This is a genomic window from Corynebacterium sp. CTNIH16, from assembly GCF_032821655.1.
GTDB classification, from domain to species: domain Bacteria; phylum Actinomycetota; class Actinomycetes; order Mycobacteriales; family Mycobacteriaceae; genus Corynebacterium; species Corynebacterium marquesiae.
Genome location: NZ_JAVBIG010000007.1, coordinates 1 through 56,949, shown reverse-complemented (window position 1 = coordinate 56,949; position 56,949 = coordinate 1). Strand labels below are relative to the sequence as shown.

Genomic DNA, 56,949 nt, shown 5'->3' with positions numbered 1-56,949 from the left:
CTCACGGTGACCAACGGTGGCGCTAGAGCAGGCAGGGTTGCCTTAAACGCTTTGTGAGCCAGTGAGTAAGGAAAGCATATCGTGCGGTGGGCGTCACGGAAACAATACGGTCGTCTTGATAGGGGGTAGCGGTAGCATTTCTCAATGTCCGATCGGACAGAGGCGGACGCAACCCCTGAAGCTCAACAGTGATATATCTCACGTTAACGGCGGAAACCCAACACAAACCCACGTGTTCGGGCCTATCCAGCGGGTTTGTATGTGGGAAGTAAAAAGGATCGGAAAGAGTGTACGCGCTTTCGGATAGTCTGTCATCCACTAGTTCATAAGGCCGCTGGGAGCCTGCGCTGACAAAAAACGCTCGGTAGTATCGGCAATGTAAGGGAAAACGCTCGGGCGCTTCTCAAACACAGACTTCATTGAAGGACCCGCGCACATACCCGTACACACATTTACTCGACTCTTTGAGGAGAAATACAGTGACTATTCGCGTAGGTATCAATGGCTTTGGCCGCATCGGCCGTAACTTTTTCCGTGCAGTCGCTCAAGGTGACAACAACCTCGAAGTTGTTGCAGTAAACGACCTGACCGACAACGGCTCGCTGGCTAACCTGCTGAAGTACGACTCCGTACTGGGCCGCTTCGATGGCGAAATTACTCACGACGATGAGTCCATTACTGTTAACGGCCACCGCATCGTGGTAACCGCAGAGAAGGACCCGAAGCAGCTCAAGTGGGGCGAGTACAACGTAGACCTCGTCATCGAGTCCACCGGCCGCTTTACCAACGGCAACGACGCTAAGGCTCACCTCGAGGCTGGCGCCAAGAAGGTCATCATCTCCGCTCCGGGCAAGGAAGTAGACGCAACCTTCGTCTATGGCGTCAACTCTGATACCTATGATCCGGCAAACCACAACGTCATCTCCGCGGCATCCTGCACCACTAACTGCCTGGCACCGATGGCAAAGGTTCTAAATGACAAGTTCGGCATTGAAAAGGGCCTGATGACCACCGTTCACGCTTACACCGGCGACCAGCGCATCCAGGACGCTCCGCACAAGGATCCGCGCCGCGCCCGTGCCGCTGCAGTAAACATGGTGCCTACCTCCACTGGTGCTGCTAAGGCCGTATCCCTGGTTCTGCCTGAGCTGGACGGGAAGCTGGATGGTTACGCAATGCGCGTTCCGGTTATCACCGGCTCCGCTACCGACCTGACCTTCACCGCGTCCCGCGACGTCACTGCCGAGGAAATCAACGCCGCCCTGAAGGAAGCTGCTGAGGGCGAGCTCAAGGACACCCTCGCATACACCGAGGATCCGCTGGTTTCCACCGACATCGTTACCTCCCCGCACGGCTGCATCTTCGACTCCGGCATGACCAAGGTTTCCAACGGCAACCTGGTCAAGGTTCTGGGCTGGTACGACAACGAGTGGGGCTACACCTCCCAGCTCGTTCGCCTGACCAACCTGGTGGCAGACAAGCTCTAAACTAGAGCTCTAGCAATGAAGAACCGGCCTGATGCAAGCCTTCACGGCGCTGCGTCGCGGCCGGTATTCTTATATCTATAGCCTTTTAACCCGTCCGAATTATTTAAGGAGTAATTAATGGCTTTCCAGACACTTGACGATCTTCTCAAGGAGGGCGTCGAATCCCGCCACGTCCTCGTCCGCTCTGACTTCAATGTTCCACTTGATGAAGAGGGAAACATTACCGATCCCGGACGTATTAACGCTTCTCTTCCGACCATCAAGGCACTGGTAGAAGGTGGCGCAAAGGTCATTCTTTCCGCACACCTGGGTCGTCCAAAGGGTGAGGTAAACTCTAAGTTCTCCTTGGCTCCAGTAGCTGAGGCGCTGTCTGAGGCGCTTGACCAGTACGTTGCCCTAGCCGGCGACGTCACCGGAGAAGACGCTCATGAGCGCGCCAACGGCCTCAACGACGGTGACGTGATGTTGGTTGAAAACGTCCGCTTCGACCCCCGTGAGACCTCCAAGGACGAGGCTGAACGCGGCCAGTTCGCTGACGAGCTCGTTGCTCTGGCAGCCGATAACGGCGCTTTTGTTTCTGATGGCTTTGGCGTTGTCCACCGTGCGCAGGCATCTGTGTATGACGTCGCTAAGCGCCTACCGGCTTACGCAGGCAAGCTCGTAGAAAAGGAGCTGTCGGTTCTTTCCACTGTAGCTAAGGAGCCGGAGCACCCGTACGTGGTTGTCCTTGGCGGTGCCAAGGTTTCGGATAAGCTCGGCGTGATTGAAGCACTGGCCGGCAAGGCAGACAAGGTCATCATTGGTGGCGGCATGTGCTACACCCTGCTGGCCGCCAAGGGCTATAACGTCCAAGAGTCCCTGCTGCAAGAAGACCAGATCGAAAACTGCAAGGACCTGCTCGAGCGCTTTGGCGACAAGCTGGTGCTTCCGGTTGATCTCATTGCTGCAAGCAAGTTCGCGGCGGATGCAGAGACCCAGGTAGTCGCGCTCGATAGCATCCCTGAGGGCTGGATGTCCCTGGATATTGGACCAAAGTCGGTGGAAAAGTTTGCAGAGGTCCTTGCTTCTTCCAAGACCGTCTTCTGGAATGGCCCGATGGGCGTATTCGAAATGGAAGCTTTCTCTAAGGGCACCGCTGGTGTAGCGCAGGCTATTATCGACGCCACCGCAAACAACGGTTCCTTCTCCGTCGTCGGTGGCGGCGACTCCGCTGCCTCCGTGCGCATGCTTGGCTTGGACGAGGACGGCTTCAGCCACATCTCCACCGGTGGCGGCGCCTCCCTCGAGTACCTCGAGGGCAAGGAGCTTCCGGGCGTATCTGTCCTGGAAGCCTAAAACTGCCTGATCAACTTGCCAAAAAGAGAGGAAAAATTCATGGCACGTACCCCACTTATTGCAGGTAACTGGAAGATGAACCTCGACCACGTCGAGGCCATCGGCTCCGTTCAAAAGTTCGCCTTCTCCCTGCCAAAGGACTACTACGAGAAGGTCGACGTGGCCTACATGGTCCCGTTTACTGATATTCGCACCATCCAGACGTTGGTGGAAGGCGACAAGCTGCAGGTCACCTACGGTGCGCAGGACATTTCTAAGCACGAGTCCGGCGCATTCACTGGTGAAGTATCTGGCAAGATGCTGTCCAAGCTCGGCTGCAGCTGGGCAGTCGTGGGTCACTCGGAACGCCGTCAGTACCACGGCGAGACCGATAAGCTCGTTGCAGAGAAGGCAGCCGCAGCATTGGACAATGGCATCAGCCCCATCGTGTGCGTAGGCGAGCCGTTGGCTGTACGCGAGGCCGGTACCCACGTGGACTACGTGGTTAACCAGACCCGCAATTCTTTGGCTGGCCTGAGCGCAGACCAGCTTGCCAAGACTGTTATCGCCTACGAGCCAGTGTGGGCGATTGGCACCGGCAAGGTTGCCTCCGCAGACGATGCCCAGGAAGTCTGCGCCGCCATCCGCGAGCTCGTAAAGGAGCTCGCAGGTGAGGAGGTTGCTGCAGGTATCCGCATTCTCTACGGTGGTTCCGTCAAGGTTGATTCCGTTGCAGAGATCGTCAGCAAGCCTGACGTCGACGGCGGCCTCATCGGCGGAGCCTCCTTAGTCGGCGAGGAGTTTGCCAAGTTGGCTGCTAACGCAGCTAATGCCCTGAGCTAACAGGAGTTATCACCTGTCACAGGTTCGCGCTAAGGCGCGGGTTGGAATGGTTCCAGCCCGCGCCATCGTGTAAAGTGAGCCGATGTGATTGCTTTGCTGTACGCGAAGCCTAAAAGTACGATTCCGCGCTAGCGGGTGGCGAGAGTTACCCACAGGGCGCACGTTAGAAATAAGGATTGTCCTCATGGTCTTGGCACTGGAAATCATCTTGGTCATCGCAGCTATTTTGATGTCCATCTTCGTGCTGCTGCACAAGGGTAAAGGTGGTGGCCTGTCCAGCCTCTTCGGCGGTGGCGTGCAGTCGAACCTTTCCGGCTCGACCGTCGTGGAAAAGAACCTGGACCGTTACACCGTGGTCATGGTAATTATCTGGCTTGCGTGCATCGTAGGCCTCAACCTCATCCAGGCATTCGCTTAAGCCACCAGCTGGAATAGCGAAAGCGCCGGTATCGGCTTCCAACCTCCTGGTTCCCTGTGGGAACTGGCGGTGGGGAAGCGGTACCGGCGCTTTTTTGCGTGGCGCCGAGCCACAAGTTCAGCTCGGCTGCGCACTAGGCTGACGTGACTACAGCTCGGAGGCAGCGTCATCGGCAAGGAAGAGGATGGTTTCTTCCTTCCCGGATACGCCTGCAGCCGGCCATTCTTCGGGCTCAGCGCCTTCAACGACGTGCTTGGCAGCTTCCGCCTTGGCCTCGCCTGCTACAAGAAGCCAGATACGATCAGACTTGTTGACTGCGGGAAGAGTAAGGGTGATGCGCTCGCTCGGCGGCTTGGGAGAGTCGTGAACGGGAACAGCTAGCTCTTCTTGCTCCCGAACCGCCTCAGAATGGGGGAACAAGGAATTGATATGGCCCTCTTCGCCCATACCCAGCAGATGGAGGTCGAATCCGTTCGGGGCAAATTCCTTCAGCTCTGGCTCATACGCACTCGCCGCGGCTTCCATGGACACCGCCCCCAGATCAAAACCGTGAATATTCTGGTCCGGAATATCTACGTGATTGAGCAGGGCACTGCGCGCTTGACCCTCATTAGAATCTGCGTCAGAGACGGGCACATTACGCTCGTCGCCGAAAAAGACGTGAACGCGCGACCAATCGATGCGCTGGGCTGGAAAATTCTCGCCTTGCTGCTGTGCCGCGTAATCCAAACGAGCTAGCTCGTGGAGAACACCAATTCCAGCGCCACCGCCGGTTAGGACAACTCGCGCGACCCCATCGTGGTGGAGCCCGCCACCGGCGGCCTGGATACGGGCTACGGTATCCAAGAATTTCAGCGCGGCCTGGGAGATAAGTTCATCCACATCGCTTACGCGGTGAAGAGTTACCATGAGGTATCGCTATCCTTTGCAAAGAATCGGAGTTAAGCCGTTTTAGTGCTTACTGTAGTCTACTTGGGCGAGCGCACGGAGCGCTTGCGCATAAGTCTTATCGGCATCCAGATGGCGCAATTCTTCAGAGAGAACCTCAGCTTGGGAGCGCTTGCTAAGGCTCACCAAGGAATCCGGGGAACCTGGAACGCACACACGCACCGTGCGCTCGTCGACGACATCAACGTCGACGTGGCTCGTTTCCCGATTAAACCGCAAGTGGGTCACTGGGAAGTGCGGCTCCTGAGAGTCGGTCACAGCGCGGTGGACGGGGACTGCCAAACGATCGAGGAGCCATCCAGCCGCGAAGTCTGGAGCTGGGTGGCCCGCAGGGCCCGCCACCTCGACGGACTGCACGGGTTCGTGAGGATGGCGGTCCAATGCGGAGGCCACGACGCCGCGCCACAAAGTGATGGCGGCCCAGGACATATCGGAATCGCCCGGCGTGTAACCGGCGGATAAGGTGCGCAGATCTTCGCCAGTGACGCGTCCGTCATAGGCAACGTTGGTGATGCGGCGTTGAGCCAGTTTACCCACCGAGCTGGAAGCTGGGTCAGGCGGGCACAAGGTAGGCCACCAGGCGACCAAAGGGGTGTCGGGAAGCAGCAGTGGAGTAACGACTGCCTCGTCCTGGTTTGCCAAAGCGCCGTGCAACTTCATGATGACCATCTCAGAAGCACCCGCTTCACCGCCCACGCGAAGCTGCGCATCTAAGTGGGTATCTTCCTGCGGGTCGCCCGTCACAACGACCAGAACGCGCGACGGGTGCTCGTGGGAGGCATCGCGCACGGAGGCCAAGATGTTTTCCAGATCATCGTCCTCGCGGGCAGCCACGATGAGGGTGAGTACTCGGCCGGTAGTAAGGGTGTAATGCTCTTGGGCCTCTACTAGCTTTTTGGAGATTTCACGAGTAGTGGTGTTGGGCAATGGAATAATCATTGTCTGCGTCCCTCCTATGGGCGGCGCCAGGAATGCCCCCGGCGGCGCAACATTCTATCGGCGGATTCTGGACCCCACGTGCCAGCGCGGTATTCCTCCGGTTGGCCTGCTTCGGACCAGTAATCGATAATGGGATCCAAAATCGACCAGGAAAGTTCCACCTCTTCGTTGGTGGGGAAGAGCGAGGACTCATCGAGGAGGGCATCCAAAATCAGGCGCTCGTATGCTTCCGGAGATTCCTCGGTAAAGGCCTCAGCGTAAGCAAAGTCCATATTGACGTCGCGGACCTCCATGGTGGAGCCGGGCACCTTGGAACCAAAGCGCATGGTGACACCTTCATCCGGCTGCACGCGGATGACTACGGCGTTTCGTCCCAGCGCATCGGTCTGGCCGTCAACGAATGGTTGATTTGGCGCTGCCTTGAATACCAGCGCAATCTCCGTCACACGGCGGCCCAAGCGCTTGCCCGTGCGCAGGTAGAAGGGCACTCCTCCCCAGCGGCGGGAGTTTACTTCCAAGGTGCAGGCTGCATAGGTCTCCGTCGTGGACTCCGGGTCGAAGCCTTCTTCTTCGCGCAAGCCCTTGACGAACTCGGAGCCTTGCCAGCCGGCGGAGTACTGGCCGCGAGCAGTCGTTTTATTGAGTGGATGCACGGCGTGGGTAGCGCGCAGCACCTTGACCTTTTCTGCCTGCAGGGCCTCAGGCTCGAAGGAGGACGGTTCTTCCATCGCAACTAGAGCCAAAAGCTGCAGCAGGTGGTTTTGGATGACGTCTCGAGCCGCACCGATGCCGTCATAATAGCCAGCGCGGCCGCCTAGGCCAATATCTTCGGCCATGGTGATTTGGACGTGATCGATGTAGTGGGCGTTCCACATGGGCTCAAAAATTTGATTCGCAAAGCGCAAAGCCATGATGTTTTGCACCGTTTCTTTGCCCAAATAATGGTCAATGCGGAAGACCGCGGACTCGGGGAAGACGGCGTTGACAATCTCATTGAGCTTGCGGGCAGACTCTTGATCGTGGCCGAAGGGCTTCTCAATGATTACTCGGCGCCACGAGTCTTCGACGGAGTTGGCCATGCCCACCCGCTCCAGCTGGTGGCAGATATTGGAGAAGAATTCCGGGGGAACCGAAAGGTAGTATGCCCAGTTGCTGCCGGTGCCGCGCTCGCGATCTAGCTCGCCCAAACGCGCCGAGAGGCGATCGAATCCAGCATCGTCGAAAGAGCCTTGCACAAATTCGATTCCCTGGGATAAATGCTGCCAGACATCTTCATTGAACTCGGTACGTGAGCCAGCGATGACGGCTGAGCGAACGTAGTCACAGAATGCGACCTTGTCCCAGTCACGGCGACCATAACCCACAAGGGTAAAGCCAGCGGGTAGTAGGCCACGGCTCGCTAGGTCGTAGATTGCGGGCAGTAGCTTTTTATATGCTAGGTCACCGGTAACGCCGAAGATGACCATGCCCGCGGGTCCTGCGATTCGCGGCAATCGCTTGTCGCTGGCATTGCGCAAGGGGTTGACCCAAGCGGCTGAGTCGGTCACGAAGAATCCTTCCTGAGTTTATGGGCTTTAAGCTCGCTAATATTCTAGCGGCAGAATGCCCCGCCGAATTCTCGGCGGGGCACAAGTCACACGGCTAGTTTACGCGAGTCGCTCCTTAATGGAAGCAAGCAGTTCCTCCCACGCAGCGACAAACTTATCAACGCCCTCGCGCTCCAGCACTGCAAAGACATCATCGAAATTAATGCCGACCTCTTCTAGCTGGGCAAAGACGCCTTCTGCAGCCTCGCGGCTATCAGACAGGGCGTCGCCGTGGAGGTTGCCCTCGGAGAGAACCGCATCGATGGTCTTTTCCGGCATGGTGTTGACAGTGTGCGGGCCAGCCAGCTCCGATACGTACAAGGTGGCTGGGTACTCCGGATTCTTTACACCGGTAGAAGCCCACAGTGGACGCTGGAGGTGGGCGCCTTCGGGCAAGTCGGCGTCGTTAAGCAAGGCATCCTGGAAGAGAGCATAGGCGCGCTGTGCATTGGCGACGCCCGCCTTACCACGCAGCGCCAGAGCACTCTCGCTGCCAATAGCTTCCAAGCGCTTATCCACTTCGGTATCCAACCGGGAAACAAAGAAGGAAGCCACGGAGTGAATGGTGGAGACGTCCTTGCCTGCCTCGGCGGCACGCTTGAGACCGGTACGGAAAGCCTCAATGACATCGCGGTAGCGATCCACGGAGAAAATAAGAGTGACGTTGACGTTGATTCCCTCCGCCAAGGCATCTTCGATGGCCGGAAGGGAACCGGTGGTGGCCGGAATCTTGATCATCACGTTGGGACGATCAACCTTGGACCACAACTCACGCGCTTGTTTAAGGGTGGCAGTAGCATCATCAGAAATGCGTGGGTCGACCTCGATGGACACGCGGCCATCTGCACCGTTAGTAGAGGAGTAGATATCCGCAAAGAGGTCGCAGGCATTCTTGACGTCCTCGATGGCCAATGCGTACACCGCTTCATCGGCGGTGGCCTTGGTCTCCTTCAACGTGGAAAGCTCGGCATCGTAGGCTGTGCCGTTGGTCATCGCCGCGGCGAAAATTGCCGGGTTGGTGGTAACTCCCACGATGGACTTAGCGGAAATTATCTCCTTGAGATTGCCCGAAACTAGGCGCTCGCGAGAAAGGTCATCGAGCCAGGTTGAGGTTCCCAGCTGGCGAAGTTCGGAAATGTGGTTCATGATTACTCCTTATCCAGTGTTGGAGGTTTACTTCTTCGCGGCAGCCAGCGATTCCTGGGCCGCTTCAATAACCGCTGTAGTGGTGAAGCCAAATTTCTCAAAGAGTTCGCCCGCAGGAGCAGAGGCGCCGTAGTGCTCGATGGAAATGGTCCGGCCGAAAGAACCGGTGTACTTGTGCCACGGCATAGCGATGCCGGCTTCGATGGAGACGCGGGCATGCACTTCGCTAGGCAGCACGGACTCGCGGTATGCGTCATCCTGCTCATCAAACCACTCAAGGCACGGTGCGGAGACAACGCGGGTGGCTGTTCCGGCGGCCTCCAGTTCCTTCGCGGCGGCGACGGCAAGCTGCACCTCAGAGCCGGTAGCGAGGAGGATCACGTCCGGCGTTTCCTTGGACTCTTCCACGAGAACATAAGCGCCGCGGCGCACACCATCATGAGCCTTTTCCTTGGTGCCTTCCAGTACCGGAAGTCCCTGGCGACTGAGTGCCAGGCCCTTTGGTGCGGCCTTGTACTCGAGAGCTGCGGCCCAAGCCTGTGCGGTTTCGTTGGCATCGGCCGGGCGAATAACGGACAGGTTCGGGATAGCGCGAAGGGCAGAAAGGGTTTCTACCGGCTGGTGGGTTGGGCCATCCTCGCCTAGGCCGATGGAGTCGTGGGTCCAGACATAGTAGGTATCGGTAGACATTAACGAGCCCAGGCGGACAGCCGGGTACTGGTATTCAGAGAAAATAAGGAAGGTGCCGCCGTAAACGCGGGTATTGCCGTGCAGAGCAATACCGTTCATGATCGCAGACATCGCGTGCTCGCGAATGCCAAAGTGGAGGTTGCGGCCATACGGCTGAGCCGACCACATATCGGTGGTAATGGCTGCGGGGCCGAAGGAGTCCGCGCCCTTAATCACGGTGTTATTGGAGCCAGCAAGGTCAGCAGAGCCACCCCACATCTCAGGAAGGGAAGCGGCCAATGCTTGGATGGTGGCCTCAGAAGCCTTGCGGGTGGCCAAAGACTCGCCTGGTTCCCACACTGGCAATTCAGCGTCGAAATCTTGAGGTAGTTCGCGCGCCTGCATGCGGTCAAAGAGTGCCTTATTCTCCGGATTAGCTGCAGCCCATTCGTCGAACTTCTTCTGCCACGCGGCGTGCTTCTCGGCGCCGCGCTCGCGCAGCTTGCGGGTGTGCGCGATGACTTCGTCGTCGATGTGGAAGCTGCGTTCCGGATCGAAGCCTAAGACCTCCTTAGTGGCAGCTACCTCGTCATCGCCCAGTGCAGCGCCATGAACGCCGCCGGTATTCATCTTATTCGGGGCCGGGTAGCCAATGACGGTCTTCACGCGGATGAAGGACGGGCGCTCGGTCTCTGCTTGGGCTGCCTTGACGGCCTCCTCAATGGCTACGACGTCTTCGCCGGATTCGACCGTTTGGACGTGCCAGCCGTAGGCTTCGTAGCGGGCGACCACGTCTTCGTTGAAAGCAATATTCGTATCGTCCTCAATAGAGATGCGGTTATCGTCCCAGAAGACAATCAAGTTGCCCAGCTTTTGCGTACCCGCCAGGGAAGAAGCCTCAGCGGTAACGCCCTCCTGCAGGTCACCATCGGAAGCAATGGTGTAGACGTAGTGGTCGAAGGGAGACTCGCCGGCCGGTGCCTCTGGATCGAAAAGGCCGCGCTCTTTCCGTGCCGCCATGGCCATGCCAACGGAGGAAGCAAGGCCTTGGCCAAGGGGGCCAGTGGTGATTTCCACGCCATCGGTGTGGTGCACCTCAGGGTGGCCAGGCGTGCGCGATCCCCACGTGCGCAGCTGCTGGAGATCGTCCATCTCCAAGCCAAAGCCGCCCAGGTAGAGCTGAATGTACTGGGTGAGCGAAGAGTGACCAACCGACAGTACGAAGCGGTCGCGGCCGGCCCAGTGCACATCGTCGGGATCATGGTTAATGACGCGCTGATACAAGGTGTAGGCGAGGGGAGCGAGGGACATTGCGGTGCCTGGGTGGCCCGAACCGCATTTTTGTACAGCATCTGCGGCTAGTACTCGCACGGTGTCGACGGCGCGGGTGTCAAACTCCGACCAATCCTCCGGGTAACGGCGCTCGACCATAGTTTGGAGTTCTGGGGACAACTTATCTTTCGACACTGGAAAGCCTCGCTTACGTCTAGGCAAAAAGTACTTAACTTTATTCAGTCTAGTAATTTTTTAACCGGCGGTGCGCAATTATAGAAAGCTAGGCATAAACGGTATGCTGGCATGGCTAAGTGGAGTGCGCGTAGGCGCTAGAGCGCGCACTGAATCTAGCGGCCATAGGCTTGTTGTCTTTCACCCCGGCGCCGAAGATTGTGAGTGAGAGTACTGGAACTTTTTCACGGGCATGTGCGACCGCTAGGGGTGACCGTGCGCAGTAAGTGCGCGGGGCACAGTTCACCAACGTTCAGATAGTGGAGGAATCCCTTGGAGACCATCAAGGCCTATTTTGCGCTAACGAAACCGAGGATCATTGAACTCCTCCTCGTGGCCGCAATCCCGGCGATGCTCCAAGCGCAACGCGGCGTGGAGGCCGTTTCAGACAATATCTGGCTAATCGTGTCGACGATTTTCGGCGGTTGGATGGGCGCTGCTGCCGCCCACACGTTTAATAACGTCGTGGACTACGAGCTGGATCAAAAAATGCAGCGCACGAGGGCACGACCGCTGGTAAGGGCCAAGATTTCTAAGCGAAACGCAGCAATTTTCGCCTGGGTAATGCTCATCCTTTCCGTGCTGTGGTTGGGCGTCCTAGCTCATTCCTGGCTGGCAGCCTTCTTTGTGATTTTGACGAACTTTTTCTATGTCTTCGTCTACACCAAGTTTTTGAAGATGCGCAATGCTCAAAATATCGTCTGGGGCGGCTTGGCTGGCTGCATGCCGGCGATGGTCGGCTGGGCGGTTATCCGGGATAACGCTCCTGCTGGAGAGCCTGACCGCTGGTGGCAGGCAATCGTGCTCTTCCTCATCATCTTCTTCTGGACTCCGCCACACACGTGGGCGCTGGCCATGAAGTACAAGGAAGACTACCGCAAGGCCGGCGTGCCGATGCTGCCCGTAGTGGCTGATGAGAAGGAAGTCACTCGACAGATCGTGTGGTATACCGTGGGCACGGTTATCGTGACCCTACTTATCGTCCCCGCTGCATCGTGGATTTACTTGGTCGCAGCTCTTGCCTCCGGCGCGGTATTCCTGTGGCTGGCTATACGCCTGCACAAGGGAGTCAAGAACGGTGCCAAGGTTAAGCCGATGCGCCTGTTCATTTACTCCAATAACTATCTGTCGGTGCTCTTTATCGGGTTGTCCATCGATGCAGTATTGGGTTGGGAGCCACTAGGCAGGATGCTCGGCTGGTCGGCCACGTTATTCTAACTGCGCCCAGATACCCAAGGATAAGAAGGCGAAAGCGCGGGAAGGCAAGTGCGTTCTCGCGCTTTGTGCGTTTGTGGGTGGGTTTAGGCTTTATCGCCAGCTTGGACGCGCAGCACGATGGAACCGGTAGTCTTGCGCTCCTGGAGGTCGCGGTGCGCCGCAGCGGCATCTTCCAGTGGATAAGATGCCGTGACGTTGAAGCTCAGATCGCCGTCGATAACAGCTTGGACGACCGCCTGGGCACGCATTTGGAACTCGCCTTCTTGGGCTGTCCATGCGCCGATGGAAGGCCGAGTGAGGAAAATAGACCCATGCCTGTTTAGCAGCTGCGGGTCGATAGGCTCAACTGGGCCAGAGGCGGCGCCGAATAGCGCGACGGTGCCACGGGGGCGTACTACTTCGAGTGACTCCTGGAAGGTCGCCTTGCCGACGCCGTCGTAAACCACGTCAACACCCCTATCACCGTTGTAGCGACGGACCTGCTCGGCGAGTCCGTCGCCATAGCGAAATACCTTATCCGCACCGGCTGCGTAGGAGAGTTCCTCCTTTTCGTCCGTGGAGACCACCGTATAAACGGTAGCACCGAGCGACGATGCCATTTGGGTGAGGATCTGGCCTACACCGCCGGCGCCGGCAGTAATCAGGCAGGAAGCGCCTTCACCCAGTTGATAAACGCCATGCGCCAAATAGTGTGCGGTAATGCCCTGCAGCAACATAGAGGCAGCGACTTCTGGCTGGAAATCATCCGGCACCGCCACTAGTCCCTCGCGTGGGACGCAGACCTGTTCGGCGTAGGAGCCAAAAGCCTGGTTCCAGGCCACCATCGTGCCCTCGGCAACTTCCCCCTTGGGGTCGTGGACAACGCGTCCGGTACCTTCGAATCCGGGAATGAACGGGGTGGCCGCGTTATAGATACCCTCACGATAATAGGTATCGATGTAGTTGACGCCAGCCATGATGACGTCCACCAAAACCTCGTCGTCATTAGGGGTGGGGGCGGGAACTTCGGTATAGCGAAGTACTTCTGGTCCGCCGGTTTCTGTGACCTGAATTGCGTGCATATAGCCAGGCTAGCGCAAAAAGCCGGCCGAGTGCAGTACCTCGGCCGGCCGTAAGCATTATGGGCTAAGCAGTCGCTCGCTCTTGTTCAAGAGAGGTTTGGCGCGCCGCGTACTTCTCATCACCGCTGGGAGAGCCGGTGATGAGATCCGCGGTGCCGTCGGTGCGGCGTACACCGTGTGCCCATAGCAGGGCGGTATACGCGGTGACGAAGGAGGAGAGGCCAATATGGAAGGGGACAGTCCAGCGCGGAATGCTCATGTAGAACTGGTAAACGCCTACTGCCCACTGAATGAGGATGCATACAACGAGGACCCAGCCAGCCTTCTTAGCGTCTTGAGGTGCGCGGTTCTTGTAAAGCAGGAAGACGGTAATAACCGTAAGCGTCAGGTAGACGTACATGCACATGGCGTGGGTGACGGCCATGGCTTCGGTATCTACCTGCAGGCGGCCTTCCATTCCCACCCCGGAATCGCCAGAGTGGACGCCCGAACCGGTAACCATCGTGCCGGTAATGAGCACAATGCTTAAGGCAACGGTAGCGACCGCTGCAAGGAGGCGAATCGCTTGAGGGAAGCGAGCGCGTGGCGTTCCGTCATCGGGTTCCACAATGCGGGAATAAAGCATTGCCGCCAGCCATACCAAAAGCATCGAAGGTAGGAAGTGCAACGCCACGGACCACCAGCGGAGGTCTAGGTGGACAGAGATACCGCCGATGATCGCCTGCAGTACGATGCCAGCGACGTTGAGCCATGCGTAGACCTTGAGCTCTGCGCGGCGACGTGCCATGCGCATGGCAATGACGGCGGCGACAGCCGCTGCGGTTACGACGAAAGTAAGCAGGCGGTTACCAAACTCGATGGCCTGGTGGAGAGCAGGCGCAGCGCCTTCCATAGGGACAAGGGAGCCTGGTTGGCATTCCGGCCAGGTGGGACAGCCCAATCCCGAGCCGGTCACGCGGACAATGGAACCAGACACGGTGATGCCACCCTGGCACAAGAGGAGGATGAGCGCGATGAGGCGCTGCTGTTGCAGTGTAGGGGCGGCTTCCTTAAAGAAGCGCTTGATCTTCGTCCAGTAATTCACGCATAGCATCCTACTAGTCGGGAGATTTCGGGCATAAAAATTCCTCTCGTTTCGAAAGGAACCGGACAAAAGTCACATTTAGCCATCGAAGCGGAACCAACGGACCGCAGCGAACGACGCCACCGCAAGCCACGCCAACAAGGATAGGAGCTCGAGGCCGGGGAAGACGGAATTAGAGGCGTCGGTAAGCGCGCCTGCTAGGGCGACGGTCGGCACCGCGTTGAGGATGCCATTATCGCCCAGTCCCTGGGAGTAGAGGGTCCATCCGACTACGCCGAGGAGCAGGAACCAGATGAGATTGGCCAGTGCGAGTACTACCTCAGAGCTGAGGGTACCGCCGAGCAGCAGCCCCATGGCGGTAAAAGCCGCAACGCCAAAAAATAGCGAAAGCATCATGAGCAGCACCCCGCCCAGGCTGATACGGAGACCCAGGATATAGGCAGCTATGCCCAAAACGAGGATTTGGAATACCACCATGGTGAGCACGCCGAGGATCTTGCCGCCAATAATGGCCCATGCGGGCACACCGGACGCGCCGGTGCGTTTAAGGGCCCCGTAGCGCCGGTCAAAGGCAAGTGAAATGGCCTGACCGGTAAAGCCTGCGGAGGTGGCCGCTACTGCAAGCACCATGGGAAAAACCTCGTGCAAGCCATGTCCGGTGAGCGACTCTAGGTGGGCCGCGCCAATGAGCAGGGCCAGCGGTATGATGACGCTCAGCAATTGCTGTTCGCCGTGGCGCAGCATGAGTTTTGCTTCCATCTTTCCTTGCGCGAGCAACATGGCGCCGGCGCTGGCCCGTTTGGGGGCGGGGGTAAAGGTTCCAGGGTTAAAGGTAGTGCTCATGTGGTGGCTTCTTTCCGCAACGCAGTTGATTGAATTCGATTCTGGCGGAGGGCGCAGCTAGCTGCGCAAATGGCGCCCGGTAAGGTCAAGGAAGACCTCCTCTAAGTTGCGGTGGGCTGCGTCTAAGCGCCGCAGCAGGACTCCTTGGCGGGCAAGTTCGGCGCTCAGCGCGGCAATCGTCTCGGGCGTGCCGGCCTGGGGCAAGCGGTAATGCAGCGGCCGGGATTTGATCGCTCGAATTCCGGCCTCAGCCAAAGCCTCCATATCAACATCGATATCGGTGCTGAAACTAAGCCCTGCCGAGTCCGACTGGGCGGTAAGTTCCGCGGGGGAGCCGTGGGCTACCAGCTCGCCATGATCCATGATTGCCACTCGGTCCGCTAGTGACTCCGCTTCATCCATGAGGTGGGTGGTAAGAACAATGGTGACGCCATCGCGCCTCAGGGCTCGAACAAGGTCCCAGACCGCCAAACGGGATTGTGCATCCATGCCAGCGGTGGGCTCATCGAGAAAAACTAGCTCGGGCCGACCGATGATTGCTAGGGCGAGGGAAAGTCGTTGCTGCTGCCCGCCGGAGAGTCTGCGATAGGGGGTCCGGGCTACTCTTTCCAGCCCGAGCGTTTCCAGTAGCCAGTGCGGGGAGAGGGGATGGGTGCTGTAGCTAGCGGAAAGTTCTAGCATTTCCAGAACACGGATGCCGGAGTAGGAACCACCACCCTGCAACATGATGCCGACCTTTTCGCGCACCTTGTCCGGTGCGGAACTCGGGTCTAGCCCGAGGACGTCGATTGTGCCGCTGGTGGGGTGGATAAACCCCTCTGACATCTCAATCGTCGTGGACTTTCCGGCGCCATTGGGGCCAAGGAGGCAAAAGACCTCACCTGTGGCAACGCTAAGGCTTAGACCGTTAACGGCGGTGGTGGAGCCATATTTTTTCACCACGTTGTCTACGGTGAGGGCTGGGCGATCGGCTGAAATGGAATTCACGTGGGATTAGTTTAGGACACGGATTCCGCTGCGCCGCACTGCAACCCACCACAGGGTGGCGATGACGGCGAAAGTGCAGGCTGCCGACACGTAGATGATGATGATAGTGCTGGGCGGCAACCCGAGGCCGCGCGGCAGTACAAAGAAGCTCATAGCTGCCGAATAAGCCACGACGCAGAAACGGAATATAAGCCGGTTGGCCCATGCGGCCAAAGGCAGTACCGCCCACAGGATGTACCACGGATGGACGACGGGAAAGAAGATAACCAGCACTAAGGAGGCGGTGCCGAGTCCTCCCACAGGGTGAATGCGGCCGCGCAACGTTGCAAAGAGCATGCGGGCCATGAAAGCTACTGCCACCAGCACGCCAAAGGTACGGGTTACGGTGAGAATAGCTTCGGTGTGGTCACCTAGACCCAGCAGCATTCCGATGAAGCCGGTGCCCACGCCTACGGCGGTGGAGGTAGAAAGCCACGAGCGGATGGAGGCCGCGCCGCCTTGTCCCGTGATCCACCCCAGGCCAATGCCGGTCAAGGCGCTAATGAGGGCAATGGTTGCAATTAAAATAACTAGCTGCAGGGCAACGGCGTAGGCTAAGGCCTTCCAGCGTGGTGCACCGTCCTTCTCTATCAGGTGGCGGGCATAGGCCATCCCTACAAAGCCTAGTCCGATAAAGCCGGTAACCTTGACCATTCCGGCGCAGGACAGACAAAATCCAGAAGCAATTAGTGCTAGGTAGGCACTGCGCGTGGACTTTTCCAGCTTGTCGACGCCCCGCAGGCCCAGCTCCATACCCACTAGGAGCAGGCCCAACATGATGGACTCATTATGGATTCCGCCCACCAGGTGCAAGATAGTGAGTGGGTTGAGAATGCCGAGCCATAGGGCAGATTCCGGAGATACCCGGCAGCGCCGCGCGAGACAGCTAATTGCCCACCCAGCAACCATTATGCCGGCGATGGATAAGAGCCGGTGGGCGATTACTCCCAAGAGGATGGAATTTGAGGTAACTGCGCTCACCACTCCAGCGAGCCCGAGCGCTACGGGGCCATAAGGGGAGGGGGAGTTAGCCCAGATAAACGGTACGGATCGGGCGAGCTCATCACCCGCGCCTAGCAATTGCACTGGTCCTGCAGAATACGGATCCATGCCCTGCATCACGATGGAACCGTTGGCCAAGTAGGAGTAGATGTCCTGGGTAAAGAGCGGGGCGGTAAATATCAGCGGGATGACCCAGCCGGCCCACGTACGCCACAGCTGGTGTGTGGTTACGAGCCGGCGGGCGCGCGTTGGGGTGAGGGCACCTTCCTGGGGTTGGCGCAGCGGAGTGCCTACAAAAGGGGCCAGGAAAACCCAGGCGGCCACCAACAGGCCCACTCCCACCATGACTATGGCAGAAGAAGTCTGCAGCATGCGGGACATGAGGGAGCCAAAAAGCACGTTGTCATAAGGGTTTCCCACTACTGGGAGAGCGCCGGCTCCCAACGCGCCGAAGGCGATAAGCAGAGAACCCACTGTGCCCACCCAGCGCAGGATAAAAAACGTCCGCCATTGTGCGGTGGTGGTGCGCTTTAGGCCATCCGCATTGGCAGGGACAAAATCAAAACGCGAATCAGGTTCCGCGGCTCCGGTGTCCTCGGCGTGTAGTCGCGCAGACCGAGAACCAGCGGTACCCAGCTGCGGCAGCTCGGCCTTGACGCCGGAAAGAAAGCCGCGGAATTTGCCTGTCATGGGATAAGACCTTACGCGAATCCTCCGCCCCAACCCCAGCAGGCCCGCCCTTTTAGCGCGCGCAGCACCGCCGGTTGTGGCGATGAGGGTAGCTAGCCACCCCCGTGCCACGCCGAAGAATGGCCAATGGTGGCATTCCGGAATGAATTAAGGAACACTAGTGTTGTCTAATAAAGGAGGCACAGTTCGACTGCGGTGCGACTCGCGGAATTACGGGAGTCGGTTGCAGGGCGGCTGTAAGTGAGCGAAGCACGAAGGGAGGTCCCGGCATGAGCACACCTCAGCGCGTAGAAACTACGCACAAGGCGGCCAAGGAATCCCGCACTACGGACGGCGATACCCGCCGGCAAGTGATGCTGTTGCTGCTGAAGGACGGGCCCGTTACCGCTTCCCACTTGGGTGAACGCCTTGGCCTTTCTGCTGCCGGAATCCGCCGGCACTTAGACAATTTGGTGGAAGAGGAACTGACTGAGGTTGTGCGCCGCCGCCCAGTTACCCGCAATTCAGCGGGTAGCGGCTCTGGTCGCGGGCGACCAGCCAAACACTTCCGCCTCACTGATCGTGGCCGAGCGCAATTCGGCCACGCCTACGATGATTTGGCCTCTGACGCCTTGACGGCGCTACGCGCCGTCGGCGGGTCTGAGGCTGTTAAGCGCTTTGCCAAAGTCCGCTTCGAGCGACTCGTTGCAGACGTGCGTCCCTTGATAGAAGAGGGCGAATCTGTAGAGGACGTGGCCCGTAGGCTGGCTGAGGTCTTGGACGGGCACGGGTATGCCGCCACGGTGGACCGCGCTGGTCAGGGAGTGCAAATCTGTCAGCATCATTGTCCGGTCTCCCATGTGGCGGCCGAGCATCCGGAGCTGTGTGAGGCGGAACAAGAAGTCTTTTCTGCTCTATTAGGCAAACATGTACAGCCTTTGGCCTCCATTGCTGGCGGTCACGGGATCTGTACCACGAACATCCCCTTGACACCCGTTAATACAAATACTGAAAGGAGCGAGTCATGACCCAGGCACAATCGGCACCCGAGAACAAGATGACCGATGATGAAATTATTGATTCCATTGGTGCATATGAGTACGGCTGGCACGACTCGGACGCGGCTGGTGCTTCTGCTCGCCGCGGCTTGAACGAAGATGTAGTACGCGATATTTCCGCCAAGAAGGGCGAGCCGGAATGGATGCTTAACCAGCGCCTGAAGGCACTCAACATCTTTGATAAGAAGCCCGTTCCCACCTGGGGTGCGGATCTGTCTGGCATCGACTTCGACCAGATTAAGTACTACGTGAAGTCCACTGAGGAGCAGGCCCAGACCTGGGAAGACCTCCCGGACGACATCAAGGCCACCTACGATAAGTTGGGCATTCCAGAGGCTGAGAAGCAGCGCCTCGTTGCCGGTGTGGCAGCCCAGTACGAGTCCGAGGTTGTCTACCACCAGATCCGTGAGGACCTGGAAAGCCAGGGCGTCATCTTCGTCGATACTGATACCGCACTGCGTGACTACCCTGAGCTTTTCAAGGAGTACTTCGGCACCGTTATCCCGGCCGGTGACAATAAGTTTTCCGCGCTGAACTCCGCTGTGTGGTCCGGTGGCTCCTTTATCTACGTGCCCAAGGGCGTGCACGTAGATATTCCACTGCAGGCTTACTTCCGCATCAACACGGAAAATATGGGCCAGTTCGAGCGCACCCTCATCATCGTCGACGAGGACGCTTATGTTCACTACGTCGAGGGCTGTACCGCTCCAATCTACAAGTCTGATTCCCTGCACTCCGCAGTAGTGGAGATCATCGTGAAGAAGGGCGGCCGCTGCCGCTACACCACCATTCAGAACTGGTCCAGCAACGTCTACAACTTGGTGACCAAGCGCACCAAGGTAGAAGAAGGCGGCACCATGGAATGGGTCGACGGCAACATTGGCTCCAAGGTCACTATGAAGTACCCGGCCGTATGGATGACCGGTCCTTACGCCAAGGGTGAGGTTCTCTCCGTTGCCTTTGCTGGTGAGAACCAGTTCCAGGACACGGGCGCCAAGATGACTCACATGGCTCCGCACACCTCTTCCAATATCGTGTCTAAGTCGGTTGCCCGTGCCGGCGGCCGCGCCGCTTACCGCGGCTTGGTGCAGGTTAATCAGAACGCGCACCATTCCACCTCTAACGTCGAGTGCGACGCGTTGCTAGTGGACAATATCTCGCGTTCGGATACATACCCGTATAACGACATCCGCAATGATCACGTCACGCTGGGCCATGAGGCAACCGTTTCCCAGGTTTCTGAGGAGCAGCTGTTCTACCTGATGTCCCGCGGTATCGCGGAAGAAGAAGCAATGGCGATGATCGTGCGTGGCTTCGTTGAGCCGATTGCTAAGGAGCTGCCGATGGAGTACGCCCTCGAGCTCAACCGCCTCATCGAACTGCAAATGGAAGGATCGGTCGGCTAAAGAAAATGGTCGCTTCGAACGAATTCAATCCGGATAAGATCACCAAGGGTGACGTCTTTACCTCCACCAACGTGGAGGACTTCCCAGTGCCGCACGGCCGCGATGAAGTGTGGCGCTTTGTCTCCCTGCGCAAGCTCCGTGGACTGCACAATGGCGAGTTCGCTGAGGCAGTGGCACAGGACGTCACCGTGAGCGAACATCCCGGCGTAAGCTCCGAGACCGTCGCTCGCGATGACGAGCGCTTGGGCCGCGTTGGTACCCCGTCTGACCGCGTTGCGGCACAGGCGTGGACTTCTATGCCTGAAGGCCAGGTTGTCACCATTGACGCCGAGGCTCAGGTGGAAGAGCCCGTGGTCATTACCTACACCGGCAAGGGCGAGGGCGTAACTTCCTTTGGCGCCACCTCCATCGAGGTAGGCCACCATGCGGAAGCCACCGTTATCTTGAAGTACGTCGGTTCTGGCACCCACGCGGATAACGTCGAGTTTATCGTGGGCGATGGCGCTCACCTGACCGTCGTCGTTGACGTTGATTGGGAAGACGATGCCGTACACCTGTCTAACCACGTGGCACAGCTCGGCCGCGATTCTGTGCTGCGCCACAACTCCGCCATCTTTGGCGGCGAGGTGGTACGCATCGTGCCTCGCGTGAACTTCACCGAGCAAGGCGGCGACGCAGAGCTGCTGGGCGTCTACTTCGCTGACGAAGGCCAGTACTTTGAAAACCGGATGCTGGTGGATCACTCCGTCCCTAATTGCCGCTCCCACGTCCTTTACAAGGGCGCACTGCAGGGCACCAAGGACAATGAGGCCCGCACCTGCTGGGTGGGCGATGTCCTTATCCGCTCCAATGCACAGGGCACCGATACCTACGAGACCAACAACAACTTGATTCTGACCGAGGGTGCTCGCGCGGACGCAATCCCTAACTTGGAGATTGAGACCGGTGAAATTACTGGTGCAGGCCACGCGGCCACCGTTGGTCGCTTCGATGACATCGAGTTGTTCTACCTGATGTCTCGCGGCATTCCAGAGGCTGAAGCCCGCCGCCTCATCATCCGTGGCTTCTTCAATGAGGTCATCCACCGTATTCCGGTGCAGTCCCTGTCCGAGGAATTGGAAAACCGTATTTCCGAAGAACTGGAAAAGATCTCCGCCTAAATCTTTCATAGAAGGAAAACCACACACATTATGTCTACTCTGGAAATTAAGAACCTCCACGCCCAGGTGCTGCCGACGGAAGAAGGCGGCGAGCCGAAGGAAATCCTCAAGGGCGTTAACCTGACTATCAACTCCGGCGAGATCCATGCGATCATGGGTCCGAACGGTTCCGGCAAGTCCACCTTGTCTTACACCATCGCCGGCCACCCAAAGTATGAGGTCACCGAGGGCGAGGTGCTTCTCGACGGCGAAAATCTGCTAGAGATGCCCGTCGACGAGCGCGCTCGCGCCGGCCTCTTCTTGGCGATGCAGTACCCAACTGAGGTACCAGGCGTAAAGGTCTCTCAGTTCATGCGCTCTGCAGTCACCTCCATTCGCGGTGAAGCACCGAAGCTGCGTGAATGGAACAAGGAGCTTACCCAGGCCCGCGAGAATTTGAAGATTGATAAGTCCTTCATCTCCCGCTCCGTCAACGAAGGCTTCTCCGGCGGTGAGAAGAAGCGCCACGAAGTCATGCAGCTGGATATCCTGAAGCCGAAGTTCGCAGTTATGGACGAGACCGACTCCGGCCTAGACGTCGACGCTCTGCGCATCGTGTCTGAGGGCATCAATAGCTACCAGAAGGAAACCAATGGTGGCATCTTGATGATTACCCACTACAAGCGCATCCTGAACTACGTTAAGCCGGACTTTGTGCACGTCTTTGCAGACGGTCAAGTCATCAAGACCGGTGGCGCTGAATTGGCAGATCAGCTCGAGTCTGACGGCTACGACCAGTTCCTGAAGTAAGGACCGACCACGGGCCGGTCAACCGCGACTATCTAAAGAAGATTCATGACTGGATTTGATGTAAACGCAATTAGGGAACAGTTCCCGATCCTCCAGCGCACTGTGCGCGGCGATAAGCCACTGGTGTACCTGGATTCGGGTGCTACCTCCCAGCGCCCGCTGCCGGTATGGAAGGCGGAAGAGGAGTTTGTGCTGCACACGAACGCCCCTGTTCACCGCGGTTCCTATCAACTGGCAGAAGAGGCCGATGATGCCTACGAATCGGCGCGGCAAGCTATCGCCGCATTCGTGGGTGCGGACCGCGACGAAATCGCCTTTACCAAGAACGCCACCGAGGCCCTGAACGAAGTTGCCTATGTGCTGAGCGACGAGCGTGCGGGAGACCTCTACGTGGGCGAGGGCGACACCGTCGTGATCACCGAATTGGAGCACCACGCCAACTTGGTGCCGTGGCAGGAGCTCTGCGCTCGCACTGGCGCTACGTTGAAGTGGTATTCCATGACCGAAGACGGCCGTATCGATCTTGACTCGCTCGAGCTCGATGATTCCGTCAAGGTAGTTGCGTTTACTCACCAATCCAATGTCACGGGTGCCGTGGCGGACGTCGATGAACTGGTGCGCCGCGCCCGCGCGGTGGACGCCATGGTCGTCCTCGACGCCTGCCAGTCGGTGCCACATATGGCGGTGGATTTCCACGCCTTGGATGTGGATTTCGCGGCCTTTTCCGGCCATAAGATGTGCGGGCCCAGCGGCGTGGGTGTGCTGTACGGCAAGGAGGAGCTGCTCAAGAAGCTGCCGCCCTTCCTGACCGGTGGCTCCATGATTGAGATCGTCAAGATGGAAGAGACCACCTTTGCTGAGCCCCCGACGCGCTTTGAAGCGGGCACGCAGATGACCAGCCAGGTGGTTGGCCTTGGCGCAGCGGTGAAGTTCTTGGAAGAAGTGGGCATGGGCAATGTCCACGCCCACGAAAAGAAGCTCACCGAGCGCACATTGCGCCAGCTCAAGGAAATCCCTGGTCTGCGCATCATTGGTCCAGAGACCACCGAAAATCGCGGTGGCGCCATTTCCTTCACTGTGGAAGGCGTTCACCCGCACGACTTGGGCCAGGTCCTCGATGACCACGGTGTGTCCATTCGCGTTGGCCACCACTGTGCGTGGCCACTGCACCGTGCCTGCGGCGCACAGTCCACCGCCCGCGCTAGCTTCTACCTTTATAACACCGAGGAAGAAGTAGATAAGCTGGTGGACGCAATCAAGGCTGCCCGCGAATTCTTTGGAGTTGCCTCATGAACCTAGATTCCATGTACCAGGACGTCATCCTGGATCACTATAAGAACCCCCAACACGCCGGCCTGAGGGAGCCATATCAGGCCGAGGTTCACCACGTGAACCCGTCCTGCGGCGATGAACTCACTCTGCGCGTGCGCCTTTCGGACGACGGCAAGACCGTAGAGGACGTCTCCTATGACGCGGAAGGCTGCTCCATTTCGCAGGCTTCCACCTCGGTTATGGCTGAAGAGATCGTGGGGCTGCCGCTTGCGGAAGCCAATGAGAAGCTGGCCGAGTTCGAAAAGATGATTACCTCTCGTGGCCAAGAAGAGGGCGATGAAGACCTCATCGGTGACGGCGTCGCCTTCGCCGGTGTGTCCCAGTACCCAGCGCGCGTAAAGTGTGCGCTCCTCGGATGGAAGGCCTTCCAGGCTGCATCCGCCGATGCACTAACTGAAGTGGAGAACTAGATGACCGAACCCGTAGATCCTTATCAGAACGAAAACTCTTCATTCTCCGGCAGCGGCGAGCGCCCGGAGCAGACTGAAGAGCAGATTTCTAAGGCCTTTGATGTCACCGAATTCATGCGTGATGTCATTGACCCCGAGCTCGGCATTAACGTCGTTGACCTGGGCCTCGTCTATGACCTTTGGTTCGAAGAGGACAATGGCAAGGAGATCGTCATGATTAATATGACGCTGACTTCGCCAGCGTGCCCGCTGACCGATGTCATTGCAGAGCAGGTCGAGGACATCGTCAAGGCCAATAAGCTGGCTGACGCCGTCCGCATCAACTGGGTATGGATGCCGCCATGGGGCCCGCAGATGATTACTGAGGAAGGCCGCGAGCAGCTTCAGGCCCTCGGCTTCGCGGTCTAAAGTCGCGTATTAATCACACGCCCCTAGCAGCGCATTTCTCCGATTAGGGAAGTGGCTGTTGGGGGCGTTAGTGCTTCTTAGCGTTGGCCGCGTCAATTGCTAGACTATTTCTTCGTGATTGTAACCAATGATTTCGAAGTCAGGGTAGGAGCACGCACGCTTCTCGACGCCCCCGGGCAGCACCTCCGCGTGCAGCCCGGCGACCGCATCGGCCTCATCGGCCGCAACGGCGCGGGCAAGACGACGACCATGCGCATTTTGGCAGGGGAGACGGAGCCTTATGGCGGCTCTGTGACCCGCTCGGGGCCCATTGGTTATTTGCCCCAGGATTCCCGCGAAGGAAATATCGAGCAAACGGCGCGCGAGCGTGTTCTTTCCGCACGCGGTCTAGATGACCTCAAGCGCCGAATGGCGAAGCAACAAGAGCTCATGGAATCGGCCACGGACGAAAAGTTTCGGGATAAGGCTATCCGTAAGTATTCCCGCTTAGAGGAGCAGTTCGAGTCGCTCGGCGGCTATGAGGCTGATTCCGAGTGTGCGCAGATTTGCGATAATTTGGGACTGCCACAGCGTGTCCTAGATCAGAAGCTTAAGACTCTTTCGGGCGGCCAGCGCCGCCGCGTGGAGCTGGCGCAGATCCTCTTTGCCGCTACCGAAGGCTCCGGCAAGTCCCAGACCACTCTGCTCTTGGATGAGCCGACTAACCATCTGGATGCGGACTCCATTACGTGGTTGCGCCAATTCCTGTCCAAGCACGAGGGCGGGCTTATTATGATTTCCCACGACGTCGAACTGCTTGAGGCCGTGTGCAATAAAGTATGGTTCCTCGATGCGGTCCGCGGCGAGGCCGATGTGTACAACATGGGCTATAAGAAGTACCTCGATGCCCGTGCTACCGATGAAGCGCGGCGTCGCCGAGAGCGTGCCAATGCGGAGAAGAAGGCGTCTGCACTGCAAAAGCAGGCGGCCAAACTCGGTGCCAAGGCAACCAAGGCCGCTGCGGCAAAGCAGATGCTCCACCGTGCTGAACGCATGATGAGCGAGCTCGATGAGGTCCGCGTGGCCGATAAGGTGGCCAATATCAAATTCCCCGAGCCGGCGCCGTGCGGCAAGACGCCAATGAATGCCAAGGGCCTGACCAAGATGTACGGCTCGCTGGAGGTTTTCGTGGGCGTAGACCTCGCTATCGACAAAGGCTCTAGGGTGGTCGTTCTCGGCTACAACGGTGCAGGTAAGACCACCCTGTTGAAATTGCTGGCCGGTGTGGAGCGCACCGATGGTGAAGGTGGCATCGTCAGCGGCCACGGCCTGCGTATCGGCTACTTCGCGCAGGAACATGACACCATCGACCCGGATAAGTCCGTGTGGCAAAACACCATCGATGCCTGTCCTGACGCGGATCAGCAGGAGTTGCGCAGCCTGCTTGGCGCCTTTATGTTTTCCGGCGAGAAGTTGGAGCAACCTGCGGGCACCCTCTCCGGCGGCGAGAAGACGCGCCTTGCACTGGCCTCCTTGGTCTCCAGCCGCGCGAATGTCCTGTTGCTAGACGAGCCGACCAATAACTTGGACCCAATTTCGCGCGAGCAGGTGCTTGATGCACTGAAAACGTATACGGGCGCTGTGGTGCTGGTGACGCACGATCCGGGTGCGGTTAAGGCACTGGATCCGGAACGCGTGATCATCATGCCCGACGGTGATGAGGACCTGTGGTCCGATGACTATATGGAGATCGTGGAGCTAGCTTAGGGATTTATGAAGACACTGCTGGAGAGGATGCCCGCCTGGCGGGAGAAGTTTTGGCTCATCCCCGCCGTGGCGGTGGCCATAGCCGCGATCGGCGCGGAATTGCTCATTGCGGTTGGTAGCAATTTTGATGTGACGGCCACGCCCTTTTATGACGGCAGCGCCGATAGCGCGCAAGGGATTTTAAGCGCGGTAGCAACCTCGTCACTCTCCTTGGCCGGCACCGTCTTTTTCATCACGCTGACCGCGCTATCCGGTGTCGTCACGGTGATGGGCCCGCGCCTACTGCACGAGTTTTTAAAGGATCGCTCCATTCAATCCACGTTGGCGATCTACCTGGCAACTTTTATTTTTGCGCTCCTATCCTTGCGCGCGGTCCGTACCGGCGGCGGTGGGGAAGAAGAATATGTTCCTTCCCTCAATGTAGCCGTCACGGTGCTGCTGGCCATCGCCTGCGTTGTCTTCCTTATCTACTTCATCGTGCACATTGCGCAATCGATCAGCATGTCCCACGTGGTACACGTCGTTGCCCAAGACGTAGAAAGCCACATGCGCCGGCTTATCCGTCGCGGTGAGGAGGAAGAGAAAGTAAAAGCGCCAGGGCCAGAGTTCTACACGAACGCGCAACAGCGCCGCAGTAGTGAGACGGGCTATCTCAAGTTCGTGGACTATGACGCCATTGCTCAGGCTGCGGCGCGGGAGAATTGCGCGGTGCATCTGGGCGTGGCACCGGGAGATCTAGTGCTGGAAGGCGAGGTCATTGCCCACGGCGTGCCGCGTTTGCCGGAAGATATGGAGCGTCACATCGTGCTCACCCAGCACCGCGAAAACGCCTCTGCCCACGACCCGCGGTTTACCGCCCGGCACCTTGCAGAAATTGCTGCCCGCGCTTTGAGCACCGGCGTTAATGATCCATTTACGGTAATTGATATCATTGACCGCTTTACCCAGATCCTCACCGTGATTGGGGATAAGCGGCTTCCACAGGGCATTGTGCATGTCAACGGCGAGTTTCGGCTGGATTATCAGACCTTTAGCTATGCCGAAATCGTCGAGGCGATGTTTACTCAGATTCGGCGCGACGCGGCCGATAATGCGGAGATTTACCTCAGCATGCTGGATAACCTCGCTAAGGTGGTTGCCCTTCTTCGCACAGCGGAACGACGGCGCGTGCTTGACGACGCCGCCCGGGCCATCTACTCCGATGCTCGCCGCCAGGTGGGCGGCGAGGTGGAGCTGCAACAGTTGGAGGATTCCTACCGGCACTTCCAGGCCAACCTAGCTGCGTGGGCGGAATCCGATAAGCCGGGCGAGGAGCACGCCGCGGAGTAGCCCGCGGCGCGGTTGTCGTTGGCGCTAGTTGCGGAATCCATGCACCGGTGCGGGGATGAAGCCGCCGCGGTTAATGAACTGCGCATTGCCCACTTGATTGACCGGGATGACAGGGGCGTAGCCAAGAAGCCCACCGAAGCTGACCTCCTCGCCTACCTGGGCGCCAGGTACCGGAATGACGCGTACTGCGGTGGTTTTATGGTTCATCACGCCAATGGCGGCCTCATCAGCGATCATGCCCGAGATCGTCGCGGCAGAGGTGTCGCCCGGCAGGGCAATCATGTCGAAGCCAACCGAGCAAATAGCGGTCATGGCCTCCAGCTTGTCCATGGAAATGGAGCCAGACTTGACCGCATCGATCATGCCTTTGTCCTCGGAAACGGGGATGAAGGAACCAGACAATCCGCCCACGCGGGAACAAGCCATCATGCCGCCCTTCTTAACGGCGTCGTTAAGCAGAGCCAAGGCTGCTGTGGTGCCGTGGGTGCCCACCTGGTCTAGGCCCATGTGCTCCAAGATGTGCGCCACCGAATCGCCTAATTCGGCGGTGGGGGCAAGCGAAAGGTCGATGATGCCGAAAGGAACGCCCAGGCGCTCCGAGGCCATGGTGCCTACCAGCTGCCCGGCGCGAGTGATCTTGAAAGCAGCCTTCTTCACCTCTTCTGCAACCTGGTCTAAGCTGGCCCCCTCGAGCGAGCCCAAGGCGCGGTCGACCACACCCGGGCCAGAAACGCCCACGGAGACCACACAATCGGGTTCCTCAATGCCGTGGAAGGCGCCGGCCATAAAAGGATTATCTCCCACGGAGTTAGCAAAGACCACGAGCTTGGCGCACGCAATGGCGGAATCATCCTTAGTTAGCTCGGCCGCTTCCTTGATGACCTCGCCCATCTTCTTGGCTGCATCCATGTTGATGCCAGCGCGAGAGCTGGCGATGTTTACGGAGGAACACACGACGTCCGTAGTAGCCAGCGCCTCCGGAATGGAGCTGATGAGTTTCTGTTCCACGGTGGTAGCGCCTTTTTCTACCAAGGCGGAATAGCCGCCCACGAAGTTGACGCCAACCTCTTTTGCTGCCTTGTTCAGCGCCTTTGCCGCATCAACGGGGTTTCCCTCTACGCCGGCCACCACCAACGAGATGGGGGTTACGGAGATGCGTTTATTGACGATGGGGATACCGAGCTCGCCCTCGATGCCTTCGCAAACCTCGACGAGGCGCCCTGCCTGCTGGGTGACGCGGTCATAGATGGCCTGGCAGGTAGCCTCCATGGTGGAGCGGGTGCATCCGAGAAGCGAGATGCCCATGGTCACGGTGCGGATATCGAGACGATAGTTCTCAATCATCTCGATGGTGTCCAAGATATTGGTGGTATTAAATCGCGTACTCATATTAAATTTCGTTCATGGCGGTGAAAAGGTCTTCGGACTGGATGCGGATGGACTGGTGCTTTTCCTCCGCCACGGGGCGCATGCGCTCCTTGATGGTCTGGATCGTGACTTTGTCCGCGTCGAATTCGACGCGCAGGATCATGGTGAAGTATCCGCCCATGAGGGTCTGGGAGACGTCGATGACGTTGATATCGAGTTCTGCAAGGGTAGTGGTCACCGCGGCGATGATGCCGGTGCTATCGGCACCGGTGACGGTCATAATGGCATACATGCATGCAATTCTATCTGCTTGCCGGGCCCGCCGCGATGGTTTGTGCGTGTCAGATAGGTGAGGGCGTCTGCACCCCGGCCGCGCCGTTGTTACGGTGGGGAGGTATGACTGATAAGAAGAAGATTCTGTACATCGGTGGACACGGCAAGGTCGGACAGCTCACCGCCCCTAAGCTTGTTGATGCCGGCCACGACGTCCACTCCCTCATCCGCAACCCAGAGCAGAAGGCCGAGATTGAAAAGCTCGGCGCGACCCCGGTTATGGCGGATATTACTGAACAAACCGTGGGTCAGTGGGCAGAGCTTTTCGCCGCGTATGACGCTGTAGTCTGGGGCGCCGGCAATGGCGGCCGAGGTGGGGCAGACCTCACTTGGGCCGTCGACCGCGATGGCGCCCTCGCTACCCTCGACGCGATGGACAAGTTGCAGCAGGAGGGCAAGAAAGTGCCTGCCTATGTGATGATCTCCTACGTCGGCTCCCAAGAAGCAACCACGGATCCTGCCGATGAGAAGTGGTATGCCTATGTGGAGTCTAAGAAGGAAGTAGACAACCGCCTTGTACAGGCCAGCTACCCGCACCTCATCCTCAAGCCAGCGATGCTCACCGAGGAACCAGCCAAGGGCATTGAGCAGATTGAGGATAAGATGCTGAAGGAGTCTCTGACTTCTTCCCGCGAGCTGGTTGCGGACGTCATCGTCGAGGCCCTTGGCCGCGAAAACCTGCCGGAATCCCCGCTTGCCTTCGTTGACGGCGACAATCCCGTAAGTTCCATCAAGTAAGGCGCTAGACTGGCTGGCATTATGACTGTTAAGCCACCAGCTGTACTCATTGATTGCGATCCCGGCATCGATGATTGCCTCGCCCTCATGTACTTGGCGGGCCTGCATCATGCCGGTGAGATCGAGCTGGTGGGCGTTACCACCACGGCCGGCAACGTAGAGGTCCACCAGACCGCGGCTAATGCCCGCTGGATTCTGGACCTTTGCTCGCTTGCCGACGTCCCCGTAGCCCCCGGCGTACCCCAACCCCTCAAGGTGGATCTCACCACCACTCCTGAGACTCATGGCCCGACAGGGCTGGGCTACGCACATGCCCCCGCTGCCGCCGCCAGGCTGCAACAGCGCGATTGGCAGCAGGTATGGGAAGAGGCATTAGCCACCCACGACGATCTGCAGCTGATCGTTACTGGACCGGTCACCAACCTTGCTGCTTTCGAGGCAACCCATCGCGAGGCTGCCGCGCGCTTCGGTGCCATCACAATCATGGGCGGCGCGGTCAATTACCGCGGAAACACCACGCCAACTGCCGAATGGAACTTTTGGGTGGATCCACACGCCGCAGCCCAACATTTTCATTCAACTGCCCCACGCGTTCTCACCACGCTGTGTTCCCTCGAAGTAACGGAACAGTTTCTCATCACCCCGCAGCGCCTAGACGCAGCCTTGGAATTGTTGGGGGAGCACCCCACGGCACAAATCCTGCCGGACGTGTTGCGATTTTATTTTAAATTCCACCAGGCACAAGGGGAGGGATATCAAGCCCAAATTCACGATCTCTTGACCTGCATGATTGCTCTCGGGCGCATCAATGTCGACGCGATAGAAACCACCGTGGACGTCGAGGCGGAATCGCCACTGCTGCGTGGCACGAGCGTTGCAGATTTGCGCAATCACTGGGACCGCGCCCACAACGCGCGGCTGGTCACAAGCGCAGACATCGAGGCCGCACACCACGAATGCGCGCGGGGATTGACGCTATTGGCTTCGCATTAGTGGCTTTTAACACGCAGAGCCTCTACTATTATCCGCGGCGCACGTGCCGTGCGAGATCGCTTTCCGAGGTGACATAGGAAAGTATCACCATCCGCGGTCGGCGTTTACTTTGCCCATTTTTTCGGTATGTGGATTTGGACTTTTACTGTGTCACAGCTTTCTCTCACCCCCGCCCGCAAGGCTATGGTCATCGCGGGTGCACTCATCGTCGCCGCAACCTGGATTTATCTGGTTCTTCTGCGTCCTACTGATTGGGAATCCGTTGCCGGCTCGACAGAAGCGCTCATTACCCTCGCCGGCTACCTCGTTGGCGCCGCGCTTCTTCTAGCCGGCACCGTTCCGGCACTACCGGCGCGAACCATCGCCATCATCCCGGTAGCACTAGTGCTCAATATTGTTGTCGGCGAAATTTTCGGTTCTATCGGCGTTCCGCTGTATATCGACTCCGTAGGAACAATCCTGGTAGCCGCGCTCGCCGGACCCATCGCCGGATTGGCTACCGGTACATTGTCCTCCGTCGTATGGGGGCTTTTGAACCCTGCCGCTCTGCCCTTCGCCGCCGTGTCCGCCGCCACAGGGTTCCTCTCCGGACTGGTAATCAAGAAGGGCGCTTTCACTAAGGTGTGGTGGGTCATTCTCAGCGGCGCCATCATCGGAATCATTTCCGGCATGCTCGCCGCACCAGTGGCTGCCTTTGTTTATGGCGGTACCGCAGGTCTTGGTACGGGCGCGGTTGTTTCGCTCTTCCGAGAGTTGGGCAATTCCCTCATCGCCTCGGTTACGCTCCAGTCCTTTATTTCGGATCCCCTGGATAAGGCACTGGTCTTCCTCATTGTCTGGGCAGCGGTCAAGGCACTGCCGCAGCGCACCCGAGAATCCCTCCAGCCACGTTAATGCACGGCCTTCATCCCGCCACCGTTGTCACGATCGCGGCCTGCGGCTGGATCCTTACTTTGGCGCTAAATACCCCGGTGGCGTCGGCAAGCGTAGTGCTCATCGCCCTAGCCTGCGGTACAGCCGCTACCCGCAACGCCTCCGTAATTTTGACAACTGTGGCGCTAAGCGCCCCAGCGGCCCTTTCCATGCTGGTCATTCACGCCCCCTACGGTGATGACCCAGTGCTGCCGCTGGTAACAAGCGACGGCCTGGTGCTCGCCGCCACCCTCACCCTGCGGTTCTGCGCCCTCATGGCTTGCTTCATCGCGGCCATGGCAGTGCTGCGCATTGCTGATATCGCCAAGTGGCTGCAAGTTTCGCGCGCTGGCCACAAGGTCGCGTATATCGTCGGAGCCTCCCTACAAACCCTGCCCCAAGGTGCGCATGCTTGGCGTTGCGTCCGTGAAGCCAACCAGCTCGCCGGCATCACCGTGACCTGGCGCAATACCATCTCGCGCCTCATTATTCCCGTTATCGCTCGACTCCTTACCCAAGGAACCCAACGCGGCCAAGCCCTAGCCGCCGTCGGATTCGACCAAGAAGGGCAACGCACCCTCCTGCGTCCTGTTGCCGATTCCATGGTCTCTCGCGTCATACGCCTGGTCATTCCACTAGTTAGCTTTGCGGTGGTGATTACTACATGGATCTAGACCGCATTAAGCCCACCCCTGGGGCCATTTATCAAGTACTCGTCGAACCTGACACAGCCGTCGAAGACGTTGCCGTGCAACTAGCGGAGCACCTATCTACCGAAGCCATTATCGGCACGGATGCCTCAGCACAGATTAGCTTCCTGCGAGAAACTTGCATCGAAGAAGTAGTTTTAGGCCTCGAAAATGCCGGCGTGCCTGCCCCTGAAATGCAGCGGAGCGGGGAGCGAATGCTTCGCGCTGTAGGACTGTCTGACTATTGCGAACATGACCCAACACAGCTATCCGGTGGCCAAACACGCAGGCTTGCGGCTGCCTGTGTCGCCATTCGCGAGCCAGAAGTCATGATTGTGTGCGAACCTGCAGCCGGGCTAGACGCAAACTCGCGCACGCAAGTGGTTCGCCTCTTGCAGGAGTTGCCCGAAACCTGCGTCATTTCTATATCCAGTGCTTCCTGGCCAGAATTGGGTGGGCACATCATTGGAATAGACCCGCTCGTAGCGGCCGTTGACTTACCGCGGGTTTCTGCAAGCCCCCGGACAGGGAGTATCGGTCCGCTAACGGCATGCAGGAGTGCAGCAAAGAAGAAATGGTGGCACTTTTCTCAGCCCCGTGGCACTTCCTTCAGCGTCGGCCCGGTAGAAATCCCTATCGCGAAATCTGCGGTTACGTGGCTGCGAGGCGATAATGGCAGTGGCAAAACCACGCTCCTGCGGGCTGCTGCTGGGCTCGATGGCGCCGGAGCTGTCCCGAATCCACCCGCTCTAGCCTTGCAATCGCCGTTTGATCAGGCGATATTTCCAACGGTGGAAGAACTCGTCCCCAATGACACCTTGCGCAACCTGCTGGGACTCAATCCGGCAGATCATCCTCTCGATCTACCATCGTCTCGCCTGCGGCTTGCGCAGATTGCCCACGTGATCGGGCAGCAGCGATCGGTGGTCCTGCTCGACGAACCAGACACCTTGCTTTCAGCTGCCGACCGCTGGCTCATGCACCAAATGATCCACCACGCACTGCAGTCCGGCAGTGCCCTAGTGGTTACCTGTCACGATCCTAAGTTTGTGGCTGAAATAGAAACCTATGCCGAAGTAACGGAAACGACACTGCCGGCGCAGCAGCTATAAGCGCATACAAAATTGCTCCCGGCTATTTCCAACATCAGTTAAGACGCTGCCGGGAGCAAAAGTAGTTGTATGGGGGCTACTGTGGGCTCGCCTGAACACCGCGGATGGATTGCTCTACTAAGTCTAGAACATTTTCTAGCTCCGCGGTATCGCCCAAGGCAAGCCGATTAATGAATCCGTCCATAAATACCTCAAGATAGATGGCTAAGGTATCGATTCCTACATCATCTCGTAGGCGGCCCTTATCCGCATTAGATGCCAATCGTGCGCGAACGGCTTCATCACGAACCGATTGATTTTCTTTCCACCGAGCGGCGAACGAGGGGTCAGTGCGTAACAGGGAGGTGATTTCCAAGCGAGTGGCTAGCCAATCGTGGCGCTCAGGATGGTCGAGCATCTCCCGCATGACTTCTACCAAGCCATTTTGAGCCACGACTTCGGCCTGACGAGCGGCATCTTCTTGCGCCAAGGCAAGGAATAGTGACTCTTTGTCACCGAAGTGGTGAAAAATTGCGCCACGCGACTTACCCGTCGCTTGTTCGAGTAGCCGAACAGTCGCTCCCTCGTACCCGTGCTCTGCAAAGCAGCGGCGGGCACCTACGAGAATGTCGTGCCGGCGGCGGCTAAGCTCAGATTCGCTCACGATGGGCATAGCAGGGAACTCTCCTTAATGGGGATGTCTAAAGATTGTTTAATCAGTAATTTTAAATAAGAAATAAAATCGACGTGACGAAACGCGGGGCCGCATTGCCCTTCCTGGGGAGGGCGGTGCAACCCCGCGTTGTCGACTGAACTTAGTCCTTTAGCCCCTCCGGTGGGCTGAAGGACTGCGCGAAGACGCTTAGTTCTTGACCATCTGACGCAGAACGTACTGCAAGATGCCGCCGTGGCGGAAGTAGTCAGCCTCACCCGGGGTATCGATGCGGACGTCAGCATCAAACTCCACGGTCTCGCCGGATTCCTTGGTAGCGGTTACGTGGACGGTCTTCGGGATGGAGCCATCGTTGAAGGCGGAGATGCCCTCGATGTCGAAAGTCTCCGTACCATCCAAACCCAAGGACTCGTGGGACTCGCCCTGCGGGAACTGCAGTGGGATAACGCCCATGCCAATCAGGTTGGAACGGTGGATACGCTCGAAGGACTCAGTGATAACAGCCTTCACGCCAAGCAGGTTGGTGCCCTTGGCTGCCCAGTCGCGGGAAGAGCCAGTGCCGTACTCCTTACCAGCAATGACAACGAGCGGAATGCCGGCTTCCTTATAGTTCTGGCAAGCATCGAAGATGAAGGCCTGCGGGCCGCCTTCCTGGGTGAAGTCACGGGTGTAGCCACCGGTGACGTCGACCAGCTGGTTGGCCAGGCGAATATTCGCGAAGGTACCGCGCATCATAACCTCGTGGTTACCGCGACGGGAGCCTAGGGAATTGTAGTCCTGGCGGGCAACGCCGTTTTCATCGAGGTACTGCGCAGCCGGGGTACCCGGCTTAATAGCGGAAGCAGGGGAGATGTGGTCAGTGGTGACGGAGTCGCCCAGCTTTGCCAGAACGCGCGCACCCTTGATGTCTTCAACCGGGTTCGGCTCGGTTGGCATGCCATCGAAATAAGGAGCCTTGCGGATGTAGGTGGAATCCTCATCCCACTTGAAAGTCTCACCTTCCGGCACGTCCAGGTTGCGCCAAGCATCGTCGCCCTTGAAGACGTCGGCGTAGTCAGCTTCGTACATCTCGCGAGAGATAGCGGACTGGATGGTGTCCTCAATCTCCTGCGGGGATGGCCAAATGTCCTTCAAGAAGACATCGTTGCCTTCCTGGTCCTGGCCTAGTGGCTGTGCATCAAAGTCAAAGTCCATGGTGCCGGCAATGGCGTAGGCGATGACCATGATTGGAGACGCCAAGTAGTTCATCTTGACGTCCGGGGAGATACGGCCCTCGAAGTTGCGGTTACCGGAAAGGACCGCGGTAGCAGCGAGGTCATTCTCGTTGATGGCTGCAGAAACCTCATCCGGCAATGGGCCGGAGTTACCAATACAGGTGGTGCAGCCGAAGCCGGAGAGGTAGAAGCCCATGGCTTCGAGGTCCTTCCACAGGTCTGCACGCTGGAAGTAGCCATCAACAACCTGGGAGCCAGGAGCACAGATGGTCTTAACCCATGGCTTGGACTGCAGGCCCTTTTCTGCTGCCTTACGGGCGATAAGGCCTGCGCCCACCATGACGGATGGGTTAGAGGTGTTGGTACAGGAAGTAATGGAGGCAATGGCAACCATGCCGTGGTCCAAGGTGAACTCGCCACCGTTTTGGGACTCAACGGTAATTGGGTTGGAGTGACGGCCCTTCGCGCCAGTAGCCGAGGACTCGCCGTGACCCTCACGAGCCTTGTTCAAGCCGCCGGTGACGTCCTCCATAGCTGGAGCGCCGCCTTCTGCGGACATGCGCTTTGCCTCGACAGTGGATTCGTCAACGCAAACCTCGTCGGTAGTGTAGTTAGCCAAATCCTTGCGGAACTGCTCCTTGGCCTCCGTCAGCAGGATGCGGTCTTGCGGGCGCTTCGGGCCGGCAATGGAAGGAACAACGGTGGACAGGTCCAGCTCGAGGTACTCGGAGTACTTTGCCTCTGGAGCGTCCTCCTCCAGCCACATTCCCTGTGCCTTGGCGTAGGCCTCGACGCGGTCGATCTGCTCCTGCGGGCGGCCGGTGAGCTCGAGGTACTTGGTGGTCTCCTCGTCAATCGGGAAGATCGCAGCGGTGGAACCGAACTCAGGGGACATGTTGCCGATGGTGGCGCGGTTTGCCAGCGGGACAGACTTAACACCGTTGCCGTAGAACTCAACAAACTTCTGCACAACGCCGTGCTCGCGCAGCATCTCGGTGATGGTAAGAACGACGTCGGTTGCAGTAACACCGGTAGGAATCTCACCGGTCAGCTTGAAGCCTACGACCTTCGGGATAAGCATGGATACCGGCTGGCCGAGCATGGCAGCCTCTGCTTCGATGCCGCCGACGCCCCAGCCAAGAATGCCCAGGCCGTTTTCCATGGTGGTGTGGGAGTCAGTACCGATACAGGTATCCGGGTAAGCGAGGCCCTCGTTGTCGAATACAACGCGGGACAGGTACTCGATGTTTACCTGGTGGACGATGCCGGTTCCCGGAGGAACAACGCGGAAGTTGGAGAAGTTCTCAGCACCCCAGCGGAGGAACTGGTAGCGCTCTTCGTTGCGCTGGTACTCAATTTCAACGTTCTTTTCCAACGCATCGGTAGAGCCGAAAGCCTCAACGATGACGGAGTGGTCAATGACCATTTCGGCCGGGTTGAGAGGGTTAACCTGATCCGGGGTGCCACCCAGTGCGGAGACGGCCTCACGCATGGTAGCGAGGTCAACAACGCAAGGAACACCGGTAAAGTCCTGCATGAGGACGCGTGCTGGGGTGAACTGGATTTCGGTGTCCGGCTCTGCCTCCGGATCCCAGTTTGCCAAGGCGTTGATGTGGTCCTTGGTTACGTTCTTGCCATCCTCGTTACGCAGCAGATTTTCTGCCAGCACCTTGAGGGAATAAGGCAACTTCTCCAGACCGGAGACGGTGTTGATGTCAAAGTAGTCATAAGACTTACCGTTGACATCAAGGGTCTTCTTGGCCTCGAAGGAGTTCAAGCTTTCAGTCACAGGGAGCTCCATTCCTTGTTAATAAACAGTGTGTTCTGTTTGGTACTCGTCGCCAGTCGTCACCGCGGGGCAGTGCTCGGCATCACTGGTCACTAGTGTGACGCGACGCGACCATGGGGCCCGCTGTGTTGAAGGCGACAAAGAACGCGATGGTTCACCTAGATATTGTAGAGGCTAAAACCTTCGGTCGCTGCCATTGTAACAGTACAAGCGTTCTGTTTTCACCTTTTCTGAAAAATTGGCGAGTTGAGGAAATGGGTTCCAGTGATCTGACCGTATCTTGGGGAGAAGAAGTTAGTTTAGGAGCCCTATATAAGGAAGAGATACACATGATTCCCGCGGGCGTAGATGTAGCTGCTTTGGCAGGTCAGCTCAAAGTGGACGGCGTGGCCTACACGTCCCCAGTGCTCAGCCAAGATGCACTGCTCAACGCGGAGGTAGCCCAAGGCTTGCGAGACGGTGACGGTGTGGCCGTGGTTGATGTGATAGTTGATCGTGCGCCTGATGTCCGTGACATTGCCCAAGAGCTCCAAGACGCGACAGGTTTGAATACCGTCATCGTACAAACCCCTCGCCATGTTTCTTCCGTTAGTGACACTTATAGCCGCGCTGACATTGAGTCGGTACAGGCGCAGATCCCGCCTGGAGTTGAACAAGTAGACCTTCTGTCTGAGTACTACAGGGGACTAGACCAAATCAGCTTCCCGGTGGGCGCAGCGGTGGGGGTGGTTGCCGTAATCGCCGTGATTGTATTCGTTAGCTCTTTCCTAGCGGCCGGCCGTCGCACGCCCTAATAGTTGAAAAGGATCTACGGAAATTGGGGGTGCGAGTCGGACGAGTGAAGAAAGCCGGGCGAGAAACGAGGAACTTGGCTTTCCAAAATTGAACAAATGCTCCTTGAAAATTAAGTTTGTTCGAAAAAGTATCGCGTTATTGGGTGAAACTTTTGCGAGGCATAGATGTACGAAAATTTCGGGCAACTGGCCCAAAGGCGTGTACTGAAGGGCTCCGGGTGAATGTGGATGGCGCAGTTTCGTTCACTCACGGTTTGCGGAGCGAGTCGGTTGTGGATCGGGGGGTAGAAGTTCGGTCGGGACTTAGCGTGAATCGGGTACCTAATTAGGGATCGTGAATAGGGTAGGGGAGTGGTCAAAGTAAACCCTTAGGGGTTGACATCCGGTGGGGGAGTGGTTCAGTAGCCCTAGTCGCGGCCTGACTGGGGGTCGGTGGGGCGTATAGAACCCCGGGTAGCTGGTGACTAAAGTCACAATAACGGGATGGTAACAAAATCATTGCAGGTTAGGTGCACATGTTGAGTCATGTGAATTAACTTGACTCACGTGAATTGCGGGGAAATTGTGCGAAACGGGCGTGTCGTGACGTAAGGTTCGGTTGTCGACTCAGGAGACATTTCTTGCTTCCTGGGTTCATGGGCTTAGCCTTGACTGTCACGAGAGAATTCGCACGGGTATGTGGGGAAGCACGCCTCGAGCGAAAGTTAGAACGTCGAGTGGCCGTTCTTGGGAGTCAATGAACCGGGACCCATCGAAAGTGATTTGGGACGCAGGCAAAGAACTTGAGCGATTGCAATGTTCGAAAAATTACACATCAACCCACCTTCCGTTTATGAGGTGAGACGGGTTCATTAGAACTCCACCGTGTGGAAATTTTGGTGCGAACCTTTACATGGCCAAGGCTGAAAGTCTGTCGTCATAGAAGGTGCGCACGGAGAGGTCCATAGGGATAGGGTCCGGGAACACCGAATCACTCCACAAGGGTCAGCCTCGTGTGGCCTGTTCATGGGTTGTGGCTGCTTGCCCTCGACGGCTCGGTAGTGCTCAAAAGGTTAGACCTTTTGGACTCCAGTTGGCGCCGCGGCGAGGTCCGCCAGAACCCGTAGAGCAGTTCTCACAGTGCTCAGTGCAACGAAGACGTGATCGGGGCATACGGAACCGCGGGTTGTAAAACGCACCCTGGGGCGTATGTCGCGCGCAGCGCAAGAGTAGAAGTGGATTTCACAGTCGTGGGACTTTGTTTGAACAGAGGATAGTTGAAGACCATCTGTGTCCGGCTTGTCGGACTCGCGCAAGTAGACCTTTAGGCTTTCTTGCCAGGGTACGAATTGTCTGGATGTCGCTGTTGTGGGGAAACAGTAGCGATTTGAGGCGGCCAAAATTTGGCGCGGCAAGTCCACAACTTTCTCTAGTTCCTACATGGAAGCCCTAAGGCTGCTGAGGGTCCACCGAAAGTGCACACCCGGAGTGAAGTCTCAGCCGAAGTAGGCAGTCCATCAATACTTACCGCTCTAGTGTCTGCGGGCACCAGGGGGTTAGCTTCGCGTATCTTTTGATAGCTACTCGAGGCGAACCTCTAGGCTGCCCAATAAGGCATGCGATAACGCCTGTGTTTGTGCGAAATATGCAGGCGGGGAGCCCGGGCATACCTATGTCCGGAGGTCTTCATGGACTCTCACTAAAGGGGCAGCGTGGGCCCAAACTAGGAGTATTTCAGTGGCCACCATTCGCCTTCCGCGCATTCGACATGTTCGCGCTTTCATTGCTGCAGTAGCAGGTACCGCAGCTATTTCAACGCTTTCCACCGTAGCCCCAGCGGGCGCCGATGAAGTATCGACGCCAAACGCAGGTACGGTCCAGGGCCAAAACTCAGACCACGTAGCAATTGACCGTGCGGTTGCCAACGCAGATTCACTGCAGGGCGCTGTAGAGGAATCCCGGGCAGAGCTAGGCCGCGCGGAAGCAGATGTTTCCGCAGCGGAAGACCGTATTGCTCAGATTCGAACCCAATTGGAACAGGTGAACGGCGAGCCGGGCACTAACGAAGAGTATGTTGCCAGCTTGTCAGATGAGCTGCGCCAGGCGGGTGAGGAAAAGCGAGAAGCCGAGAATCGTGTTGCGCAGCAGCGCCGAGAGCTGGCCCAGAATGAAGCGCGACTAAACGCTACCCAAAGATTTGCGGAAGCCACTTTTGCCCGCCAGCAGCAGGCTGCGCCCCAAGGGGAGGTAGCAAGCGGGATGCAGCTCCCGCAGCAGGATTCTCTTCCAGTCGCGCCAAATCAAGGTGACAATCTTGATTCTGAGGTGTCAACTAATTCTTTCTCGGTCAACTCTCAGGACTTGACGCGCGAGGTCCAGTCTCAGGGCTTTACGGATGAGGTAGTGGATCAGGGACCGTCTGAGGTTCCGGGCAGTGCGGACGTTGCCGATAATCCGGAGGATCCATCCGTTGCTGAGCAGGAGAAGACTACTCCAGAAGCGGACTTTGGAAACGCCCTCAATGAGGGTGCAACGCCGACGTTCCAGAACGTCGATTTCGGCACTGGGTCCTCTGTGAACGATGCGCTCGGACTTGCGAATGATATCGTTGCAGCCGTTGATGAGGACGATGTGCGCACCCTTATGCAGGGTTCGTCTGACCTACTAGGTTTGGGCAGCCCGAATACTGCACCTGCCGCCAGTGTTGACGCTCCCGAGGTGGATGAGGTGGCTGAAGTAGACGAAAGCACCACCGGTGCAGACGCGGGCCGAGACGCTCAGATCGAGGCCGTCATTTCTCGCGCTGAGTCTCAGGTCGGCGTCCCTTATGTGTGGGGTGGCGGCGATAATAACGGTCCTACTGGTGGGCTTCGCGATGGTGGCGTGGCTGATTCTTTCGGGGACTTTGGACAGTCTGGCTTCGATTGCTCGGGGCTAGTCAAGTACGCCTACGCGGCAGCCGGCCTGGACCTTCCTCACTACACTGGTGCGCAGTACCAGCAGGGCAAGAAGGTTCCCCGCGAGAACGCACAGCGCGGTGACCTTATCTTCTACGGAGCTGGTGGAAGCCAGCACGTAGCTATCTACCTAGGCGACGGCCAAATGATTGAAGCGCCACAGTCTGGTCAGACTGTTTCAGTAGTTCCGGTTCGCTGGGGTGGCGCTACTCCCGATGTCGTGCGTCTTCTCTAATCTCCAACTTTTGGTTGGTATGGTTTAGGGCATGACTGACGCACAACAGAATGCCCAAAACTTCGACGCCCTCCTCGTTCTTTCTTTCGGTGGCCCGGAAGGAAACGAGGAGGTCGTTCCTTTTTTGGAGAACGTTACCCGAGGTCGAGGTATCCCTCGCGAGCGGCTAGAAGTGGTGGGCGAGCATTATTACCACTTCGGAGGGGTAAGTCCGCTCAATGCACTTAACCGCGAAATCATCGATCATCTCGAAGGAGAGCTGAAAAAACGCGGACATAATCTACCGGTCTACTTTGGCAATCGAAATTGGTATCCCTTTGCCAGTGAGACTGCGGAAAAGATGTCTCAGGACGGGGTGCGCAAGGTAGCTGTCTTCGCTACCTCTGCATGGGGTGGGTACTCCGCATGCCGGCAATATGATGAGGACATTCAGCAGATGCGCGAGCATCTGGCGGAGCAGGGTTTGCCGGACATTGAATTTACTAAGATTCGCCAATTCTTCGATCATCCGAAGTTCGTGGCCGAAATGGCAGCCGCTGTCACGGAGGTCTGGGGAGGGGTTCCGGAAGAAAAGAAGGAATCCACCCGCTTGCTATTTACCGCCCATTCAGTTCCCGTCGCGCACGATAACGTGGGCGGCGCGGAAGGGGATAAAAACCTATACTCCCGCCAGGTGGCTGAGGCGTCGCGGTTGGTGGCCGCACGAGCCGGTATTTCTGATTATGACCTTGTATGGCAGTCACGTTCGGGTAATCCACGCACTCCGTGGCTCGAGCCAGACATTGTTGATCACACCAACGATATCCACCACAACGAGGGCATCGACACGGTCGTGGTATGCCCGATTGGCTTCATCTCCGATCATATGGAGGTTATTTGGGATCTTGATTCCGAGCTGCAGAAGGCAGCCGAAGAGATGGGTGTCAAGGTCCTGCGCACCCGTACAGCGGGTCCGACTCCACGTTTTGCGGAGATGGTTGTTGATCTCATCGATGAACTAGAGCAGAGCCGCGAGTGGGAGACCAGCGGGAGTGTCACGGTGCAAGGGTGCACAGTCAATGGTGCGCCGTGTGCAGCGGGGTGCTGCGATATTCGGTCCCGTTAACGGGCAAATTCTCCAAGCGCATAATACACGCCCGTCATGCGGGCCTGGCGGATGTGACGCCACAAGCGAAGCAATTGTGGATCAAGGCTGTGGTCCTTGATGCGGTCAGTGACGGTTTCGATGATCGCGGCTACCCGGTCAGCCCGGGCAAAGAGCTTGGCTGACCGGGCTGGCGTTGAACGGGGAAGTCCGGGGGTGTCATAGAAGTCGCTCAGAGTTCCCACGGTGAGGCGTGGGTTGGGCAAGGCCTCGGTGCTATACCCGGTTGCCGCGATGAGCTCGGCGGACTCATTGGTTGCTTGGGAAAGCAGTGCGTCGGCTTCACCGGGGCTTAGCCAGGCGGGCGCGGGGAGCTGCTGCTTTTCGACGACCACTTGCCACGCTGTATGGCTGTGGCGAATGTGGGGGATGAGGACTAAGTTACGCAGGGGATCATTGGTGCGAACTATGATTGCTCCGGCAGAACTTTGTGTAGCCGCGCGATAGGACTCCGATCCCGCCGGCAAAGCAGGCGGCTCGCCTGGCCCAGACAGTGCGAGGCGCACGATAGGCTCGGCACGTACACCGCGATGAGCGGTAAGCTCGGAGGTCTCCGCGCGCAGCATGGCTAACATATCGACGAAGGGGGATTCGTCCAAGCATTCTGGACGTCCGCCTAGTTCCGTAAGCGCGTCCAGCAAGTCATCGGTGGTTTCATGTCCCCACAGCCACGAGCCAAGCCAGACGGCGGTGTTTTGTAAAGGTGACCATACTTCGGCGCGCATATCCATGGCGAGCCAGTCTAGTAGATAGACTAACGGGCCATGAGTTTTGATCCTTATGGCGGAGATATTTTTGCTGGCCACTCGCGGTCGAAGCCGCGCCAGTACCCAGAAGTGCCAGCCGAGCCCGGAATGGTAGTGGAAGTGCGCGGCGATGACTTTGTGGGTGCTGTTATGGGCGTGGATAAAACCGTTTTCGGTGAGGTGGTACGACTTGAGGATCGCCACGGCGTAGAACGGGTCTTTAACCTGGTTAAAGGGGGGTTCCTAGTGGAAGGCAAGCCAGTAACGCTTACCCGGTACGTCGAAAAGCGGGCTCCCCGTAAGTCCAACTCCGGCTCCCGCCGCGTAGAGAACGTGGAGGCCAAGGTTGCCGCGCCATCGCGCATTTGGGTGGAAGGCGTGCATGATGCCGCCATAGTGGAAAAAGTGTGGGGTCACGACCTGCGTGTGGAAGGCGTGGTAGTCGAATACCTCGAGGGTTTGGACAACTTGGAGGCGCGCCTCGCAGAGTTTCAGCCAGGGCCGGGCCGCAGGGTCGGGGTATTGGCGGATCACTTGGTTCAAGGCTCTAAGGAAACCCGATTAACGGAAACCGTGGGAGAGCATGTCCTGGTGACTGGACACCCCTTCATCGATATCTGGGCGGCGGTAAAGCCGCAGCGCGTTGGCCTGCGTGAATGGCCAGATGTACCCTACGGCGAGGATTGGAAGACCGGTATTTGCCGCCGCGTAGGGTGGAGCGACCCGAAGGATGGGTGGCGCCATGTCTATAACGCCGTACATTCCTTCCGCGACCTAGACTCCACCCTGATCGGCGCCGTGGAGCGCCTCGTGGACTTCGTTACTACACCTGAGTTGAGCAAGTCCGACTTGCTCTAGGGGTGGGCGAGGTTGGCGCGTTCAATTAGGTTGACGGCCAACTGCCATCCCGCCATCTCCGCGCTCCAGCCGGCCGCCTGGAGGCGTTGCGACATGGCTTGCTTGGAAATTCCTAGCTCTTCGGCGGCCTCATTCTGGTTGAGTCCTGCGCGGACAAGCGAGGTTGCTTCGCGCCCTTCGATGGTGCGCTTGTGCAAAACGTAGCCAAGCAGGGCAAAGGTGGCCGCGATGTCGCTCGCCTCCGAGGCGCGGCCGCGCTTATTGAGTTTGGCGTAGACCTGCCCCATGCGGGCGGACTTCCGCAATGCAGCGGTTGCTACCTGGCGCGCGCCTTCCTCATCTTCCTGGTTGCCGGGGCTAATGCCGATGCCGATGGCCCAGTCGCCGTCGGCAAGCAAGGCCATGACCACGTCGCACACTGCTGTTGCTGAATCAACTACGGCGCAAATATCTTCCACGCCGAGCACGTGGAACTCGCCCACACCATTGAGGGTGGATAGAGCCGTTGCAGAGCGTTGGACCAACTCTGCGCGACGCACGGAGCGGCCCCGGTAGCGAGCGTGGACAGCAAGCACAGAAAATCCTCCTTAAGGAACCAATTGCGAAATAGTCTACCGCTCGTACTTGACTTATGGGCGAGTGGGTAGACGTGAATCCATATACAGCCCGCCCATACCGATGGCGGCAAAAGCTATCATGGCGACAATGATGCTGGGCGAGGTGTGGCCTGTGAGGGCATCGCCGAAGAAGACGCCGAGGGCAGTAGTCGGGATGGAACCGAGGAGGGAGGCCACGGTGAAATGGCTAAGCTTCACGGGCGTTAGTGCGGCAACATAATTCAGGAGACTGAAGGGGACGCCGGCCACCATTCGCAGTGAAGCGATGGCCAGCCAGCCGCGCCGCTCCAAGTGGGCATTGATTTTAAACACTGCGGGGTGAGTTAGGTGCGGCCGGATCCAGTCTCCGAGGAGCGTGCGGACGATGAGGAGCGACAGGGTCGCAGACACCGTCAAGGCACACAAGGAGAGGGCGAGGCCCTTCCATGGGCCAAAAAGTATTCCTGCGGCTACCGTCCAAAACGTCCGGGGGAATGGAAGCTGCGTAAATATGACATAACCTAGGGTGAAAAGGAGAGGGAACCACGCGCCATAGCGGGTGGAAGCGTCGCGAAGCTGGGACACGTCCGGTAGATCGAAGAAATAAAGGAGGGTGACGCCGGTGACGATGGCGGCGAGGACGGCTACCCAACGACGCATCGACCACTGGAGAATTGACCGCCAGGCGGACCAGGCGAGCGATTTGAGGAAATGGCCGAAGCTGCGCGCCCAACTCAAAAGTGTGGTCATGGGGGGAGATCGTAGTCCTTGTGGGAGTACTGAATAGAAAAATCCGGCGGCTACCTTAGTGGTAACCGCCGGTCCGTTGTGCCCGAGGGGGGACTTGAACCCCCACGTCCGTTAATAGGACACTAGCACCTCAAGCTAGCGCGTCTGCCATTCCGCCACCCGGGCAGGGTGTTTATCAGCCTCTCGGCTGGGCACTCCGATACTGTATCCTGCTCGAGGCTTGCTTTACAAATCGCCTGCGTGTGGCGTGAAAAAGCTACCGTTAGCGGCGTGTGGAAATACATGGTTGTAAGTCTGGTTGGGAGCTTTCCACGTGTGCGGCAAAATTTATGCAGGCTGCGGAGGTTACACCACATCGACATCGGCTTGTGAGGTGGGGTACAAATGGGTCTATGACTTCTTACGCAGATGATTCCCGCTTTCCTGGTCCAGATCCTTACGCACCGCTGCGCGATGTCCCGTCCTTCGTTCTCTCGTCCACTGATGTGGTGGAAGGAGACGAGCTCCAGGAGAAGCTCCGCGCCCCAGAGAGCGTATCGCCTCAGCTTGCGTGGTCCGGACTGCCGGAAGGTACTAAGTCCCTGGCCGTGACTTGTTTCGACCCAGATGCGCCAACGGCTTCTGGTTTCTGGCACTGGGCGGCGTTCAATATCCCCGTCGAGGTAAGCGAGCTGCCTACCAATGCCGGTGCCGCCGAGGACTTGGGGATTGACGGCGTCATTAGCTTGCGCAACGATTCGGGCGAGCGCACCTATTTCGGTGCAAACCCGCCTGCCGGACACGCCCCGCACCGCTACCTCTATGCCGTCCATGCAGTCGACGTAGAAAAGCTCGACATCGACCCAGATGCTTCGCCGACCGTGCTTGGGTTCAACCTGCATTTCCACGCTCTTGGCCGCGCCATTTTGTGGGGCTGGTACGAGGCGAAGTAATGGCGAGTAGCTCTACTTCATCGCAGCCTAGCCCGCCGACGGCGCTGCGGGTCGGCGGCGCCTTCATAGTGGTCGCATTCGTGCTGGTGCTCTTTGCGTTAATCTCCGTCTTCACGGATGGTTGGGGTGTCGACTTCGAATGGACGTATTCCAAAGTGGCGATTATTGTCGCCGCGGTCATCGTCGGGGCCTTTAGCACCATGAGCAAGAGTCAGGCGGGAAGCCGCGCGCAGGTTGCAGCATTGGTCATCGCCATTGTGATCATTGCAATAAGCCGCTTTCTGCCCGGCGATATCCTATTCACTCAACCACAGGTTTGGGTCGTGTTCTACGCCGGCTTCGCGGTGTTGTGCGCACTGATCCTCAAGCGCAGCGCCATGTCGCAAACCTAGTCAGCATCGCAAAGATAAAGGGTCCGCCTACTTCCTCTGCGTGCAGCAGGAGAAGTAGGCGGACCTTGTGTTGAGCAACCTTGGGCTGGACTAATCCAAGGGCTTCCAAGGAAGACCGGAGCCAACCGCCTGGGAAATATTGCTCATACCGTGGGCACGGATTTGAGCGGCAATGCCGCGGTGAATATCGCGGATCCAGTCCGGACCGCCGTAGATGAGACCGGTGTAGCCTTGCAGCAGGGAAGCGCCGGAAGTGATGCGTTCCCATGCTTGCTCCGGCGTGGAGATGCCGCCCACGGAGATGAGGGTGAGCTGGCCGCCGACTCGCTCATTGAGGCGGCGCAGCACTTCTAGGGAGCGCTCGGCTACCGGAGGGCCGGATACGCCACCGGCACCCATCTCCTTTACCTCGGCGGCTGGGGTCTTGAGTCCCTCGCGGGAAATGGTGGTATTTGTCGCTACGATTCCGTCGAGGCCGAGTTCGAGGGCTAGGTCTGCCACGGCGTCAACGTCGGCATCGGAAAGATCTGGGGCAATTTTCACCAGCACCGGAACCGCGGTGCATTCTTGCACGGCGGAGAGAATGGGACGCAGCGATTCCACTGCTTGCAGGTCGCGCAGGCCCGGGGTATTCGGGGAAGAAACGTTGACCACCAGGAAATCTGCCAAGTCGCCCAACACCGACGCGGAGCGGCGGTAGTCTTCTACTGCATGCTCGGCAGGGGTGACTTTGGTTTTGCCAATATTGATGCCAATGACATCGCTGTAGCGACGCTTGCGCAGGTTTTCTGCGGCGGCTGCTGCACCTTCATTGTTAAAGCCCATCCGGTTCAAGATGGCTTTATCGGCCTTCAGACGGAAGAGCCGCGGCGCAGGATTGCCGGGCTGTGCTTGGGCGGTGACGGTGCCCAACTCTGCATAACCAAAGCCAATGGGAGTCCACGTATCAGCAGCTGCGGCGTTTTTATCGAACCCGGCGGCAAGTCCCAACGGGCGGGGGAATTCTACACCGAAGACCTCTTGGCGCAGCACTGGATCGTTGACCGGCAGGATCTTTGCTAGGGCTCGGTTGACGGGGCCGGCAGCTTGGAGTCCGCTCAAGGCCGTATTGATGATCTCGTGTATCCGCTCCGGACTGAGCTTGAACATGCCGCGCAATGCAAGCTGGTAGGCCTGCGCGCGCAATTGGTCAATAGTGCTGGTCATCTTCTTAAGACTCCTTCTTCAGGTGCGGGGCGTCCACGAACTGCAGCCCGTGGCCGGTGGCGGAGGCGGCGACAAAGGTGCCGTCGCCAAGCATGGCAATATTTTGCGCATCCGGCACGGTCGAGAGATCTCCGCGCAGCTCTGGGACGCCTTTGGCAATCTCAAAGGCATAAGCCTTATTGGTATCGGTGGCGCTCACCCACGCCAGATTGCGCTTATTATCCCAGGCTACGCCCCATGGGGTGCCCTCTACGTTGCCGTATTGATGCAGGCGGACAACGTCATCGGAAGTGTAGACGGCCAAGCGGCCGCCCTCGGTATCGGAGGCGAGGACTACGCCGTTATCGCCTACCGCGATGCTGCCGACCCCCTGGCCAACGCGCAGTCGGCCGCCCGCGCGATCATTCGTCCAGTCCACGTTTTGGATAGTGGAATCCTCTCGGTGGATGCGCACTACTCCGTCATCGCCTGAGGAATTGGGCACGGCCAATAGCTGGTCCGAGCCGTCTTCCACCTCGATATCTCCGTCGCGCTTTCCGTCCTTATAGATGCCTATCGTGGTGGAATCGGCCGAGGTGGCAAAGATCTCGCCGCTGGATAGCTGGGTGGCGGCGGTAACTGGGGAGTCCTCCTCCATGTGGACCTCCTGGAGAGAATCCGTGGATGCAGGATCGATCAGGAGAACCTTATCTGGGCAGGCGAGGACAAAACCCGACTCCGAAGAACTGAGGTCACCACACTTCGCAGAAAGGTCTAGCGAGGTAGCCTTCTTCTCTTCAAAATCCTTCTGGCTACCGATGAGAAGCTCGTCTTTGGTGCGCACTGCCAGCGAGTCATCAAAGACGGCAAGGTCAGTGATGTCTCCCTTAAGGTCGACCACAGTGCCTTCCGGATCCGCCTTAGCCGGGGAGGCCGCTGGGGTGGCATTGCCCTTGACCGCGGTCTCTGGATCGGCGCCCACGCCCACTTCGGGCTGGCAGGCGGCCAACGCGGTGGCGCTAAGCGCCAGCAAACTGGAAAGGATAAGTGCGGAGCCAGATTGAGATTTCACGGCTACTAATCCTAACAGCGCGCGTTGTAAAAACTCGAAGCCCAGCGCGGCTGTAGTGTGAAGCGGGTGATTTCTAATACCGCAACTGACGCTGTTTCTTGGGCGCAGGTCATTGTTTTGTCCATCGTGCAGGGGCTTACCGAGTTTCTTCCGGTAAGTTCCTCCGGTCACCTGCGCATTGTTTCCGAACTTTTTTGGGGCAACGACGCCGGCGCGTCCTTCACCGCAGTTATCCAGCTGGGTACGGAGCTGGCTGTGCTGGTCTATTTCGCCCCAATGATTTGGCAGATTCTCTCCGGCTGGTTCCGCGGCTGGGCCGATAAGTCCTCTCGTGGCCAGGACTGGCGCATGGGGTGGATGGTCATCGTGGGCTCCATTCCCATCGGAATTATTGGCCTCGCATTCGAGGATGCGATTCGCGGCGCCCTGCGCAACCTGTGGATTACCGCGGCAATGCTCATCCTCTTCTCCTTTGTCTTCATCGCTGCAGAAAAAATGGGCAAGAAGGAACGCGGTTTTGACCAGTTGACCATGAAAGACGCCATTGTTATGGGCCTGTGCCAATGCTTGGCGCTCATTCCGGGTGTTTCCCGCTCCGGCGGCACCATCTCTGGTGGTCTGTTCCTGGGGTTGGACCGCGAGGTAGCCACACGCTTTAGCTTCTTGCTGGCCATTCCGGCTGTGCTGGCTTCGGGGCTTTTCTCGCTTCCCGACGCCTTTTCTCCCGAATCCGGCCAAGCCGCCTCCGGCCTGCAGCTTCTGGTCGGCACTGGCATCGCCTTTGTACTGGGCTACGCCTCCATTGCGTGGCTACTAAAGTTCGTGGGCAACCACTCCTTCTCTTGGTTTGCCGCTTACCGCATCCCGGTCGGCGTGCTCGTCATGATCCTCCTGGCATTGGGAGTCCTGCAGCCGCTCTAAGGCACACCGCGTTAATATGGTGGCTATGCATTCTTGGCCAATACCTTCCTTCCGCCCTGTGCCGGGTGATGCGGAACAGCTGCGCTTGTACGATTCTGCGAACCAAACCGTCGCTCCCGTAGAGGTCGCAGGGGATACCGCCACCATGTACGTGTGTGGCATCACGCCCTATGACTCCACCCACTTGGGCCATGCCGCTACGTACCTGACCTTTGACCTCATCTACCGTGCGTTCCTGGATGCCGGGAAGAAGGTTCACTATGTCCAAAACATCACCGACGTCGATGATCCGCTCTTCGAACGTGCCGAACGTGACGGCGTGGATTGGCGTGAGCTTGGCACCTCTCAAATTGACCTTTTCCGCTCCGATATGGAACTGCTCTCCGTTTTCCCGCCGCAGGACTATATCGGCGCCATGGAGGCTGTCGACGAGATCGTGGAGATGGTGCACAAGCTGCTTGATGCCGGAGCGGCCTACGTCGTAGACGACCCCGAGCACCCAGATATTTACGCCTCCATCGAGGCCACCGAGCGCTTTGGGTATGAGTCCAATTACTCTGCCGAAGAGATGCGCACGTTCTTTGCTGAGCGCGGCGGCGATCCCGACCGCCCAGGGAAGAAGAATCCGCTCGACGCACTCATCTGGCGCGCCCACCGCGAGGGCGAACCAGCCTGGGAGTCGCCCTTTGGGCCTGGTCGCCCGGGGTGGCATATTGAATGTTCCGCCATCGCTACTAACCGCTTGGGTTCTTCCTTTGATATCCAGGGTGGCGGCAGCGACCTGAAGTTCCCGCACCACGAGTTTTCCGCCGCCCACGCAGAGGCTGCCCTCAACGTTGAACGCATGGCACAGTTCTACGTGCATACCGGCATGATTGGGCTCGAGGGCGTCAAGATGTCTAAGTCCTTGGGAAATCTCGTCTTCGTCCACAAGCTCGTAGAAGCGGGTGAAGATCCCTCCGCTATCCGCTTGGGCGTCTTCTCAGGCCATTACCGCGACGAGCGCGACTGGTCCGATGAGGTGCTCGACGCCGCTAAGCGCCGCCTCGCCGCATGGCGGGAGGCCTTGGCGCAGCCGGGAAGCATGGCAGGGGCCGAAGAGGTCGTCGCCAAGCTGCGTGCCGCGATCGCGAACGACCTTGATACCCCGGCCGCGCTCGCTGCCGTGGATGAGTGGGCAGAGGCCGACCGTGGCACGGACGAGGACGGCGCGGCCGATTTGGTCCGCACCGCACTAAATTCGCTCCTCGGCGTGCAGGCTTAGGCAAGATAGGGCAGTATCTACAGCATGAGCATTCGCGCCGATTTCCAACCCACCGTAGATGAGTTCATTAGTGACCTGAAATCCTTCGCCACCGGCGATTACCTCAAGGAAGATGAAAAGGAGTTCTGGGAGACACCGTTTGACGCCAACGTCCTTCCAGAACTGCGCGGCCACCTTGAGCAGATGCTCGATGGGCTGGATGCTCTTCCGGACGATCCTGACGGACCGCAGTTGGTCACCGTCTTGTCCAAGACCGTTCGTACGTTGGCAGATTTTAATCGCGCTCAGCACGATGCCGTTCTCGAGCCAGAGGAAAAGGAAGAGCTCTCTGAGCTTATCTATAACGCCAGCGCGGCCACCGGGGCAGACGACGAAGCCCTGTCGCAGATTCCGGAACTGGACTTTTAGATCTGGCCCTTGCGCCTTAGTAAGCGCCAGCTGGCATCAACTGCGCAGCTGGCTCTTGCCGCCGTGTGCCCACAGCGTGGACGGCGAAACTATTTCCTTCCCGACAGAGAAAGCTAGCTTTATTCTTGTGCCGCACCCCACCGCCGCTTCCAGCCTGACTGAGCCCGCCGCCATCTTCTGGGATATGGATGGTACCCTCACCAATTCGGAGCCCCTCTGGGCGGAGGCAACATTTTATCTTTCAGAACTGCTGGGCAAACGGCTCACTCCCACCCAACGCCTAGCTACTGTGGGCGCAACCTTTGATACCACCTTGGCAATCTGCGCGGATAACGCGGGGGTGACGCTACAACCCGGTGACAGCGAGCGTTACCGCGCCCGGATGTTTGACTATGTCAAGGGCCTTTTTGCTCGTCAGCTGGAGATTTTCCCGGGAATCCCTGCGCTGCTTCAGGAACTAAAGGCCGATGGGGTGCCCATGATGGTCACTACCAATACCGAGCGCAATGTTGCTGACGCAGCTATCGATTCTCTGGGGCGGCATTATTTCGTCGATACCATCTGCGGGGATGAGGTTCCTGCCGGCAAACCAGCGCCGGATATGTACCGCGAGGCCGCCCGCCGCATTGGAGCAGATCCCGCGGATTGCTTAGTTTTCGAAGATTCCGCAACCGGCATGCGCGCTGCAGTTGACGCCGGCTGTGCGGTTATCGGTTTGCCCGAAGGCGATCAGGTTGAGGTACCGACCGAGGTCACCGAAATTTCTAGCCTCCGCGATTCGCGGCACCTCGCGGGAGCTAAGGCCGCTGATGTCTATGAGTGGTTCGCTAAGATTTCGGTGCGGCAATAGAAATTTAGAGTTCCCCTACATTCTCTAACTACCTGTGGAACAATAGGTAGGCGTGAAGAACTTTGAGACTCTTTTTACGGAATTAGCCGAGAAGGCCGACCAGCGTCCAGCTGGTTCTGGCACCGTTGCTGCGCTGGATAAAGGCGAGCATTTCATCGGTAAAAAGATCATCGAAGAAGCCGGGGAGGTATGGATCGCCGCTGAATATCAGTCCGACGATGAGCTGGCGGAAGAGATGTCTCAGCTGCTTTATTGGACTCAGGTCATGATGCTTAAGCGCGGACTTACCCCTGAAGACCTTTATAAGTACCTCTAGGCAACACCCCACAGGATGGAAGGAACCGCATGATCAAGATAGCTGTCCCCAATAAGGGTTCGTTGTCAGAAGCCGCCGTGGAGATCCTTGCAGAGGCCGGTTACAAGGGCCGCGGGCATTCCAAGGCGCTCAACGTAGTGGATTCCAATAACGGGGTCGAGTTCTTTTTCCTGCGGCCGAAAGATATCGCCATCTATGTCTCCCGCGGGGTCTTAGACCTAGGCATTACTGGCCGGGACTTGGCACTTGACTCTAAAGCGAGCTTTGATGAAGTTTTGCCGTTAGGCTTCGGTGGCTCCACGTTCCGGTACGCAGCGCCGCAAGGGGAGGAGTGGGATATCTCTCAACTGGCTGGGCGGCGGATTGCGACGTCGTACCCCAATCTTGTCCGCGCAAACCTCGCCGCACAGGGAATTGAGGCCGATGTTATTCGATTGGACGGGGCCGTAGAGATCTCCATCCGGCTCGGGGTTGCCGATGTTATTGCTGATGTCGTGTCAACTGGTACTACTTTGCGGCAGCAAGGATTAGCGCCGTTCGGGGAGCCGATCATTGAGTCCGAGGCGGTAGTCATTAAGCGCACAGGGGTAGAGGTCACCGAAGAAGAGCAGGTAGTTCTCGACCGCATTCAGGGAATTCTGCACGCTCGCACTTATCTAATGATCGACTACAACATCGCTCAATCGAACCTGGACGCAGCCGCTGGTATTACTCCAGGATTGACCGGTCCAACGGTGTCGCCGTTAGCGCGTGAGAACTGGGTGGCAGTGCGGGCGATGGTTCCGAAGAAGCAAGCTAACCAAGTCATGGACCGACTCTCCCAACTTGGCGCGGAAGCAATTTTGGCCTCTGATTTACGTATCGCCCGCTTTTAGGGGGAGTGGTTTTTCTGGGTCGGCCCAAATAGATTCAGTCGCGGCTAACATTAGCGGTTGAGGTTACTCATTCGAATATAAGTCTCGACAGGCAAAGGAGCCGAGCCATCATGGCAAAGTCCTCTAAGAAAGAAGAAAAGGACACCAAGTCTGCAGCAAAGGACGTGAAGAAGAAGGAAGCTGACACTTCCACTCACGCCGCACAGCAGAAGGTGGCCGAACAAAAGGCACCGAAGAACTCCAGCAAGAAGACTCGCACCGAGACCGACCTTCTTGGTTCTTTGGAGGTACCCGCTGACGCTTACTACGGTGTGCACACCGTACGCGCGATGGAGAATTTCCAGATCTCTTACGTGACCATCAACACCATCCCGCACTTCATTCGCGGCATGGTCCAGGTCAAAAAGGCGGCCGCCATGGCAAACCGCCGCCTGCACGTACTGCCCAAGAAGAAGGCTGAAGCCATCATCTGGGCCTGTGACCAGATCCTAGAAGAGGGTCGCTGCATGGATCAGTTCCCGCTGGACGTCTTCCAGGGTGGTGCTGGTACCTCGCTGAACATGAACACCAACGAGGTTGTTGCCAACCTCGCACTGGAGTACCTCGGTGAGGAGAAGGGCTCCTATGACATCATCAACCCGAATGATGATGTGAACATGTCCCAGTCCACCAACGATGCTTACCCGACCGGCTTCCGCTTGGGTCTGCACGCAGCAGTTGATCACCTCATTGAGCGCATGGATGGTCTGCGTGCCGCATTCCAGGTCAAGGGCAATGAGTTCCAGGACATCCTGAAGATGGGCCGTACTCAGCTTCAGGATGCCGTTCCGATGACCTTGGGTGATGAGTTCAAGGGCTTTGCCAATAACCTGAACGAGGAGCAGGCATTGCTGCGCGATGCACAGCGCCGCCTGCTCGAGATCAACCTGGGTGCAACCGCAATCGGCACCGGCGTGAACACCCCGGCTGGCTACCGTCACCAAGTCACCGCAGCCTTGTCTGAGGTCACCGGCCTGGAGATGAAGACCGCTCGCGATCTCATCGAAGCAACCTCTGACTGTGGCGCTTACGTGCTGCTGCACGCCACCATCAAGCGCGCAGCAATGAAGCTTGCCAAGATCTGTAATGACCTGCGCCTGCTGTCTTCCGGTCCACGCGCTGGCCTGGCTGAGATCAACCTGCCTGCCCGCCAGGCTGGTTCCTCCATCATGCCGGGTAAGGTAAACCCGGTTATCCCGGAGGTTGTAAACCAGACCTGCTTCAAGATCTTCGGCAATGACCACGTCGTCACCATGGCCGCTGAGGCAGGCCAGCTGCAGCTCAACGTCATGGAGCCAGTCATCGGCGAAGCACTGTTCCAGTCCATTCGCATCATGGGCAACGCCGTCGATGCTCTGCGCGAGAAGTGCGTCACTGGCATTACCGCCAACGCTGATGTGTGCCGCGCCTACGTGGAGAACTCCATTGGTATCGTCACCTACCTGAACCCATTCATCGGCCACCACAACGGTGATCTGATTGCTAAGGAGTCCTTGGAGACCGGCAAGGGCGTCAAGGAACTCGTCCTGGAGAAGGGGCTGCTGGATGAAGCAACCTTGAATAAGGTTCTGTCCGTAGAAAACCTCATGCACCCAGAGTTCCGAGGCCAGCTCTTCATCGACGAGGACTAAGCCCACAACTCTTAAGGAGCAGCAGGGCATAGCGCCCGCGCAAAAGTCACCCCGCAGTCGCCGCCACTTTTACTTCACTGGGATGAAAAGCAGGCGGAGGCTGCGGGGATTTTGCATGATGGGGGAGCACCATTCGAATTAATCTTTTATGGCCCTATACAGGAACAATGCACCTTAAAATGCCGGTCATTTTATAGCGAAATCCTTAGTTTATGTGGGAATCAACACAAACAGGCATTTTAAATGAATAAATCACCACAGCGGGTGCAAAATAGAAGATGTTGAGGACGGCATGCACTCTTTATAGAGATGCGTGCCCGTAGTTTGCATAGAGAGCGTATGGAGTACGTCCATGGTTATTGTTCATATAGTCATCGTTCTCGCCGCCATCGTTTTGGGCGCGAGAATTGGATCAATTGGCATCGGCATGGCCGGCGGGCTCGGTGTGTTGGCACTGGGTCTCACCGGCGTTCCCATCACTAGGGAAGACATCCCCTTCGATGTCATTGGCATCATCATGACCGTCATCGCTGCTATCGCAGCAATGCAGCGAGCTGGCGGTATGGACTATCTGGTGCACATTGCGGAGAAGTTCCTGCGCAAAAACCCAAAGCGAATCACCTTCTACGCGCCAATTGTTACGTGGCTAATGACGGTTCTTGCTGGCACTGGTCACACAGCGTTTTCCACGCTGCCTGTTATTGTCGAGGTGGCCAAAGAGGGTAAGGTTCGCCCTTCACGTCCGCTGTCCATCGCGGTAGTTGCCTCTCAGATGGCAATCTGTGCTTCGCCTATTTCGGCAGCTGTGGTGTTGCTTGCTAGCCTGCTGGAGCCGACTGGGGTGGGCTACTTGCAGGTACTGGCGGTCGTTATCCCGGCAACATTCCTGTCTATCTTCCCAGCTGCCTGGGTAGCCAATAAGTTTGGCAAAGAGCTTGAAGATGATCCGGTTTACCTGGAGCGCAAGGCACAAGGCCTAGTCAAGGAACCACTCGGCGCAGCGAACTTTTCGCCGCAGAAGGGTGCCAAGGCTTCTGTTCTCGTGTTCTTGGTAGCCATCGTCATCGTGATGGCGTGGGCCACCCTGACCTCGGAGCAGGTAGGTCTTATCGCTGAGCCGACCCTGCCACGCAATGAAGCCATTATGACGGTCATGCTCACCGCAGCCACCATCATCGTCATGATGACGAAGGTCCCAGCGGGAGATGTTTTGAATACCCCGGTCTTTAAGTCCGGTATGTCCGCATGCATTTGTGTGCTGGGCGTGGCTTGGCTGGGCACCAGCCTCATCAACCACTACATGGACGATATTCAGTCTATGGCCGGCAGCATTATTGAGTCTTCGCCGTGGCTGCTCGCAGTGGTGCTATTCTTCGCTGCAGCGTTGCTGTATTCGCAGGCAGCTACGACCAAGGCCCTTATGCCGGCAGCCCTTGCTCTGGGAGTAAGCCCCATTACCGCAATCGCTGCCTTCCCGGCGGTGTCTGCTCTGTTTATCCTGCCAACCTACCCAACGTTGCTGGCGGCCGTAGAAATGGACGATACCGGCTCGACTCGTATTGGCAAGGCCGTATTCAACCACCCATTCCTGATCCCAGGTACGGTCAGCATCGTGCTCTCGGTCCTCTTGGGCTATGCATTCGGTTTCGTCCTCCTATAACTAAAGGAGGATAAAACCAACCCTAGGGTGAACTGGCCCCCGAAAGTTGGACTGGTTTAATTCTAGGCGGTTAGGGCTTCAAGGGTCTGATTTCGATATTGCATCGGGGTTAGACCCTTGAGTCGTTGTTGGATGCGTTCGGTGTTGT

Annotated in this window: 53 protein-coding genes and 1 tRNA gene; 33 read left to right on the top strand and 21 right to left on the bottom strand. The window is 57.9% G+C overall.

The window, feature by feature from the left end; all coding sequences use genetic code 11:
* The first annotated feature begins 479 nt into the window (after positions 1–479).
* From gap to secG, 4 genes are all read left to right on the top strand, one after another.
* The gene (gap, locus tag RAE04_RS07785) at positions 480–1,487 is read left to right on the top strand and encodes a type I glyceraldehyde-3-phosphate dehydrogenase (RefSeq protein ID WP_049378190.1); all 1,008 of its coding nucleotides are present in this window, start codon (positions 480–482) and stop codon (positions 1,485–1,487) included.
* Positions 1,488–1,604: 117 nt separating this feature from the next.
* Positions 1,605–2,822 carry a phosphoglycerate kinase gene (locus RAE04_RS07780; protein ID WP_317026970.1) on the top strand — a complete coding sequence of 406 codons (1,218 nt, stop codon included), beginning with the start codon at positions 1,605–1,607 and terminating at the stop codon, positions 2,820–2,822.
* A 39-nt stretch (positions 2,823–2,861) separates the two neighbouring features.
* Positions 2,862–3,644 (top strand): triose-phosphate isomerase, encoded by a 783-nt coding sequence (gene tpiA / locus RAE04_RS07775; protein WP_317026969.1) that lies wholly within the window; start codon positions 2,862–2,864, stop codon positions 3,642–3,644.
* Positions 3,645–3,828: 184 nt separating this feature from the next.
* Complete coding sequence (gene secG, locus RAE04_RS07770; RefSeq protein ID WP_005324856.1) at positions 3,829–4,062, top strand: preprotein translocase subunit SecG; 234 nt, start codon at positions 3,829–3,831, stop codon at positions 4,060–4,062.
* Between the two features lie 147 nt (positions 4,063–4,209).
* Here secG and pgl read toward each other — a convergent pair whose 3' ends face one another.
* From pgl to tkt, 5 genes are all read right to left on the bottom strand, one after another.
* On the bottom strand, positions 4,210–4,971 hold the full coding sequence (pgl, locus tag RAE04_RS07765; protein ID WP_317026968.1) for a 6-phosphogluconolactonase: 762 nt from the start codon (positions 4,969–4,971) through the stop codon (positions 4,210–4,212).
* Between the two features lie 42 nt (positions 4,972–5,013).
* Positions 5,014–5,949 carry a glucose-6-phosphate dehydrogenase assembly protein OpcA gene (locus RAE04_RS07760; RefSeq protein WP_317026967.1) on the bottom strand — a complete coding sequence of 312 codons (936 nt, stop codon included), beginning with the start codon at positions 5,947–5,949 and terminating at the stop codon, positions 5,014–5,016.
* Between the two features lie 14 nt (positions 5,950–5,963).
* A complete protein-coding gene (gene zwf, locus RAE04_RS07755) occupies positions 5,964–7,496 on the bottom strand; it encodes a glucose-6-phosphate dehydrogenase (RefSeq protein WP_239228814.1) in 1,533 nt (510 codons plus the stop codon).
* A 99-nt stretch (positions 7,497–7,595) separates the two neighbouring features.
* Positions 7,596–8,681 (bottom strand): transaldolase, encoded by a 1,086-nt coding sequence (gene tal, locus RAE04_RS07750; protein ID WP_317026966.1) that lies wholly within the window; start codon positions 8,679–8,681, stop codon positions 7,596–7,598.
* A gap of 27 nt (positions 8,682–8,708) precedes the next feature.
* Entirely contained in the window at positions 8,709–10,781 is a 2,073-nt protein-coding gene (gene tkt, locus RAE04_RS07745; RefSeq protein ID WP_317027002.1) for a transketolase, read from the bottom strand.
* Between the two features lie 348 nt (positions 10,782–11,129).
* On the opposite strand from tkt, the gene RAE04_RS07740 reads away from it, so the two are divergent.
* Entirely contained in the window at positions 11,130–12,074 is a 945-nt protein-coding gene (locus tag RAE04_RS07740) for a heme o synthase (RefSeq protein WP_317026965.1), read from the top strand.
* Between the two features lie 83 nt (positions 12,075–12,157).
* Here RAE04_RS07740 and RAE04_RS07735 read toward each other — a convergent pair whose 3' ends face one another.
* The 5 genes from RAE04_RS07735 to mptB all read right to left on the bottom strand — a co-directional run bounded on the left by RAE04_RS07735 (position 12,158) and on the right by mptB (position 17,780).
* Positions 12,158–13,135, bottom strand: coding sequence for a quinone oxidoreductase (locus tag RAE04_RS07735; protein ID WP_317026964.1), 978 nt, complete (start codon positions 13,133–13,135; stop codon positions 12,158–12,160).
* 64 nt (positions 13,136–13,199) lie between these two features.
* Positions 13,200–14,228 carry a heme A synthase gene (locus RAE04_RS07730; RefSeq protein ID WP_317026963.1) on the bottom strand — a complete coding sequence of 343 codons (1,029 nt, stop codon included), beginning with the start codon at positions 14,226–14,228 and terminating at the stop codon, positions 13,200–13,202.
* Positions 14,229–14,297: 69 nt separating this feature from the next.
* A complete protein-coding gene (locus RAE04_RS07725; RefSeq protein ID WP_317026962.1) occupies positions 14,298–15,062 on the bottom strand; it encodes an ABC transporter permease in 765 nt (254 codons plus the stop codon).
* Between the two features lie 57 nt (positions 15,063–15,119).
* Positions 15,120–16,049, bottom strand: a complete 930-nt coding sequence (locus RAE04_RS07720) for an ABC transporter ATP-binding protein (protein ID WP_317026961.1) — start codon at positions 16,047–16,049, stop codon at positions 15,120–15,122.
* A 6-nt stretch (positions 16,050–16,055) separates the two neighbouring features.
* Positions 16,056–17,780, bottom strand: a complete 1,725-nt coding sequence (gene mptB / locus RAE04_RS07715; RefSeq protein WP_317026960.1) for a polyprenol phosphomannose-dependent alpha 1,6 mannosyltransferase MptB — start codon at positions 17,778–17,780, stop codon at positions 16,056–16,058.
* 269 nt (positions 17,781–18,049) lie between these two features.
* Here mptB and RAE04_RS07710 point away from each other — a divergent pair, with 269 nt between their 5' ends.
* From RAE04_RS07710 to RAE04_RS07670, 9 genes are all read left to right on the top strand, one after another.
* Positions 18,050–18,787: a metalloregulator ArsR/SmtB family transcription factor gene (locus RAE04_RS07710; RefSeq protein ID WP_317026959.1), complete on the top strand. Its 738-nt coding sequence runs from the start codon at positions 18,050–18,052 to the stop codon at positions 18,785–18,787.
* Positions 18,784–20,223, top strand: a complete 1,440-nt coding sequence (gene sufB, locus RAE04_RS07705; protein ID WP_005324837.1) for a Fe-S cluster assembly protein SufB — start codon at positions 18,784–18,786, stop codon at positions 20,221–20,223. The genes RAE04_RS07710 and sufB overlap by 4 nt, the downstream gene beginning before the upstream one ends.
* A 5-nt stretch (positions 20,224–20,228) precedes the next feature.
* On the top strand, positions 20,229–21,383 hold the full coding sequence (sufD, locus tag RAE04_RS07700; RefSeq protein WP_005328395.1) for a Fe-S cluster assembly protein SufD: 1,155 nt from the start codon (positions 20,229–20,231) through the stop codon (positions 21,381–21,383).
* Positions 21,384–21,413: 30 nt separating this feature from the next.
* Positions 21,414–22,172 carry a Fe-S cluster assembly ATPase SufC gene (gene sufC, locus RAE04_RS07695; protein WP_198493085.1) on the top strand — a complete coding sequence of 253 codons (759 nt, stop codon included), beginning with the start codon at positions 21,414–21,416 and terminating at the stop codon, positions 22,170–22,172.
* A 45-nt stretch (positions 22,173–22,217) separates the two neighbouring features.
* A complete protein-coding gene (locus RAE04_RS07690) occupies positions 22,218–23,465 on the top strand; it encodes a cysteine desulfurase (protein ID WP_317026958.1) in 1,248 nt (415 codons plus the stop codon).
* Complete coding sequence (sufU, locus tag RAE04_RS07685; protein WP_005324831.1) at positions 23,462–23,914, top strand: Fe-S cluster assembly sulfur transfer protein SufU; 453 nt, start codon at positions 23,462–23,464, stop codon at positions 23,912–23,914. The genes RAE04_RS07690 and sufU overlap by 4 nt, the downstream gene beginning before the upstream one ends.
* Positions 23,915–24,322, top strand: a complete 408-nt coding sequence (locus tag RAE04_RS07680) for a metal-sulfur cluster assembly factor (protein WP_005324830.1) — start codon at positions 23,915–23,917, stop codon at positions 24,320–24,322.
* Between the two features lie 114 nt (positions 24,323–24,436).
* On the top strand, positions 24,437–26,068 hold the full coding sequence (locus tag RAE04_RS07675; RefSeq protein ID WP_317026957.1) for an ABC-F family ATP-binding cassette domain-containing protein: 1,632 nt from the start codon (positions 24,437–24,439) through the stop codon (positions 26,066–26,068).
* A 6-nt stretch (positions 26,069–26,074) separates the two neighbouring features.
* Entirely contained in the window at positions 26,075–27,397 is a 1,323-nt protein-coding gene (locus tag RAE04_RS07670) for a DUF2254 domain-containing protein (protein ID WP_317026956.1), read from the top strand.
* Positions 27,398–27,421: 24 nt separating this feature from the next.
* Here the strand turns inward: RAE04_RS07670 and RAE04_RS07665 are convergent, their stop codons facing one another.
* Positions 27,422–28,786 (bottom strand): PFL family protein, encoded by a 1,365-nt coding sequence (locus RAE04_RS07665; protein WP_317026955.1) that lies wholly within the window; start codon positions 28,784–28,786, stop codon positions 27,422–27,424.
* A 1-nt stretch (position 28,787) separates the two neighbouring features.
* Positions 28,788–29,057 (bottom strand): ACT domain-containing protein, encoded by a 270-nt coding sequence (locus RAE04_RS07660; RefSeq protein WP_198493077.1) that lies wholly within the window; start codon positions 29,055–29,057, stop codon positions 28,788–28,790.
* 104 nt (positions 29,058–29,161) lie between these two features.
* Here RAE04_RS07660 and RAE04_RS07655 point away from each other — a divergent pair, with 104 nt between their 5' ends.
* The 5 genes from RAE04_RS07655 to RAE04_RS07635 all read left to right on the top strand — a co-directional run bounded on the left by RAE04_RS07655 (position 29,162) and on the right by RAE04_RS07635 (position 33,542).
* Positions 29,162–29,836, top strand: coding sequence for an NAD(P)H-binding protein (locus tag RAE04_RS07655; protein WP_317026954.1), 675 nt, complete (start codon positions 29,162–29,164; stop codon positions 29,834–29,836).
* 21 nt (positions 29,837–29,857) lie between these two features.
* Positions 29,858–30,829, top strand: a complete 972-nt coding sequence (locus RAE04_RS07650) for a nucleoside hydrolase (RefSeq protein ID WP_317026953.1) — start codon at positions 29,858–29,860, stop codon at positions 30,827–30,829.
* 126 nt (positions 30,830–30,955) lie between these two features.
* Positions 30,956–31,723 (top strand): ECF transporter S component, encoded by a 768-nt coding sequence (locus RAE04_RS07645; protein ID WP_408933105.1) that lies wholly within the window; start codon positions 30,956–30,958, stop codon positions 31,721–31,723.
* A complete protein-coding gene (locus RAE04_RS07640) occupies positions 31,723–32,415 on the top strand; it encodes an energy-coupling factor transporter transmembrane component T (protein WP_317026952.1) in 693 nt (230 codons plus the stop codon). The genes RAE04_RS07645 and RAE04_RS07640 overlap by 1 nt, the downstream gene beginning before the upstream one ends.
* Positions 32,406–33,542, top strand: coding sequence for an ATP-binding cassette domain-containing protein (locus tag RAE04_RS07635; protein WP_317026951.1), 1,137 nt, complete (start codon positions 32,406–32,408; stop codon positions 33,540–33,542). The genes RAE04_RS07640 and RAE04_RS07635 overlap by 10 nt, the downstream gene beginning before the upstream one ends.
* Positions 33,543–33,618: 76 nt before the next feature.
* Here RAE04_RS07635 and RAE04_RS07630 read toward each other — a convergent pair whose 3' ends face one another.
* Positions 33,619–34,194, bottom strand: coding sequence for a TetR/AcrR family transcriptional regulator (locus RAE04_RS07630; RefSeq protein WP_198493070.1), 576 nt, complete (start codon positions 34,192–34,194; stop codon positions 33,619–33,621).
* A gap of 189 nt (positions 34,195–34,383) precedes the next feature.
* On the bottom strand, positions 34,384–37,197 hold the full coding sequence (gene acnA, locus RAE04_RS07625; RefSeq protein ID WP_317026950.1) for an aconitate hydratase AcnA: 2,814 nt from the start codon (positions 37,195–37,197) through the stop codon (positions 34,384–34,386).
* Between the two features lie 329 nt (positions 37,198–37,526).
* Here acnA and RAE04_RS07620 point away from each other — a divergent pair, with 329 nt between their 5' ends.
* The 3 genes from RAE04_RS07620 (at position 37,527) to RAE04_RS07610 (ending at position 42,267) form a co-directional block, all read left to right on the top strand.
* Positions 37,527–37,991 (top strand): DUF6676 family protein, encoded by a 465-nt coding sequence (locus tag RAE04_RS07620; RefSeq protein WP_317026949.1) that lies wholly within the window; start codon positions 37,527–37,529, stop codon positions 37,989–37,991.
* Positions 37,992–39,707: 1,716 nt separating this feature from the next.
* Entirely contained in the window at positions 39,708–41,162 is a 1,455-nt protein-coding gene (locus tag RAE04_RS07615; RefSeq protein WP_317026948.1) for an NlpC/P60 family protein, read from the top strand.
* A gap of 31 nt (positions 41,163–41,193) precedes the next feature.
* Positions 41,194–42,267 (top strand): ferrochelatase, encoded by a 1,074-nt coding sequence (locus RAE04_RS07610; RefSeq protein ID WP_317026947.1) that lies wholly within the window; start codon positions 41,194–41,196, stop codon positions 42,265–42,267.
* Here the strand turns inward: RAE04_RS07610 and RAE04_RS07605 are convergent.
* Entirely contained in the window at positions 42,264–43,037 is a 774-nt protein-coding gene (locus RAE04_RS07605) for a hypothetical protein (protein ID WP_317026946.1), read from the bottom strand. The genes RAE04_RS07610 and RAE04_RS07605 overlap by 4 nt on opposite strands.
* Positions 43,038–43,070: 33 nt before the next feature.
* Between RAE04_RS07605 and RAE04_RS07600 the strand changes: the two genes are divergently transcribed.
* A complete protein-coding gene (locus tag RAE04_RS07600; RefSeq protein WP_317026945.1) occupies positions 43,071–43,910 on the top strand; it encodes a DUF3097 domain-containing protein in 840 nt (279 codons plus the stop codon).
* On the opposite strand, the gene RAE04_RS07595 is transcribed toward RAE04_RS07600, so the two are convergent.
* The 3 genes from RAE04_RS07595 to RAE04_RS07585 all read right to left on the bottom strand — a co-directional run bounded on the left by RAE04_RS07595 (position 43,907) and on the right by RAE04_RS07585 (position 45,421).
* The gene (locus RAE04_RS07595; RefSeq protein ID WP_198493063.1) at positions 43,907–44,485 is read right to left on the bottom strand and encodes a MarR family transcriptional regulator; all 579 of its coding nucleotides are present in this window, start codon (positions 44,483–44,485) and stop codon (positions 43,907–43,909) included. The two genes, RAE04_RS07600 and RAE04_RS07595, sit on opposite strands and share 4 nt — an antisense overlap.
* Positions 44,486–44,539: 54 nt before the next feature.
* Positions 44,540–45,256, bottom strand: coding sequence for a TVP38/TMEM64 family protein (locus RAE04_RS07590; RefSeq protein ID WP_317026944.1), 717 nt, complete (start codon positions 45,254–45,256; stop codon positions 44,540–44,542).
* A 79-nt stretch (positions 45,257–45,335) separates the two neighbouring features.
* Positions 45,336–45,421, bottom strand: a tRNA-Leu gene (locus RAE04_RS07585).
* 227 nt (positions 45,422–45,648) lie between these two features.
* Here RAE04_RS07585 and RAE04_RS07580 point away from each other — a divergent pair.
* Positions 45,649–46,188: a YbhB/YbcL family Raf kinase inhibitor-like protein gene (locus tag RAE04_RS07580; protein ID WP_005324806.1), complete on the top strand. Its 540-nt coding sequence runs from the start codon at positions 45,649–45,651 to the stop codon at positions 46,186–46,188.
* A complete protein-coding gene (locus RAE04_RS07575) occupies positions 46,188–46,580 on the top strand; it encodes a hypothetical protein (RefSeq protein WP_287556307.1) in 393 nt (130 codons plus the stop codon). Before RAE04_RS07580 ends, RAE04_RS07575 begins: the two co-directional genes overlap by 1 nt.
* Before the next feature lie 90 nt (positions 46,581–46,670).
* Here the strand turns inward: RAE04_RS07575 and RAE04_RS07570 are convergent, their stop codons facing one another.
* Together RAE04_RS07570 and RAE04_RS07565 are read right to left on the bottom strand one after the other, a co-directional pair.
* Positions 46,671–47,786 (bottom strand): quinone-dependent dihydroorotate dehydrogenase, encoded by a 1,116-nt coding sequence (locus tag RAE04_RS07570; protein WP_225746937.1) that lies wholly within the window; start codon positions 47,784–47,786, stop codon positions 46,671–46,673.
* Positions 47,787–47,790: 4 nt separating this feature from the next.
* The gene (locus tag RAE04_RS07565; protein WP_317026943.1) at positions 47,791–48,837 is read right to left on the bottom strand and encodes a hypothetical protein; all 1,047 of its coding nucleotides are present in this window, start codon (positions 48,835–48,837) and stop codon (positions 47,791–47,793) included.
* A gap of 66 nt (positions 48,838–48,903) precedes the next feature.
* Between RAE04_RS07565 and RAE04_RS07560 the strand changes: the two genes are divergently transcribed.
* The 8 genes from RAE04_RS07560 to RAE04_RS07525 all read left to right on the top strand — a co-directional run bounded on the left by RAE04_RS07560 (position 48,904) and on the right by RAE04_RS07525 (position 56,801).
* Complete coding sequence (locus tag RAE04_RS07560; protein WP_299140021.1) at positions 48,904–49,758, top strand: undecaprenyl-diphosphate phosphatase; 855 nt, start codon at positions 48,904–48,906, stop codon at positions 49,756–49,758.
* 25 nt (positions 49,759–49,783) lie between these two features.
* On the top strand, positions 49,784–51,022 hold the full coding sequence (gene mshC, locus RAE04_RS07555; protein ID WP_317026942.1) for a cysteine--1-D-myo-inosityl 2-amino-2-deoxy-alpha-D-glucopyranoside ligase: 1,239 nt from the start codon (positions 49,784–49,786) through the stop codon (positions 51,020–51,022).
* Between the two features lie 24 nt (positions 51,023–51,046).
* The gene (locus RAE04_RS07550) at positions 51,047–51,430 is read left to right on the top strand and encodes a hypothetical protein (protein ID WP_317026941.1); all 384 of its coding nucleotides are present in this window, start codon (positions 51,047–51,049) and stop codon (positions 51,428–51,430) included.
* Positions 51,431–51,614: 184 nt separating this feature from the next.
* Positions 51,615–52,280, top strand: coding sequence for an HAD family hydrolase (locus tag RAE04_RS07545; protein ID WP_269953202.1), 666 nt, complete (start codon positions 51,615–51,617; stop codon positions 52,278–52,280).
* 52 nt (positions 52,281–52,332) lie between these two features.
* Positions 52,333–52,596, top strand: coding sequence for a phosphoribosyl-ATP diphosphatase (locus tag RAE04_RS07540; protein ID WP_284838895.1), 264 nt, complete (start codon positions 52,333–52,335; stop codon positions 52,594–52,596).
* Between the two features lie 29 nt (positions 52,597–52,625).
* Positions 52,626–53,471: an ATP phosphoribosyltransferase gene (gene hisG, locus RAE04_RS07535; RefSeq protein ID WP_198493054.1), complete on the top strand. Its 846-nt coding sequence runs from the start codon at positions 52,626–52,628 to the stop codon at positions 53,469–53,471.
* Positions 53,472–53,581: 110 nt separating this feature from the next.
* Entirely contained in the window at positions 53,582–55,141 is a 1,560-nt protein-coding gene (aspA, locus tag RAE04_RS07530) for an aspartate ammonia-lyase (RefSeq protein ID WP_239282871.1), read from the top strand.
* A gap of 352 nt (positions 55,142–55,493) precedes the next feature.
* Positions 55,494–56,801, top strand: coding sequence for an anaerobic C4-dicarboxylate transporter (locus RAE04_RS07525; RefSeq protein ID WP_269952965.1), 1,308 nt, complete (start codon positions 55,494–55,496; stop codon positions 56,799–56,801).
* 62 nt (positions 56,802–56,863) lie between these two features.
* Here RAE04_RS07525 and RAE04_RS07520 read toward each other — a convergent pair.
* On the bottom strand, positions 56,864–56,949 hold an 86-nt coding region (locus RAE04_RS07520; RefSeq protein WP_239274592.1), incomplete at its 5' end, for an IS3 family transposase.

What these genes read in the sequence shown, in the direction of transcription:
- RAE04_RS07590 (WP_317026944.1), bottom strand. Translation starts at nt 45,256, where the DNA reads ATGACCACACTTTTGAGTTGGGCGCGCAGCTTCGGCCATTTCCTCAAA.
- RAE04_RS07640 (WP_317026952.1), top strand. Translation starts at nt 31,723, where the DNA reads ATGCACGGCCTTCATCCCGCCACCGTTGTCACGATCGCGGCCTGCGGC.
- RAE04_RS07550 (WP_317026941.1), top strand. Translation starts at nt 51,047, where the DNA reads ATGAGCATTCGCGCCGATTTCCAACCCACCGTAGATGAGTTCATTAGT.
- sufC (WP_198493085.1), top strand. Translation starts at nt 21,414, where the DNA reads ATGTCTACTCTGGAAATTAAGAACCTCCACGCCCAGGTGCTGCCGACG.
- RAE04_RS07710 (WP_317026959.1), top strand. Translation starts at nt 18,050, where the DNA reads ATGAGCACACCTCAGCGCGTAGAAACTACGCACAAGGCGGCCAAGGAA.
- sufD (WP_005328395.1), top strand. Translation starts at nt 20,229, where the DNA reads ATGGTCGCTTCGAACGAATTCAATCCGGATAAGATCACCAAGGGTGAC.
- RAE04_RS07735 (WP_317026964.1), bottom strand. Translation starts at nt 13,135, where the DNA reads ATGCACGCAATTCAGGTCACAGAAACCGGCGGACCAGAAGTACTTCGC.
- RAE04_RS07525 (WP_269952965.1), top strand. Translation starts at nt 55,494, where the DNA reads ATGGTTATTGTTCATATAGTCATCGTTCTCGCCGCCATCGTTTTGGGC.
- tkt (WP_317027002.1), bottom strand. Translation starts at nt 10,781, where the DNA reads ATGGTCGAGCGCCGTTACCCGGAGGATTGGTCGGAGTTTGACACCCGC.
- RAE04_RS07730 (WP_317026963.1), bottom strand. Translation starts at nt 14,228, where the DNA reads ATGCTATGCGTGAATTACTGGACGAAGATCAAGCGCTTCTTTAAGGAA.
- RAE04_RS07760 (WP_317026967.1), bottom strand. Translation starts at nt 5,949, where the DNA reads ATGATTATTCCATTGCCCAACACCACTACTCGTGAAATCTCCAAAAAG.
- RAE04_RS07655 (WP_317026954.1), top strand. Translation starts at nt 29,162, where the DNA reads ATGACTGATAAGAAGAAGATTCTGTACATCGGTGGACACGGCAAGGTC.
- RAE04_RS07660 (WP_198493077.1), bottom strand. Translation starts at nt 29,057, where the DNA reads ATGTATGCCATTATGACCGTCACCGGTGCCGATAGCACCGGCATCATC.
- sufU (WP_005324831.1), top strand. Translation starts at nt 23,462, where the DNA reads ATGAACCTAGATTCCATGTACCAGGACGTCATCCTGGATCACTATAAG.
- RAE04_RS07725 (WP_317026962.1), bottom strand. Translation starts at nt 15,062, where the DNA reads ATGAGCACTACCTTTAACCCTGGAACCTTTACCCCCGCCCCCAAACGG.
- hisG (WP_198493054.1), top strand. Translation starts at nt 52,626, where the DNA reads ATGATCAAGATAGCTGTCCCCAATAAGGGTTCGTTGTCAGAAGCCGCC.
- RAE04_RS07605 (WP_317026946.1), bottom strand. Translation starts at nt 43,037, where the DNA reads ATGGATATGCGCGCCGAAGTATGGTCACCTTTACAAAACACCGCCGTC.
- sufB (WP_005324837.1), top strand. Translation starts at nt 18,784, where the DNA reads ATGACCCAGGCACAATCGGCACCCGAGAACAAGATGACCGATGATGAA.
- aspA (WP_239282871.1), top strand. Translation starts at nt 53,582, where the DNA reads ATGGCAAAGTCCTCTAAGAAAGAAGAAAAGGACACCAAGTCTGCAGCA.
- RAE04_RS07690 (WP_317026958.1), top strand. Translation starts at nt 22,218, where the DNA reads ATGACTGGATTTGATGTAAACGCAATTAGGGAACAGTTCCCGATCCTC.
- RAE04_RS07780 (WP_317026970.1), top strand. Translation starts at nt 1,605, where the DNA reads ATGGCTTTCCAGACACTTGACGATCTTCTCAAGGAGGGCGTCGAATCC.
- RAE04_RS07545 (WP_269953202.1), top strand. Translation starts at nt 51,615, where the DNA reads ATGGATGGTACCCTCACCAATTCGGAGCCCCTCTGGGCGGAGGCAACA.
- RAE04_RS07575 (WP_287556307.1), top strand. Translation starts at nt 46,188, where the DNA reads ATGGCGAGTAGCTCTACTTCATCGCAGCCTAGCCCGCCGACGGCGCTG.
- mshC (WP_317026942.1), top strand. Translation starts at nt 49,784, where the DNA reads ATGCATTCTTGGCCAATACCTTCCTTCCGCCCTGTGCCGGGTGATGCG.
- RAE04_RS07645 (WP_408933105.1), top strand. Translation starts at nt 30,956, where the DNA reads ATGTGGATTTGGACTTTTACTGTGTCACAGCTTTCTCTCACCCCCGCC.
- RAE04_RS07620 (WP_317026949.1), top strand. Translation starts at nt 37,527, where the DNA reads ATGATTCCCGCGGGCGTAGATGTAGCTGCTTTGGCAGGTCAGCTCAAA.
- tal (WP_317026966.1), bottom strand. Translation starts at nt 8,681, where the DNA reads ATGAACCACATTTCCGAACTTCGCCAGCTGGGAACCTCAACCTGGCTC.
- tpiA (WP_317026969.1), top strand. Translation starts at nt 2,862, where the DNA reads ATGGCACGTACCCCACTTATTGCAGGTAACTGGAAGATGAACCTCGAC.
- RAE04_RS07570 (WP_225746937.1), bottom strand. Translation starts at nt 47,786, where the DNA reads ATGACCAGCACTATTGACCAATTGCGCGCGCAGGCCTACCAGCTTGCA.
- RAE04_RS07670 (WP_317026956.1), top strand. Translation starts at nt 26,075, where the DNA reads ATGAAGACACTGCTGGAGAGGATGCCCGCCTGGCGGGAGAAGTTTTGG.
- RAE04_RS07580 (WP_005324806.1), top strand. Translation starts at nt 45,649, where the DNA reads ATGACTTCTTACGCAGATGATTCCCGCTTTCCTGGTCCAGATCCTTAC.
- RAE04_RS07680 (WP_005324830.1), top strand. Translation starts at nt 23,915, where the DNA reads ATGACCGAACCCGTAGATCCTTATCAGAACGAAAACTCTTCATTCTCC.
- secG (WP_005324856.1), top strand. Translation starts at nt 3,829, where the DNA reads ATGGTCTTGGCACTGGAAATCATCTTGGTCATCGCAGCTATTTTGATG.
- pgl (WP_317026968.1), bottom strand. Translation starts at nt 4,971, where the DNA reads ATGGTAACTCTTCACCGCGTAAGCGATGTGGATGAACTTATCTCCCAG.
- mptB (WP_317026960.1), bottom strand. Translation starts at nt 17,780, where the DNA reads ATGACAGGCAAATTCCGCGGCTTTCTTTCCGGCGTCAAGGCCGAGCTG.
- RAE04_RS07650 (WP_317026953.1), top strand. Translation starts at nt 29,858, where the DNA reads ATGACTGTTAAGCCACCAGCTGTACTCATTGATTGCGATCCCGGCATC.
- RAE04_RS07630 (WP_198493070.1), bottom strand. Translation starts at nt 34,194, where the DNA reads ATGCCCATCGTGAGCGAATCTGAGCTTAGCCGCCGCCGGCACGACATT.
- RAE04_RS07600 (WP_317026945.1), top strand. Translation starts at nt 43,071, where the DNA reads ATGAGTTTTGATCCTTATGGCGGAGATATTTTTGCTGGCCACTCGCGG.
- RAE04_RS07665 (WP_317026955.1), bottom strand. Translation starts at nt 28,786, where the DNA reads ATGAGTACGCGATTTAATACCACCAATATCTTGGACACCATCGAGATG.
- RAE04_RS07610 (WP_317026947.1), top strand. Translation starts at nt 41,194, where the DNA reads ATGACTGACGCACAACAGAATGCCCAAAACTTCGACGCCCTCCTCGTT.
- RAE04_RS07635 (WP_317026951.1), top strand. Translation starts at nt 32,406, where the DNA reads ATGGATCTAGACCGCATTAAGCCCACCCCTGGGGCCATTTATCAAGTA.